General features: G+C 57.2%; 42 protein-coding genes (2 of these 42 cut by a window edge). 14 read left to right on the forward strand and 28 right to left on the reverse strand.

Annotated features, from left to right (window positions below; all coding sequences use genetic code 11):
- On the reverse strand, positions 1-34 hold the 5' portion of the coding sequence (locus RDV48_02925; protein ID MDQ7821728.1) for a hypothetical protein. The gene continues 164 nt to the left of window position 1, outside the view; 34 of the gene's 198 nt are visible here — the first part of the coding sequence; its start codon is at positions 32-34; its stop codon lies beyond the left edge, outside the window.
- 180 nt (positions 35-214) lie between these two features.
- Here RDV48_02925 and RDV48_02930 point away from each other — a divergent pair, with 180 nt between their 5' ends.
- Both RDV48_02930 and RDV48_02935 read left to right on the forward strand, forming a co-directional pair.
- Positions 215-448, forward strand: coding sequence for a transcriptional coactivator p15/PC4 family protein (locus tag RDV48_02930; GenBank protein MDQ7821729.1), 234 nt, complete (start codon positions 215-217; stop codon positions 446-448).
- 18 nt (positions 449-466) lie between these two features.
- Complete coding sequence (locus tag RDV48_02935; protein ID MDQ7821730.1) at positions 467-823, forward strand: STAS domain-containing protein; 357 nt, start codon at positions 467-469, stop codon at positions 821-823.
- A 66-nt stretch (positions 824-889) separates the two neighbouring features.
- On the opposite strand, the gene RDV48_02940 is transcribed toward RDV48_02935, so the two are convergent.
- Genes RDV48_02940 through RDV48_02965 form a run of 6 tightly spaced genes read right to left on the reverse strand, consistent with a single transcriptional unit; the run spans position 890 to position 11,280 of the window.
- Entirely contained in the window at positions 890-3,415 is a 2,526-nt protein-coding gene (locus tag RDV48_02940; protein MDQ7821731.1) for a tetratricopeptide repeat protein, read from the reverse strand.
- A 49-nt stretch (positions 3,416-3,464) separates the two neighbouring features.
- A complete protein-coding gene (locus tag RDV48_02945) occupies positions 3,465-5,066 on the reverse strand; it encodes an IPT/TIG domain-containing protein (GenBank protein ID MDQ7821732.1) in 1,602 nt (533 codons plus the stop codon).
- A 43-nt stretch (positions 5,067-5,109) separates the two neighbouring features.
- On the reverse strand, positions 5,110-5,664 hold the full coding sequence (locus tag RDV48_02950; GenBank protein ID MDQ7821733.1) for a hypothetical protein: 555 nt from the start codon (positions 5,662-5,664) through the stop codon (positions 5,110-5,112).
- Between the two features lie 29 nt (positions 5,665-5,693).
- A complete protein-coding gene (locus tag RDV48_02955; GenBank protein MDQ7821734.1) occupies positions 5,694-7,703 on the reverse strand; it encodes a hypothetical protein in 2,010 nt (669 codons plus the stop codon).
- A gap of 45 nt (positions 7,704-7,748) precedes the next feature.
- A complete protein-coding gene (locus RDV48_02960; GenBank protein MDQ7821735.1) occupies positions 7,749-9,365 on the reverse strand; it encodes an amino acid permease in 1,617 nt (538 codons plus the stop codon).
- 58 nt (positions 9,366-9,423) lie between these two features.
- Entirely contained in the window at positions 9,424-11,280 is a 1,857-nt protein-coding gene (locus tag RDV48_02965; protein MDQ7821736.1) for an amino acid permease, read from the reverse strand.
- A gap of 161 nt (positions 11,281-11,441) precedes the next feature.
- Between RDV48_02965 and RDV48_02970 the strand changes: the two genes are divergently transcribed.
- A complete protein-coding gene (locus tag RDV48_02970) occupies positions 11,442-12,170 on the forward strand; it encodes an ATP-binding protein (protein MDQ7821737.1) in 729 nt (242 codons plus the stop codon).
- 2 nt (positions 12,171-12,172) lie between these two features.
- On the opposite strand, the gene RDV48_02975 is transcribed toward RDV48_02970, so the two are convergent.
- The 7 genes from RDV48_02975 to RDV48_03005 form a co-directional block, all read right to left on the reverse strand.
- Entirely contained in the window at positions 12,173-16,699 is a 4,527-nt protein-coding gene (locus tag RDV48_02975) for a CHAT domain-containing protein (protein MDQ7821738.1), read from the reverse strand.
- Positions 16,689-17,252 (reverse strand): hypothetical protein, encoded by a 564-nt coding sequence (locus RDV48_02980; GenBank protein ID MDQ7821739.1) that lies wholly within the window; start codon positions 17,250-17,252, stop codon positions 16,689-16,691. Before RDV48_02980 ends, RDV48_02975 begins: the two co-directional genes overlap by 11 nt.
- Positions 17,253-17,319: 67 nt before the next feature.
- Positions 17,320-22,140 (reverse strand): MG2 domain-containing protein, encoded by a 4,821-nt coding sequence (locus RDV48_02985; GenBank protein ID MDQ7821740.1) that lies wholly within the window; start codon positions 22,138-22,140, stop codon positions 17,320-17,322.
- Positions 22,141-22,228: 88 nt separating this feature from the next.
- Positions 22,229-22,906 carry a 50S ribosomal protein L25 gene (locus RDV48_02990; GenBank protein ID MDQ7821741.1) on the reverse strand — a complete coding sequence of 226 codons (678 nt, stop codon included), beginning with the start codon at positions 22,904-22,906 and terminating at the stop codon, positions 22,229-22,231.
- Positions 22,907-22,917: 11 nt separating this feature from the next.
- Positions 22,918-23,862, reverse strand: coding sequence for a ribose-phosphate pyrophosphokinase (locus RDV48_02995; GenBank protein MDQ7821742.1), 945 nt, complete (start codon positions 23,860-23,862; stop codon positions 22,918-22,920).
- Positions 23,863-24,156: 294 nt separating this feature from the next.
- Positions 24,157-25,509 carry a bifunctional UDP-N-acetylglucosamine diphosphorylase/glucosamine-1-phosphate N-acetyltransferase GlmU gene (gene glmU / locus RDV48_03000; protein ID MDQ7821743.1) on the reverse strand — a complete coding sequence of 451 codons (1,353 nt, stop codon included), beginning with the start codon at positions 25,507-25,509 and terminating at the stop codon, positions 24,157-24,159.
- A gap of 28 nt (positions 25,510-25,537) precedes the next feature.
- On the reverse strand, positions 25,538-25,762 hold the full coding sequence (locus RDV48_03005; GenBank protein ID MDQ7821744.1) for a DUF4177 domain-containing protein: 225 nt from the start codon (positions 25,760-25,762) through the stop codon (positions 25,538-25,540).
- A 188-nt stretch (positions 25,763-25,950) separates the two neighbouring features.
- On the opposite strand from RDV48_03005, the gene RDV48_03010 reads away from it, so the two are divergent.
- Both RDV48_03010 and RDV48_03015 read left to right on the forward strand, forming a co-directional pair.
- The gene (locus tag RDV48_03010) at positions 25,951-27,945 is read left to right on the forward strand and encodes a helicase C-terminal domain-containing protein (GenBank protein ID MDQ7821745.1); all 1,995 of its coding nucleotides are present in this window, start codon (positions 25,951-25,953) and stop codon (positions 27,943-27,945) included.
- 13 nt (positions 27,946-27,958) lie between these two features.
- Positions 27,959-30,205, forward strand: a complete 2,247-nt coding sequence (locus tag RDV48_03015) for a hypothetical protein (protein MDQ7821746.1) — start codon at positions 27,959-27,961, stop codon at positions 30,203-30,205.
- A gap of 3 nt (positions 30,206-30,208) precedes the next feature.
- Here RDV48_03015 and RDV48_03020 read toward each other — a convergent pair whose 3' ends face one another.
- The 3 genes from RDV48_03020 to RDV48_03030 all read right to left on the reverse strand — a co-directional run bounded on the left by RDV48_03020 (position 30,209) and on the right by RDV48_03030 (position 33,368).
- Positions 30,209-31,423, reverse strand: a complete 1,215-nt coding sequence (locus tag RDV48_03020; protein ID MDQ7821747.1) for a phospholipase D-like domain-containing protein — start codon at positions 31,421-31,423, stop codon at positions 30,209-30,211.
- Positions 31,416-31,928, reverse strand: a complete 513-nt coding sequence (locus tag RDV48_03025; protein MDQ7821748.1) for a dCMP deaminase family protein — start codon at positions 31,926-31,928, stop codon at positions 31,416-31,418. The genes RDV48_03020 and RDV48_03025 overlap by 8 nt, the downstream gene beginning before the upstream one ends.
- A gap of 102 nt (positions 31,929-32,030) precedes the next feature.
- The gene (locus RDV48_03030; protein ID MDQ7821749.1) at positions 32,031-33,368 is read right to left on the reverse strand and encodes a PhoH family protein; all 1,338 of its coding nucleotides are present in this window, start codon (positions 33,366-33,368) and stop codon (positions 32,031-32,033) included.
- A 241-nt stretch (positions 33,369-33,609) separates the two neighbouring features.
- On the opposite strand from RDV48_03030, the gene RDV48_03035 reads away from it, so the two are divergent.
- The 3 genes from RDV48_03035 to RDV48_03045 all read left to right on the forward strand — a co-directional run bounded on the left by RDV48_03035 (position 33,610) and on the right by RDV48_03045 (position 40,417).
- On the forward strand, positions 33,610-34,350 hold the full coding sequence (locus RDV48_03035) for a hypothetical protein (protein MDQ7821750.1): 741 nt from the start codon (positions 33,610-33,612) through the stop codon (positions 34,348-34,350).
- 117 nt (positions 34,351-34,467) lie between these two features.
- The gene (locus RDV48_03040; GenBank protein ID MDQ7821751.1) at positions 34,468-38,760 is read left to right on the forward strand and encodes an acyl-CoA dehydratase activase; all 4,293 of its coding nucleotides are present in this window, start codon (positions 34,468-34,470) and stop codon (positions 38,758-38,760) included.
- A gap of 64 nt (positions 38,761-38,824) precedes the next feature.
- Entirely contained in the window at positions 38,825-40,417 is a 1,593-nt protein-coding gene (locus RDV48_03045) for a bifunctional UDP-sugar hydrolase/5'-nucleotidase (GenBank protein MDQ7821752.1), read from the forward strand.
- 1 nt (position 40,418) lies between these two features.
- Here RDV48_03045 and RDV48_03050 read toward each other — a convergent pair whose 3' ends face one another.
- Entirely contained in the window at positions 40,419-41,273 is an 855-nt protein-coding gene (locus tag RDV48_03050; GenBank protein MDQ7821753.1) for a phosphodiester glycosidase family protein, read from the reverse strand.
- 158 nt (positions 41,274-41,431) lie between these two features.
- Between RDV48_03050 and RDV48_03055 the strand changes: the two genes are divergently transcribed.
- A complete protein-coding gene (locus RDV48_03055; GenBank protein MDQ7821754.1) occupies positions 41,432-42,037 on the forward strand; it encodes a zf-TFIIB domain-containing protein in 606 nt (201 codons plus the stop codon).
- Positions 42,038-42,046: 9 nt separating this feature from the next.
- On the opposite strand, the gene proC is transcribed toward RDV48_03055, so the two are convergent.
- Together proC and RDV48_03065 are read right to left on the reverse strand one after the other, a co-directional pair.
- Positions 42,047-42,895 (reverse strand): pyrroline-5-carboxylate reductase, encoded by an 849-nt coding sequence (proC, locus tag RDV48_03060; GenBank protein MDQ7821755.1) that lies wholly within the window; start codon positions 42,893-42,895, stop codon positions 42,047-42,049.
- 193 nt (positions 42,896-43,088) lie between these two features.
- Positions 43,089-45,569, reverse strand: coding sequence for an HNH endonuclease signature motif containing protein (locus RDV48_03065; protein ID MDQ7821756.1), 2,481 nt, complete (start codon positions 45,567-45,569; stop codon positions 43,089-43,091).
- Between the two features lie 440 nt (positions 45,570-46,009).
- Here RDV48_03065 and RDV48_03070 point away from each other — a divergent pair, with 440 nt between their 5' ends.
- The 3 genes from RDV48_03070 to RDV48_03080 are packed head-to-tail and all read left to right on the forward strand — an operon-like array spanning position 46,010 to position 47,441.
- Complete coding sequence (locus RDV48_03070) at positions 46,010-46,405, forward strand: hypothetical protein (protein MDQ7821757.1); 396 nt, start codon at positions 46,010-46,012, stop codon at positions 46,403-46,405.
- A 24-nt stretch (positions 46,406-46,429) separates the two neighbouring features.
- The gene (locus RDV48_03075) at positions 46,430-46,852 is read left to right on the forward strand and encodes a prepilin-type N-terminal cleavage/methylation domain-containing protein (protein ID MDQ7821758.1); all 423 of its coding nucleotides are present in this window, start codon (positions 46,430-46,432) and stop codon (positions 46,850-46,852) included.
- Complete coding sequence (locus tag RDV48_03080) at positions 46,836-47,441, forward strand: prepilin-type N-terminal cleavage/methylation domain-containing protein (protein MDQ7821759.1); 606 nt, start codon at positions 46,836-46,838, stop codon at positions 47,439-47,441. Before RDV48_03075 ends, RDV48_03080 begins: the two co-directional genes overlap by 17 nt.
- On the opposite strand, the gene RDV48_03085 is transcribed toward RDV48_03080, so the two are convergent.
- The 3 genes from RDV48_03085 to RDV48_03095 form a co-directional block, all read right to left on the reverse strand.
- Complete coding sequence (locus RDV48_03085) at positions 47,428-49,032, reverse strand: hypothetical protein (protein ID MDQ7821760.1); 1,605 nt, start codon at positions 49,030-49,032, stop codon at positions 47,428-47,430. The two genes, RDV48_03080 and RDV48_03085, sit on opposite strands and share 14 nt — an antisense overlap.
- A 146-nt stretch (positions 49,033-49,178) precedes the next feature.
- Positions 49,179-49,346 carry a PIN domain-containing protein gene (locus RDV48_03090; protein ID MDQ7821761.1) on the reverse strand — a complete coding sequence of 56 codons (168 nt, stop codon included), beginning with the start codon at positions 49,344-49,346 and terminating at the stop codon, positions 49,179-49,181.
- Between the two features lie 27 nt (positions 49,347-49,373).
- Positions 49,374-49,577, reverse strand: coding sequence for a hypothetical protein (locus RDV48_03095; protein MDQ7821762.1), 204 nt, complete (start codon positions 49,575-49,577; stop codon positions 49,374-49,376).
- 217 nt (positions 49,578-49,794) lie between these two features.
- Here RDV48_03095 and RDV48_03100 point away from each other — a divergent pair, with 217 nt between their 5' ends.
- Together RDV48_03100 and RDV48_03105 are read left to right on the forward strand one after the other, a co-directional pair.
- A complete protein-coding gene (locus RDV48_03100) occupies positions 49,795-51,549 on the forward strand; it encodes a hypothetical protein (GenBank protein MDQ7821763.1) in 1,755 nt (584 codons plus the stop codon).
- A 121-nt stretch (positions 51,550-51,670) separates the two neighbouring features.
- Complete coding sequence (locus RDV48_03105) at positions 51,671-52,744, forward strand: hypothetical protein (GenBank protein MDQ7821764.1); 1,074 nt, start codon at positions 51,671-51,673, stop codon at positions 52,742-52,744.
- 5 nt (positions 52,745-52,749) lie between these two features.
- On the opposite strand, the gene RDV48_03110 is transcribed toward RDV48_03105, so the two are convergent.
- The 5 genes from RDV48_03110 to cobO form a co-directional block, all read right to left on the reverse strand.
- Positions 52,750-53,403, reverse strand: coding sequence for an MBL fold metallo-hydrolase (locus RDV48_03110; protein MDQ7821765.1), 654 nt, complete (start codon positions 53,401-53,403; stop codon positions 52,750-52,752).
- A gap of 12 nt (positions 53,404-53,415) precedes the next feature.
- Entirely contained in the window at positions 53,416-55,110 is a 1,695-nt protein-coding gene (locus tag RDV48_03115; GenBank protein ID MDQ7821766.1) for a protein kinase family protein, read from the reverse strand.
- Positions 55,103-56,005 (reverse strand): succinate--CoA ligase subunit alpha, encoded by a 903-nt coding sequence (sucD, locus tag RDV48_03120; GenBank protein ID MDQ7821767.1) that lies wholly within the window; start codon positions 56,003-56,005, stop codon positions 55,103-55,105. The genes RDV48_03115 and sucD overlap by 8 nt, the downstream gene beginning before the upstream one ends.
- A gap of 59 nt (positions 56,006-56,064) precedes the next feature.
- The gene (gene sucC / locus RDV48_03125; protein ID MDQ7821768.1) at positions 56,065-57,210 is read right to left on the reverse strand and encodes an ADP-forming succinate--CoA ligase subunit beta; all 1,146 of its coding nucleotides are present in this window, start codon (positions 57,208-57,210) and stop codon (positions 56,065-56,067) included.
- A gap of 144 nt (positions 57,211-57,354) precedes the next feature.
- Positions 57,355-57,671, reverse strand: the 3' portion of a protein-coding gene (cobO, locus tag RDV48_03130) for a cob(I)yrinic acid a,c-diamide adenosyltransferase (protein ID MDQ7821769.1). Its footprint extends 202 nt past the window's final position; only the last 317 of its 519 coding nucleotides appear in the window; its start codon lies off the right edge, out of view; it ends in the stop codon at positions 57,355-57,357.

The raw sequence follows: 57,671 nt of genomic DNA on the forward strand, positions 1-57,671 counted from the left end.
CCCTCCTGCACACAACAAAAGAGACAAGACCCATAAAATCCTCCTTTTATGAGCCGTCTCTCCGCATTGATACAATTCTCGGAGAGGGGGTCCATTTCCTTCCCGGTAAGAAAATTTCCCCTTTTCTTTTTCAAGAAGGAAAAGAGAAGCCTTTGGAGTATCGTAAGAAGGTACCTACTATTGCCAAGTTTCAGCATCAAAGGTGGTGAATACCATGTCAGATGAGGTTGAGATTGCCCGTATAGAAAGAGGATACGGAAAGTTTCTCGTAGTCAAGATAGCGACATGGAAAGACAGTAATTACGTGGACGTGAGGGAATATTATACCGAGAAAGAATCAGATGAGCTGAGGCCCACCAAAAAAGGGATCAGATTCTCCTATGATCTTGTCGAGGAGATCCAGGATGCCCTCGCAAAGGTGAAAGAACATGTCGAAGGGGCATCATGAGCCAGTCCATGGAGCCGCATGATGAAACTGTCATATGAATCCCGCGCCCTGAGTGAAGACCTGATTTACGTGGAGCTCAAAGGTGAGTTCGGCTATCCTGATGTGCTTCATACCAAGGATGAGCTTTACCGCTTGCTGGGCAAGGCAAAGAAAAACCTTCTCATTGACCTGAACAGCCTGGAATATATTGACAGCGTGGGCATCGGGGTCATCATCGGCCTTCAGAAGCGCGCCAGTGAGCTTGAAGGCACGCTCTCCCTCATCTGCAGGAAGGGGAAGATATTCAAGATTATCGAACTTGTCGGGCTTGATAAAGCCTTTAACCTGTTTTCCTCCTTCGCCGCTGCCCGCCAAAGCCTTCTCGGCGTCTCATGAAAAAGAGGGCTCCCTTAGATTTTTCAGGTGATCCTCTGCCTTCAGGAACCTTTCCCTGCTGGCATTTCATGATGAGGGAGGAGCTTCCTTGAGCATTTTCAGGTGATCCTCTGCCTCCAGGATCCTTTCCCACTCGCCTGGTTTGTTCATTGAGCTGTCGATAAATGCCTTCCAGTACTGGATGGCATTGACGGTGCTTCTCCCCTCGTAGACAAGGGCGAGCTGATAGAGGGCGTCGGAATAATTCTTCTTATGCTTGATGGCCGCCTTATACTCCTCTATGGCCTCATCTATCTTCGCGATGCGCTTATAGACGTTTCCTGTGTTGTAGTAAGCCTCGGCATACGAGGGGTCAACCTCTTTGGCCTTTTTGAACTCCACGAGGGCGTCATCGAGCTTCCCCTGCTCGCAGTAGCAGACGCCCAGGATGCTCCGGGCCTCGACAAAATCGGGCTGGAGCTCAATGGCATTCTTGTATTCGCCGATCCCCTTTTCATACATTCCCTGGGCATAGCAGGCGCTCCCCAGGATGAAATGGGCCCAGGCGTTGGGGCCGAGCTCTATGGAGTTGCAGCATTCCTCGATGGCCCTGTCGATATCGCCGAGCACGTAGTAAGCATTCCCCAGGCTGCAGTGCGCCATGGGGTCGTCGGGGCGGATTTCCACCACCTTGGAGAAATACGAGATGGTCTCCTCGAGGTTGTTATCCATGAATTCGGCCGTGCCAAGATTATTATAGGCTTCGGCGAACATGGGGTCAATCTCGATGGCTTTTCCCCAAGCCTGCTTTGCCTCGGTGAGCTGGCCGATGCTGTGGTTGGCGACCCCGAGGTTGTTGTAGGCTTCGACAAAGGCGGGATTCTCGGCGACGGCCAGCTTGAATTCCTCAATAGCCTCTTTTATGTTGCCATTCTGCTGGTAGGCAAGCCCGAGGTTGTTGTGGGCTTCGGGGTTCGTGCCGGTGAGGGCAATCACCTTCTTGTATTCCTCGATGGCCTCGTCATTTTTACCCTTGATCTGCAGCACATTGGCAAGGTCAAAATGGGCGCGGGGGAACTCGGGATTCACTTCCACGGCTCTCCTGTAGGCATCTATGGCGTCCTCGTCGCTTCCCTTTGACTGCAGGGTGAGCCCCAGCGAGTGAATCACCTCCGGATTGTCGGGATCAATCCCCAGGGCCCTCTGGTAATGCTCGATTTCCTTCTCCACGATCCCTTTCTGACCGTAGGCAAAGCCAAGGTTGCAGAGTGACGTGACAAAATCAGGCTTGTAGGAAACGGCGCTCTCAAAGCACTGGATGCTCTCGTTGATGAGGCCCTTCTTCCCGTAGGCGATGCCCATGTTATTGTATGCGATGGCGTTATTAGGGTCAATCTCAATGACCCTCTGGTAGTTCTCCAGGGCCTTGTCATAGTTCTGGAGCCGTGAATGGCAGACTCCCATATCATTGAAGGCTGCGGCATTCGTCGGGTCTTCCTTCACCACGCGGTGATAGGCTTCAATGGCGCTCTGGTTGAGGTGGGCCATAGCGCAGATGCGGCCGATGTAAAAGTGCATCCTGGGATCTTCGGGCCCCTCGGCGATCACGTAGTTATACTGCTCTTCGGCAGTTTCAAAATCCTGGACTCTCAGGCATGAGTTCGCAAAGTTGATCCTTGCCACATGGAGGTCGGGGTCATTTTCCAGGGCTTTCTCGAACTCCTCGAGGGACTCCTCGACTTTTCCCTCCAGGCTGTAGGTATAGCCGAGGTTGTTATAGGCGCCGGCATACTGGGGATTGATGTGGAGCGCTTTTTTGAAGGACTCCTCGGCATGCTCGAGCTTGTGCTGCCTGAGGAACTCCTTGCCCTCACTGTTGTAAAACTCGGCTTTCTTGAACTGCTCGGCGGCGATGTCCAACCGGCCGTCCTGGGCCTTCTGGCCGGGTGTCTCCTTTGTCTTATGGGCTGCAGCCGTCTTTTCCGGGGGGCGCACCGCATGGGCGGCCTTTTTGGCGGGAGCTGCCTCTGGCACTTCGGCCTTCTCTGCCGTTTCCACCTCCTGCGGCTCTTCTGCCGTCTCCTCTGCGGTCTTCCGGGCAGGCTCTGCCGTTTCATGGTCAGGCTCCCCGGGGGCGGGTTCCTGCGCCGTGGGCTCCCCCTCCTTCAGGGCTTCGGGAGGCTTTTCCTCTGGCTCTTCCTTTTTTTTCTTCCTGGGCAGCTTCGGCTTTGGTTTTGCGCTCGGCTGCTGCTCAAGAGCCTTCTGGGCCAGCTCCTGCTCGAAGAGCTCGCCTTTCTTTTCCAGCTCAGCGGCTATCTCTGCCCTGATCCTGGTCTCCTCCTCCATATCCACCGAGGCTTCATAGCCTTCTCCCTCGAGGGCTATGCCTTCCTGTTCCTCGGTCATGATCTTCTGGATTATCTTGTTGGGGAACTTGAAGGCCGGCGCCTGCTCCTGCGTGCCCTCCTCACCCTTGCTCTCAGCCTCTTCTTCGCCTGCTATGAAGTCTTCGTCGCTGAAGGCGGGAAAGGACTTTTTCCGGCCGGCCGCTTCCTTGTCGTCATCTTCATCGTCAATGTTGAAAAGCACTTCATCGGAAAAGCTTCTGTCCAAGGCCTTATGCTCCTTAACGATGGTTTCTCTTTATGGGATACTCGGGGAGCTATGAGCTCTTCAGTAATGATTTCAACTTGCCGTCATATTCATCCTGCAGCTTTTTTATCTGCTTCTGGAGTGAGTCACGCTGCCCCTTGAGGGTTTTCACTTCCCGGTAGAGCGCCGCCGTGTCCTTTGACATGCGCGCCGCCATGTGCTTCTTCCAGGTTCTGATGTTTCTCTGCTCCGCTTTCAGCTTGTCATACTGTTTTTTTCCTGCTTCAATCTTGTCGGCATTATCCTGGGGGTTTTTCTCCAGCTCCGTGAGGTCGGCATCAAGCTCGGTGAGCTTTTTTGCCACCTTTTTCCCGCGCTCGTTGAGGCTCCTTATGGCATCCTGGTTTCTCAGGTCATCCTTGCCCTTCTTGAGTCCATACGTCTCTTTCTTGTTCTCGAGAGAAGTCTGCACTTTCTGAAGTTTGTCCCTGAGGGTGGCGAGCTTCCCCTTGAGGGTGGTGATATAAGCGAGAAGGGCGTTCTTGTCGGCTGGCTTGGCCGTGACTTTTTTGTCAGGGCTTGCCTTGGGTGCTGCCGTGCTCCTGGGAGAAAGGACCGTCTTTGGTGTCTCCGAAGGGTGCGGCAGAGATGAGGGAGTCACTTTGGAAGTTATTTCAGGCCTGGGCAAGGATGGCCGAGCAGAGATCTCCCCGGGTGAGGGGCTCTCTGTGGGCGTTTCGGGCGTAGGTTTCGCCGTAAAGGTCTCCTTTGGCGCCGGCGGGATGGGAATCGCTTTGGTGCGCGTCTCTTCAGGTGTTGGCGGAGGAAGGACCTTGACGGGAGTGGCCGAGGCCGCCGCAAGCGGGCTTGCCATGGAAGGAGAGGGCGATGGCGCCGGAGTGGGAGGGGGCACCGTTGTGGAGGCCTTCACTGAAGGCATTGCCGTCGGTGTTCTCACGGTATAAGGCGAGGGGGAGGGGCTCTCCCTGGGGGGGGGCGGGACAGGGATAATGGGAGGAGTGACCACTTTCGGAGACGGCTTTGGCGCCTCGCTTGCCGAGGGCGTGGCCGTGGCTTTCGCGATACCCTGCGCTCCCTCCTCGAGTTCCTCGAGCTTCTTGCACATGAGGCTGAAATTCCCCTTTTTCTTCGCCACGATGTCGATTTCCACCTTGTTGTCATCGCCGCCCGAGGTTATCACCGTCTGCTCCGCGCCTCCCGGGAGGTCGATGATCTCGTAGTATTTGTTCTTCACCATTATCTTCCAGGGCTTTTTGGAGCCGACGACCCTGATGATCCCCTTGGTCTTCTGGCCCGCGTTGAGGTTCTTGTCGGCAAGGCCGAACTCGATGTAGGGAATCACGTAGAATTTGTATTCCTTGCTCCTCAAACCCAGGACATCGACGGTGACGCCGCAGACCTTGGCGCCTTCAGGCACGGTCACGACGAGCATATCGGGCCAGGCCTTCTTGATCTCGGCCACGATGTTTCCAAAGCGCACGATGTTCTTTTCCTTCTCCTTGTGGAAGTTGCTTCCCTTGATCATGATCTGTTCGCCGGCCTTTGCCTTCGAAGGCGTGATCTCGTTGATGACAGGAATTTGAGGTTCCTCTGCGAAGAGGGGAAGGGCTGTCAGGATGAGCAGGAGCAGTGCAAGCGACGTCTTTTTCATTGGTTCACCTCTTTGTGCGTGGCCTTTCTTTATGGTAAGGTAATTATCTCCCCCCATGGCAATTTCCTTCTTGCGGGTGGCTCTGAAGGGTGCCCTCCCCGCCGCTGAGGCCTTTGCGTGCCTCGCTGTCGGAGAGAAGCGCGCTGAGCCTTCCATGAATCTCTTCGAGAGGAGCTTCAAAGAGCTGCGGGGGGAAGCAGAAATGGTAGCCGGTCTCTTCGTGGTTGAGGGCGGCAAGCCCCTGCATCGCTTTCCTGAGGCCTTCGGTTCCTGAGAGGGCAAAACCCAGGTAGCGCTTTCCCGAGTGCTCGAACATGTCGATTTTTTCGATAATCTGCCATTTCAGCAGCAGGGGCCTCAAACCGGCGGGAATGGTAATGCCCTCTGAAGTGACTGAAAGGGCGCCGGCCTTGCCCATCCGCCCTGCCATCGCGGCGACGAGGAAGATCACGAGGGCAAGGCCGAAGAGGCCATGAGCGAATAAGGCAGGGGCTCCCAGTGCCTGAAGATAAAGCGAGAGAAAGATGCACGCGGTGGCAATGACTGCTCCCATGGTGGCGAGGGCCCTTGCCCTTGTTCTGTTTCCCGGTATGATCATGGTCCCGTAAGCCCCTCTATGCCCTTGTTTCAGCGGGGGTGCTGCTCTTCCACCTTGATTTCGCGCTGGAGCGTCACCAGGAACTGGTTTATCTCCTTCTGTGCCTTTTCGATATCCTCCTGGAGAGACTTTATGGTCCGCTCCAGGGTCTCGATGAGGTTCTCCTGCTCCGTCATCTTGCCTATGAGCCGCTCCCTGAGCGCCGTCTCCTCTCTCGAGGAGGAGAGGGACTGGATATTGTTCCGCAGGCGCTCCTGGTCATTGAAGATGCTCTGGAGCTCGGCGCGCCTGAGAGCAATCTCCCGCTCCATATCCTGCTTTTTGATCTGCAGGCCGTTGAGCCTCTGTATCTCCTCGGCGGTGTCACTGTCGTAGAACTTCTGCGAGAGGAAGTACATGATGGCGTCATTGCTTAGGTTCATCAGGTTATAGGTGGTCCAGAAGATTCTCTTGTCCTTGACCGGGAAGGTATATTCACCGGCGGCGGGAAGGTCCATGAGGAAGCGGTAAAAGCTCTGCGTCGTCTCTATGGGCGCCGGAGTGTCCACAAGCTCCCAGTCCACCTCGCGGGGATGCTCTATGATGAGCTTCACTGCCTCGGCGCTCTTGTACTTGATCTTGTAGATCTTCTCCCTTTTCCGGTAGTAGTGGGTGTTCATCACGCCGCCGGCGATATTGACGAGAAACACGGGCTCGTCATTGAAAAACTCCATTTTTTCTATATGGCAGCCCAGATCCACGGCGTAGGGAATGAACTTTTTCTCGTCGGGCTTGGTGAAATCGAGCATCGACTCGCCCATATAGGTGTCCTGCTCATAGACGGTCACGGGTCCGCCCTCGAGGGTAAGTCCCGTGTCGTTGGTCATTTCAAGGCATGTCATGGGATTGTGGGCTCTGTTCCGCTCGTTGTAGACCAGGATTTTCTCACCCTTGAAGTGGCCGTGGATGATGGGGACCAGGGCCGACTGGTTTCTCTTGATGGTCACGGGGTGTGCAATTCGGTACTCGAAGAAATCGCCCACTTTCGCGGTGATGGTCTTCACCTCCACGGAGCTTGCCATCTGCGCCCTGGCGGGGGCCGGCGCTCCCGGCGCGCCGCCGGCGAAGAGCATCGCCTGGTCGCCCTTCGCTTTCATCTCCCTCTTTCTTGGCATTATGGCGGCTTCTTCCATGTCCATTTCCATGGGAGCACTGGGGGCCGGCTCGGCGAAGCCCTCCTCGAAGGAGGGAGGGGCGACGCCCGCCTCGTCCCGCACCTCCACAACGGGTCTCCGCTTGAAGCGGGGGTGGTAGAGATCGTGGACAAAGGAGACAGGGAGGCCCGAGACAAGGGAGAGGGCAATCTCATCCCAGTCCTCGTCCTGCGTGTTGTCCACGACAGCCCAGCCCTGGATGAGGGGCTTTTTCCCCGCTCCGAGGACCACGCGGTAGGTGGTCTTCCAGACAGGCGACTCCAGCACGTAGCTCACGAGGAGCTCCCGCTCGCCTTCGCCAGAGGTGAAGATGGTGAGCTTCTTGAGGTCCTTCTTCTGCTTGAAGATGATGGTCTTCAGGTAGAACTCCAGGTCCCTGTTGATGCTCTCGTCGGCGATCCTGATGCTTTTTATCTCCTCGAGGGGGAAGCTGGTCATCTCTCCCCTGTCGTTGAGGATGGTGAGGCGCTGCGTCTCGATGATGGTATCCTGCTCCTTCCTGGTGAGGGGATCGAGGCCCACGACGGCGCCCTGGAGGATCTCCTTTCCGACGTGGAGCTCTATGCGGGCCCCCTTTATCTGGGACAGCAGCGAAGTGAGGCTCCGCTCCTCGGGGATCCTTATCGAGATATCCTCAAGGAGCTTTTCCGTCGGCGTCGTGGAGTCGTAGCTCACCGATGAGACTATGCCGCCGCCCAGGTCCATGATGGTGAGGGACTTCAGGACGTCGTTCATCTCCCTGGTCTTGAAGGAGAGGTCCACGGCGGCCTTGTCCCTGATGGTCATTCTTTTCTCGAAGTATCCCACGCCGTGCTTATAGAGAATCACCTTTTTCACATGGGGCATTGCATGAACCTCCTCTCGTTGCTGAAGCGGTGCCTCTGCGACCATTCATTCTCCGATGTCTTCATACCTGGTGTGGTGCCTTCCATAGAAGAAATACACCACAAGGCCGATGACAAGCCATGATACAAAGCGGATCCATGTGATAAGCGGGAGGCCGCACATAAGGTAGACGCAGGTGGCAATGCCCAGCAGGGGCACCAGGGGCACCAGGGGGGTCTTGAAGGGCCTGTGAAGGTCCGGCGACCTGTAGCGGAGGATGATGACGCCGGCGCAGACCAATACGAAGGCGAAGAGCGTGCCGATGTTGCAGAGCTCGGCTACCTCGTTGATGTTAAGGACCGTGGCGCAGAGGGCCACGACGATGCCCGAGATGATGGTGGTGCGGTAAGGCGTCTTGAAGCGCGGGTGCACCACGGAGAGCCACTTGGGCACAAAGCCGTCGCGGGACATCGAAAAGAAGATCCGCGGCTGGCCGAGCTGCATCACAATCAGCACGGCGATAAGGGCCACCACGGCTCCCACTGAGATGATGTGGGAGGCGAGGAACGTCTCGCCGACATACTTGAGGGCCGTGGCCACGGGCTCCGAGGTGCCCAGCAGGTTCCAGGGGCAGATGCCCGTCATCACGCCGGCCACAATCACGTAGAGGATGGTGCATACGATAAGGGAGCCTATGATTCCTATGGGAAGGTCCCGCCCCGGGTTTTTTGCCTCTTCAGCCGTCGTCGAGACCGCATCAAACCCGATATAGGCAAAGAAGATCATCGCCGCCCCTGTCTGGATGCCCGCGATACCATTGGGCATGAAGGGAACCCAGTTCTGCGGGTTGATGTGGCGAATCCCTACAATGATGAAGACCGCCAGGATGATGAGCTTGAGGGCCACGATAAAGCTGTTGACCTTGGCGCTCTCAGAGATTCCCACCACCAGGAGCGTTGTCACCAGGGCGATGATCAGGAATGCCGGAAGGTTGATGCATACCGGCAGGTTCCCTATATGGGGAGCTTGAAGGGCCGTGATGAGAAGGCTGTTGAACTTGATGAGAATCGGTGATGTGGAGATATCGGGCACGGCTCCTATGGCATCAGCCATGGCCTGGGTCTTGTTCGCCACCGCGGGATTATGGATGATGTCCGTGAGGGTTCTCGCGAGGTCGGGAAAGGCTTCGCTGAATTTGGAGATATACTTTTCGGGATGTTTGAGGGCTTCCACCACCGTCATGATATCGGTGGTGATCCATGAGGGGAGCCTGATGCCGAAGCCATCAAGAAAAGACTTGAAGTAGCCTGACCAGCCGATGGCCACCGTTGATGAGCCCACCATGTATTCCAGCACGAGGTCCCAGCCGATGATCCAGGCCACGAGCTCGCCCAGGGTGGCGTAGGAATAAGTATAAGCGCTTCCCGCGATGGGGATGAGCGATGAGAACTCCGCGTAACAGAGGGCGGCGAAGCCGCAGGCAATCCCCGTGATGATGAAGGAGATGACGATGGCGGGTCCTGCGCCGATATGGCTTGCGCCGCCTGCGGCCGCCGTGCCGGTGATGACAAATATGCCGGCGCCGATGATGGCGCCTATTCCCAGGGCCATCAGATCAACAGGGCCAAGGACCTTCTTGAGCTTGTTCTCGCCTTGCTCTGATTCCCTGAGGATTCTCTCCACGGATTTTACTTTGAACGCGTTGTGAAACAGGGTGACCACCTCCGGTAAAGTTTTGTGCTTATTCTTTTTCCATTTCCTTGATTTCGGTTATCTTCCATCCCATGGGGGTAAGCTCAAGCTTCATCAGCAGCCGCTTCTCGCTTCCCGGGATTGCCATGAGAAAGTCGGCCCTGTCAAGCCCGGGGAGAGGCTTCTTGATAAGGGGAAGTGCATTCCCCCCGTTGGCCTTGATATAGCCCATGTAGCGCTCCACGTCAGCATTGTAGTCCCTGTATTCCCGCCCAATGTAGCTCCTGATGGCGGTAGTCGCCTCAGGGCTGTTCATAACGGCAATTATCCTGTCATGGACCTTCATCGCCGGTCCCAGGAATATGACGATATACCACGTGATGAGCAGGAAGCTTATGATGGTGGGGATAAGGAAAGGCATCGTCGATCTCAGCGATTCTGTGAAGGTGACCTTTTCCTTCCTGAGGCGGCTGTGGGCCGCGCCGTAGAGAAAATAGATGAAAAGGCCAATGATGAGCCAGTAAAGGAACCTTATCCATGTGAGGAGCGGAAGCTTTATCATCAGGAAAGCGCAGCAGGCAATGCCCAGGAGAGGCACCAGGGGCACGGCGGGGCACTTGAAGGGGCGGTGGCGATCCGGGTCCCGGCGGCGCATGATGATGACGCCTATGCAGACAAGCACAAAGGCGAAAAGGGTGCCGATGTTGCAGAGCTCCACCACCTCGTTGATGTTGGCGAAGGCGGCAAAGAAGGCCACGAAGACGCCGGTGAGGATCGTGGTCACATGGGGCGTCTTGAAGCGGGGGTGTACATGGGAGAACCATGCGGGAAGGAGTCCGTCGCGCGACATCGAGAAGAAGATGCGCGGCTGCCCGAGCTGGAACACAAGCAGCACCGCCGCCATCGATACGATAGCCCCGAAGGATATTATCCCCGCCGCCCAGTTCACCCCTATAAGGCTGAAGGCCCTTGCGAGGGGATCGCCCGTACCGAGCTCAGAGTAAGGAGTCATTCCCGTGAGCACGGCGGCGATGGCGATATAGATAACGGTGCATATTATGAGGGAGCCTATCATGCCGATGGGGAGGTCCCGCGCGGGGTTCTTGGCCTCCTCGGCGGTCGTGGAGACGGCGTCAAAGCCGATATAGGCGAAGAAGATAAGGGCGGCGCCGCTGAAGACTCCCTGCCACCCGTTGGGCATGAAGGGGCTCCAGTTCTCGGGCTTGATGAACTTGATCCCTGCAATGATGAAGAACGCGAGGATAAGGAGCTTGAGGCCCACGAAGATGTTGTTCATGAATGACGATTCCTTGATGCCTATGACCAGCACAAGGGTGATGAGTGCCACGATGGCCACGGCGGGAAGGTTGAAGATGACGGGGAAAGAGCCGATATGGGGAGCGCTTTCCAGCACCCCGGGCGCGGAAAAGGCGTCACGGTAATTCGTACAGAGCCATACAGGGACATTGATACCGAGCCCCTTGAGGAACTGTACAAAATAGTCTGACCAGGAGATGGCTACGGCGATATTTCCCACGGCATATTCAATGATGAGATCCCACCCGATGATCCAGGCCACTATCTCTCCCAGGGTGGCATAGGAGTAAGTATAGGCGCTTCCCGCAATGGGGATGAGGGAGGCAAACTCAGCGTAGCAGAGGGCCGTGAAGGCGCAGGCTATGGCAGTGAGCACGAAGGAGAGCATGATGGCAGGTCCTGCTCCCTTGTGGGCCGCACCGCCTGCTATTGCCGAGCCTATGGTGGCAAAGATCCCTGCGCCTATGATGGCGCCCACGCCGAGGGCGATGAGATCGACTGCGCCAAGGGCCTTCTTGAGCTTGAATTCCTGGTTTTCCGACTCTTCAAGGATAATGCCCAGGTCCTTGGTTTTGAAGAACTGTGCCATACCCCGTCCCCCTGAAATGAAACATGCCCGGGGATCCCGCCCCGGGAGTATTTCTTTAATTCCTTTTCATCATCACAAATCCTTCCCTGCCTGAAAAAAAATCGCGGGCAGGAAAAGCGCTCCTGCCGTGTGGTATTATGGGAGAATGGGAAGGGGGCTCTATGGACCTCGCAACGAGGGAGTATTATATCTCCAAGAAGATGGGAAAGGCCATCTTTGACTATCGCATGCTGGCCCAGGGCGACAGGGTTCTTGTAGGCATATCGGGAGGCAAGGACAGCCTCACACTCCTCAGGATTCTCACAAGGTGGCGCGACGTGGCGCCTTTTGCCTTCCAGGTGAAGGCCATCCACGTGGCAATGGAAGAAATGAAGGAAGAGACCGAAAAGGTGCTTGGCTATCTCGAAAGAGAGGGCCTTGACTGCATAGTGGAGCAGGCGAAGCCCGTAGTACCCTCAAAAAGGAGCCGATGCTACTGGTGCGCCCGCCGCCGAAGGGAACATCTTTTCGTCGCGGCCTCCCGCCTGGGCTTCAACAAGATTGCCCTGGCCCACCACATGGATGATATCGTCGAGACAGTCCTGCTGAATCTTTTCTTTAACGGCGAGATAAGCACGATGGCGCCCAACAGGGCCCTTTTTGACGGGAAGATCCATATAATCCGCCCCTTTGCCTACGTGGAAGAGAGCGCCCTGAAAGCTGTCGCCTCAATAGCCGGCTACCCCGATCTCCCCCCCTGCCCCTACGGGCAGGTCTCCAAGAGGGCGAAGATGAAGGAGATCATAGGGGGCCTCCGGCACAGGAACAGGAACGTGAAAACCAACATCATGAGGGCTCTCTCCCGGGTCAAGGAGGGCTACCTTCTCGACCTTCCCCCTTCCCGGGAGTAGCGTTACTTCCAGTCTCCTATCATGATGAAGGGAGCCCAGTGGAAGGGGAGGGGATATTCTTTGATGAGCCTCACCTGGGCCTCCCTGAGTGCCTCGTCTTTTCCTGTGCTCCTGGCGAGGGCCTCGTAGAAGTACCCCATGAGCTTTGCCGTTGATTCGTCGGCGACGCTCCAGAGCGAGGCCAGGACAGTAGGAGCCCCGCAGTAGATAAGGGTCCTTGATATGCCTATCATATCGTCACCGGAGGTGATTCTTCCCAGGGCCGTCTCGCAGGCCGAGAGCGTGGCAAGGCGGCAGTGCCCGAGATTTATCGAGCCCAGATCGTTCAGGTTCATTACTCCGTCGCAGGTGGCTATGCCCGAGAGGAGTGGATTGCGCTCATTAAGCACCCCATGGGTGGCAAAATGAAGATAGGAGGCTCCCGGTGCATATTCCCTCACGGAATCCCTCGTGAACTCCTTCTCTTCTTTCAGGGAGGCTGACGGGAAAAGAGCTCCCAGCTTCTCCACCTCAAGCTTTGTTGCGGGAAGAGGGCTCATCGAGCCCACCTTTTCATTCCCCAGGGCGAAGGCTACCAGGTGTGCCGACCCTGGCGGCGCTCCCGGCCTTTTTCTTATCTCCACAAGGACCGATGCCGAGGGAAGCGTGACAATGGTGCGGTCCATGACAAGGGGCTTCCCGCTGCGGTCCAGAAGGGCCGAAAAAGGGAGATTGTTGAGAAAGCGGTGGGGCACTATCACCAGTCTTTTTGCTTTCTCGAAGAACGGCTCTGCCGGGGCGATGAGAAGTGCATGGAGCTCGGAGAGCTTCTTCTTGACCATGGCGGAGCTTTCGGGGAGCTTTTTTTCGGCGTCGCGCCTTATAAGGCTTTTCGCGTCATTGGTGAGAGACCGGAGGTCTCCATGGTTTTTCCCGATGACCTTTGCTTCCATCCCATGGCGGGTGATTATGAAGAGAAAGGTCTCCCGGGCCTCCACGTAGTAGGCAAGCATCACGGTATCGTCATCGAGGTCCTCCTGAATCGCCGCCAGGGAGGCGGGCTTGACAGCCTTGGTGTGATAGAGTCGCTGGTTTTCCATATTAAGAATCGCGAGGGCTTCCTGGTATTTCGCGTAGTACTGGTCGATATAGGACTTGGGGACTTCGGGAGGCGCCAGGATGGAAGATCTGCCCGCGAAGGAGGCGCTTCTTTTGGTTTCGGGAGCCCCTGTGGGGGCGAAGGCCACTTCAGCGCCTGGAAGCACGGGAGAAATGCCGGCCATGGCTTCCCCCGGAGGCTTTGAAAGAGCATTCAGGAGCCCCTCATATTCTCTCATCCCTTCCATGAGTGACACCATCTTTTCCCGGACCTTTCCCCCCGAAGGCGCAGGCCAGAAGCTCCTGCCCACGGTCTGCAGAAAAGCCCTCGCCCGGTCTCTTTCACTGAGGCCGAAAGCCTTCTCTTTTTCATTTTTCCTGAGGAGAATCCTTATGGTCCCTCCGTAGGGGGACTGTAAGGATTCTGAGAGCTCCAGAAGCTTTGCCTCGCTCTTGATGGTTCCGAGAAGCTTTTCAGAGAGCTTGATAGCCTCGTCATAATAATCAAGAGCTTTCTGGTAGCATTTCTCCGCTTCGTCCGGGAGCTTCTGGGCTTTCCTGTCTCCTTCCTTTTCTGCGAGAAGTCCCTGATCACTGAGATTGGGCACCTGCTCGAACACCCTGTAGTGGAGCCTGTCAAAGGCGCTCTTTTCCCTGAGTAACGGGGCTATGGAGTCGTAGTCCTCGACTGCAGAGTAATATAAGATGATATTTTTGAGAATCTCGCTCTTCTGGCGGATATTTGACTGGCTGGCGCTCAGGTTCCGGAGTGTGTTGACGATCTCCCCGGCCTTTTGCCTGTCTTTGTTCCTGCAATATACACGGAGGAGCCTTTCGTTGATTTTCACCGAGAGGTTCGGAGCATTAACCACAAGTTTCTCCGCATGGAGGAGCTTTTTCTCCGCATCTTCCAGGTCTTCCCGTTCAAAGGCGAGATCGGCGAGCCCGATAAGTATGTCCCCGGAGAGTTCCGGGTTTCTCAGGCGCTCTGCCTCTTTTGAGGCTTTCTCCAGCAGGGCCTGAGCCTTGTCAAGATAGGCCATGTCGTACTGCCAGAGGCTTGTAAGCTTTCCTGCCACAGCCAGCGAGAGCAGGATATTGATTTTCACCTCACCTGCCTGCTCGCTCAGGGCAAGAGCCTCACTGGCATAGCCGAGCAACAGCTCGGGACTTAGCATGTCGGTACCCGAGCTCATGGAGAGCAGGGTCATGAGGTACGTCACGATAAGGCGGAGGTTCCCTGCCTTTCTTGCTTCTTGATAAAGGCGGTGGAACTCGAGCGCCGATTCCTCAAATTCATTTTCTTCCCCGAGGATCTTCGCCTCGGTGAGGCGGCACTGCCAGAGGCCCTCGCGGTCTCCGGTCTTTTCGAACAGGGCCCGGGCCGATGAAAGGTGTTTTCTTGCCTTCGCGGCATTTCCCAGGTTGAGAAGGATTATATCGGCGAGATTGAGCGATGCCTGGGCGGCGTCGCCCACAAGGCCCCGGCTGGCAAAAAAGCGGGCAGCCTCTTCCATGAGGGAGAAGCCTTTTTCAGGATCCCCCAGTATGAGAAGGTAATAGCCTATTGTGTACTGCGCAACTCCCCTTTCTCTTTCCAGGCCCTTTTCTTCAGCGAGGTCAAGGGCTTTCCGGTAGTACGCAAGGGCTTCGGGGGAATGGCCGCGGTTCTTGTAAAGGTCGCCGATGAACTGGAGCACCATCACTATCCCGCGGGGATCATCAAGCTCCTCGTAAATGGCGAGGGCCTTCCGGTACTCCTTCTCGGCGGCGTCCATGTCGCCCCGGTGCCAGTAGGCCATGAAGCCAATGTTCACCAGGTCGGAAGCCTCGCCTTTCCTGTAGCCCAGGCTCCTGTTGAGGGAGAGCGATGCCTCATAATGGGCCTTTGCCTCTTCTATCCGGGACATGTGCTCGCAGCATCCCCCAAGCGCTGTTTCTAAAAGGGGGAGGCGCAGCCGGAGCCCCCCGGATTGAGCTTTTTCGAGGGCCTGCTTGAAAATTTTCTCGGCGCCGGGGGCGTCACCCCTCGCCATGGCCAGCGTGGCAAGGCTTTCTAGGGCGCTCAGGACTCCCTCGCGATAATTAAGGGCAGTGCTGAGCGCCAGGGCTGCTTTCAATGCTTCTTCTCCGCGGGCTCCGTCGCCCGTCGCGGCGAAGAGATTTCCCAGTGAAACAAGGGCATAGCAGGCTTCAGACACCAGGGCTGGATTCTTTGCCGCATCATAATAGGCGCAGGCTTTGAGAAGGGGCGCCACCGCCTTCTGGTAATCTCCCAGGAAATACCATTGCACGCCCGTATAGGCCTGTATCTTTGCCTCAAGAGCCCTGTCACCGCTTTCAGCGGCAAGCCGGAGGGCTTTCTCGTAATCCTGGAAGCCTTGTTCCGCCTGGCACCTCTCAAAGGCGATGTCGCCGGCCATGAGAAGGGCCTTTGCTTCCCCGGGCCTGTTCCCTGAGGAGGCATAGATGGCCCGGGCCTCTGCCGCCTCCTGAAGGGCTTCCTTCACTTTTCCCAGGGTGTGGAGAATCGTGGCCCTCTTGAGATGCAGCCCGGCTTTTTTCTCTCCGTTCTTCTCGCAGGCCGCAAGCGCCTTTTCATAAGCTCCCAGGGCTTGCGTGCCACGGCCGAGCGAAAAAAGAGTCTCGCCTTTCGTCTCGAGGACCTGGGCCTCCGTCTCCTTGTCAAGGGGGAGGAGCAGCGCCTTTTCCAGGGGGGCGAGCCCTTCCTCCTCCCTGCCGAGCATCGCGAGGGTATTTGAAAGCTGAACAAGGGCCAGCCCATAAAAGTGAGTGTTATCCGTTTTTCCCAGAAGCTCTGCGGCCTTTTCCGCCGTAGTGAGGGCTTTTTCATACTTTCCCTCTAAAAAAAGAGAAGAGCTCCACGTGAGGCAGGCGGCCCCCTCTTTCATTGTATCGCCTGCACGCTGGAATGATAAAATGGCCGATTCCATGGCTTTGTCAGCATCGGCGGCTCTGCCTGATGCGCGGCACAGGAGTGCGTACTGGAATTCCGCCGCGCCGGCATAGAGATGCTCCTTCTCTGCCTTAAGAAGCCTCCCGCTCTCCTCAAGGTCTTTTTCTGCCTCGCTGTTCTGCTGTTTTTCCTTCCTCCACGATCCCCTTCTCAGCAGCGTGACCCCCACTCCCCATGCGTCATTGCTGCTCCTGAACAAGGCGAGGGCCTCATCCCATGCTCCTTCCGGTGATTTCCCCTCCGATGCCGCCGCCTGGCCTTCCAGGAGCTTAAAGTAGGGAAGCCAGGGAGCCTCACTGCCATGGGCCGCCTTCATTGAGGCGAGGAAGGCGGCTCCTCCCTCCAGGTCTCCCGAGAGAATGGTTTTCAGAGTCTTTCTTGTGAAGTCCCGGGGATCTTCCGCCGTGGCCCAGGCAGAGTGAAGCAGAAGGCAGAGCAAGATAAAGATGGCTCCAAGCAGACTTTTAAAAGTCATACTTCTCTTCCATGACATATCCTGTATGGAGGTTCACCTTGCGGTACCCCCGCGAAATTGTAGTGGAGGCCTTTTCTCCCTGGGTGAGCTTTGAGGTATGGTGAAATGTTTTTTCTATGAAGACCTTCCCTTTGGACAGAAGCCTGTCTTCAGTTCTCTCGACGTAAGTGGTGGCCATGGCGAGCTCGCAGGCAAGGCTTTCCGGGAGTCCCTCCTCGCCGGCATCATCTTTTTCGAGCGTGAAGGAGCCCGCGAGCTCGGTGGCTATCCTGCTGGTCACAAGCTCCTTTCCCCTGGAAAAGCTCCCTTTTTTTATCGTGAGAATTGCGGCGGCATTTGTTATGCGGTACGGCTCGGTAAAGATGCCCTGGAGGGAGAGATGCCTGTCAATGACAAGGTCGTCAAGAAGAGAGAAGCCGTCTCCTTCAAACTTTACCTTCGCAGGAACGCTTTCGCCCAGGTATTTGATGATGCGCGCGAGGTTCTCAAACTCTGAAAGCGTGAAGGGATCGCTTTCTTTTGCTTTTTTATCGCTCCGGCCCTGTTCGCTCATTGTTCCTCCGATATCTCTATTCTTCCTGGGGTATTCTTCTTCCTTTGTGCCTCCCGGCGGGGATTCCTCAGCGCACGGTGAGCCTGATGCCGGGAGCGCTTGCTCCCCGCCAGGGATCCTTGTACTCATAGGCATAGGCGGCCTGCGTGGTGATTTCCACAGGGTAGAGAGCCTTGAGGCTGAGCGGGAAGGTAAGGGAGGTGCCCTTTTTTATGGCGCTGATATAGAGATAGAGGTATCCCGGTGTTGCCACTGAGGCCTCTATTTTCCCGGTGCGCTTCATCTGCTCCACCCCGCTGGGGAGCAGGGAAAAGCCGGGGGGGATGGGCAGCCTTATGACTACGAGGGGAATGTCGCTCTTTCCTCTGTTGGAGAGAGTAATTTTCTCCTCGACGCTGCTGCCGGGAGAGACAAGGCCTTTGTCGGCCCTGAGAGAGAGCTTGAGCCCCGCGGGGCTTTTGTTCCCGGCGTCCCTGGAATAGCTTGCCGAGACCTCGTAGAGGGCTCCTCCCGTATTCCTTGCAATGACATGGAGGTCGTTTTTCCCGTAAAGAATGCCCTCGGAGAAGTCCAGGATCTCCTCGCTGCCGCCGCCTGCCTGGCTCGTCATGGCCATGTTCTTCAGGATATGGCCGTTGAAAAGCACCGAGGCTTTCACCCTGGTACCCGCCCTGCCGGAAGGCTCGCCGGCAAGAAAGGTCTTCAATGCCTCGACTGTCGCGGAGGCGGAATGCCACGTACCTTCGGGGTCCCGGGCCTGCGCGAGGAAGGCGAGGGCTCCCGCAGAGCTTTCAGGGTGCGTTCCCTGGGCCATGAGCACCCGGGTGCAGAGAGCTGTTGTTTCTATGTCGGCATGGATGCCCGGCAGCGTTGAGAGCGTGCCGATACTGGTGCTCCAATAGCAGGCATTGCCGGATCTCTGGGCCTGTCGGTAAAGGCGCTCGGCGATATCCACGGGGAGTGTGCCCTCGGCAGCGGTGAGTGCCATGGCGAAAAGGGCAAGGGTAAGGGGATCGGCATTCTTTCTCAGGTCGGCCTTCAGGTGGCGCAGCCCCCTCTGGACCTTGCCATGCTTTCCCTTTCCTGCCTTCGCGAGTGCCATGATGACAAGTGCCGATGTGGAGGGATTGTTCTCCCATGAGCCGTCAGGTTTCTGGGAAGAGATGAGCCATCGGCAGGTCCTCTCACGGAGTTCATCGTCAATGGCATGGAATTCAGAGATATCGACAAGATCCGACAGAATCTGGGCAGAAAGCCACACAGACGGAGGCGACTCCCTGAAAAGGGCGAAGCCTCCTCCTTCGCGCTCAAAGGTGAGGAGCTTCTGATATCCCACTGAGAGCTCGTCATCGCAGAGCGTACGGTCCTGTTTTTCCCCGATCCGGGCAAGGTGCCTGAGCAGAAGGTATCTCGTTGAGGCCGATGCCCTCACCTCGTCACAGCTCTCCGACGGGAGGCTCCCGAGAACCATTGAGGCCCTCTCGATGAGGGCTCTGTTTCCCGGAAAAATTGAAAGGGAGCCCTGCATGGTGTGCGCCATGGCCTTATCGGGGATCTCAAGGGTGGCATGGAGGTCACCCTTGAGCCACCCGCTCCTGGTGAGATATTCCCTTGCACCTGGATTGAGGACCTCTATGGTCTTTCTGAGGGTCTGGGCGCTGGAGCCGGAACGCGCCGTGAGGGAGAAGCTCTGCTGGCCCTGCCGGGCTGCCAGGAATTCCATCATGATCTGCCTTTTTTCTCCGCCGTCAAGCACTGTCTTATAAGGCAGAGTCCCGGTGAGCTCAAGCCCTCCTCCCGCGGCGAGCTCGAGAAAGAGGCGGAGAGGCCTCGTGGTGCAGTTGGTAAAGGTTACAGGGAGTGAGATCCTGTCGCCGCAGGTAAGGAAAGGCGGCACCGGGGCATCAATGAAGAACTCCCTTGTGAGGGCAATCTCCCTGGAAGCGCTGCCCTGCTGCCCCTGCCGCGTATAGCCCCGCGCCTGGATGGTGAGATTCCCCGGGGCTTCAGGCAGGAAGAAAGAGAAATTTGCGTTTCCATACCTGTCGGTGGGCACTTCAGGACTGCAGGCAAAAGTAATGCCGCATGGGGTGACGGTCTCAGGAGGTTCTGCGGTTTTCATCGCCTCCGGGGTTTTTCTCCCTTCCTCTCCCTGCCCGGAAGGCTTCATGGCCTTGCCTGCCATGGCAAGGCTTGCCCTGTGACCCTTCACAATGCTGTCTGAATGGGCAAAGATGAGATACAGGGCGGCAAAAGCTGCACCTATGACGATAAGGGCGCTCCCGTGCCAGGCCAGGGAGCGGGCTCTGGATTTCCTGGGTCGTGCGAGATGGGAGAGCGTAGTGAAAAGGAGCAGGAAGGGCATGGCAAAGATGGTGAGAAGGGCGCAGAGGATGAAGGGGGCGTTGTCCTGAAGGACGGCTGCGGCGTTCCATTGCCTGAGAGAGCATATGAAAAGGAGTGAGATGGAGATGATGAGGGTCCCGGTGTACCACTCCATGAGATGGACAATGTGCTTCAGTGTGGCAAGGTTCCGCACGGACTCGAAGCGGGAGTCTCTCTTCAGCGTCATCAGGTATATGAACATGAGGAATATCTCCATTGCCATGAAGAGCTGGAATAGAGAGTTCCTGTGGAGGCTTACAAAGTCTGTTCCCGAAAAGAAGAGGAGCGCGCTCGCGAAGAGTGCGGGAGCAAGGAGGAGAAGATAGAACCCCACTATGAAGATGATGATGCCGGTGATCTCGTAGTTCTCCCTGAGGACAAGGCACTGGCCGGTGCCTTTTGCTTTATCGAGGCCATGGAGATAGGTGAGCACCAGGATTGCCAGGGTGCAGGCCACGAGGAAAATGAGCATGAGCCTCACCACGGCGGTGAAAAGTACCGAGAAATAACGGATTTTCCTGTCATAATTTGACCGGAGCGTGTTCTGAAGAAGGTTTTCCCTTTGAATTCCGTTATCCTGGGTGGTGCATAGTGAAAAGACCACGCGGGCCTTTTTCTGGAGGGACTCGCTGGAGAGGGCCCCGGTGCCCTGGGCCGTGGCCTGTGCCACCTCGTCTGCAAGGGCCATGGGACCGAAGCTCTGGGGTATCCTGAAGGGAAGGGCGGAAGGCCGTCCGTCCCTCTGATTCTTGAGGAGCATGGTGAGGGCGCCATACAGCGGCCTGCCTTCCCTGGTGCTGAGCCTCACCTTGACGCTTGCCCGTTCCCCCGGGTAAGAGGATTCCGTGTCGGGCTCAAGGTCAACCCTGAGCGGCTGGGAGGGGACGATGAAGATTGTCTGGCCAGCCTTCTCAATGGCGCCTTCAGAATCAATCCGGGTGGCTTCAATAGTGGCTATCCCTCTCAGGTGATGAGGGATGGCCAGGTCGCACGAGGCTTTCCCGTTTTTCACCCACATGGTGGCGCTCCGCTCCAGGTTGCCGCCGCTTGTGAGGTCCAGAAAGATTGTGCCTTCTTTGTCAAGAGCCTGCACATGGACCGGCACCTTTTCCCCGGCACGGAGCACGACGCGATCCGGTGAAAGGGTAAAGGTATGGGATGCCGCGGGAGATGAAGAGTCAAAGGGCACTTCGATGGTGGTTCCCCTGCTGTCTTCGACTCTCACTTCCGTGATGGTGCCGGCCTCTTCAATGGGATCATAGCTTATCACGGCGATACCCGATGAATCGGTGGTGAGTCTCTCTGTTCCGTGAGCCAGCTTTACGGTGAGCCTTGCTTTCACCGGCGCGCCGTCGGGGGAATAGCAGACGATGAAGAGCCTGTTTCTGAGGCCCGGCACCAGGAATCCCGATTCAGGAATAAAGGTGACGGCGCAGGGTTTCTCGCCGAGGGGAATCCTGCGCTGCACTGATCCCCTCCTGCCCTGGGGATCGGTGAAGGAGCAGCTCAGCACAAGAGCTCCCATGGCGCTTCCCAGGCCTTCGGGAGCGATGCGCTTCGGGAGCGTGATGCTGAAGGGAAAAGAGCCTGAAGAACCGGTGACTCCCTGGAGCTCACTCAGGGGGATGTGGGTTTTCTCCGATTCCATTCCGCACTTCAAGACCACGTCTCTTCCCCCTTCGGGGATACCGGGCGCGGTGGTGACCTCCACGACACCCTTTACCTGTTCCCCGGGAAGGTAGAAGGGGCGGTCGGTGGTGATTGTGGCCATGGTGGCGCATTCGGGGAAGGATCCCACGATGACGGAAGCCACACCTTCCGCGGGTTGAGCGGAAACTTTGATGGTATAGGTGCCCATGATCGTGGAATCCGCAAGGGTGAACACGCAGTGCACAATGCCGCATTGCGAGGCGACTCTCTTGATGAGGGCCACCCTTGTGCCCTTGGGATTCAGCACGGTGATCTCTGCAGGGCGGGATGCGAGGGGCTTCCATGTAGAGGAGTCATGGAGCGCCGCCTGTATAAAAATCCGCTCTCCTGGCCGGTAAGAGTCCTTGTCGGTAAATACTTCCACGGCAACGGGAACCGTGACGGGGATCTCTTTATGAAAACTGCTGGTTCCCTGGGGAGAGCGGATTACCGCCGCAAAGGTGAGCTCATTTTCCGCTACATCCTGGGGCACGGTGAAGGTCATAGTCGCAAGCCCTCTGGAGTCCGTTCTTCCCTCGGCAGAGGCTATTTTTTTTTTAAATTTTGTCTGGAGCACGAGAGAGACTGAGGCATTCTCGATGGGCCTGTTGCCGGAGTGCTCTCTTACGGCGACCCTTCCCTCATAGGAAAGCCCCGGGTTCACCTGAGAAGGGAAAAAAAGAAAGGCCTCCTGGTCGCCGGAAAGGTAGCTGGAAAAGGTGATGAAAAGCGAGTAAAGGATAAACAGGACAAAGCCAAAAGCCCCAAGGACTCTTGCCCCTCTGCTGAGGCTTGCAAGACCATGCTGGTTCATTGAATGTCTGCTTTCCTCTACTGACACATAATAACCAGGGATCTGCTGGTTATTATGATGTGTCAGGTATGCCGTGGTATCCCGGTGATTATTTTCCCTTCTCTTTCTCTTCCTTGCCCTTCTTGATGACCTCGGGCTGGGAAGCCGATCCTGCCGGGGCCGCCACCGCTGCAGCCGGGACCTCCCCTTCGGGAGTCTCCTCAGCGCGCGGTGCATGGACTACTGCCACAATCTCCCCGGGATCGTTGGTGATAGTGATATTTTCATCCTTCGGGATATCCTTGATGGTGAATTCGTCGCCTATGTCAAGGTGGGAGACATCAATGACAATATTCTGCGGTATGTTGAGAGGCAGGGTCTCGATCTCGACGTTCCAGAGCACATGCTCCATGACGCCGCCCTTCTTGGCTCCCTTGGGATCGCCTTCAAAGTGGAGGGGGATGGTGGCCGTCACCTTGGTATCGAGGGAAATCTTGTGGAAGTCCACATGGAAAATCCTGATGCCCAGGGGGTCCCTCTGCACTTCCGATATCATTGACAGATGGGTGTTTCCGCCATTTCCCGCTATTTTCAGCTCAACGAGGGCGTTGTAGCCCGCTCCGATTGCCACCATCTTCCTGAACTCCTTGTCCGGGATCTCAAGCGCGACAGGAGAGGTTTCCTTCCCATAGAGCACCGCAGGGATATATCCTGTTCTCCTGATTTTCTTGCAGTATTCCTTGCCGGTTTTTTCTCGAAGTCTTGCTTCAAGCAGTACTTGTTTCATTGGGTCCTCCTCTAGTCAAAGAGCTTGCTTACTGAGAGATTATAAAAAATCCTTCTGATGGTCTCACCCAGAAGGGGAGCCACCGAAAGGGCGGTAAACTTGCCACGCTGCGCATCAGGGGGTATGGGGATCGTGTCGGCCACGACGACCTCTTCAATGTCGGAGCTCTCAATGTCCTTGATGGCATTCCCCGCGAGAAGGGGATGGGTGGCGCAGGCATAGACCTTCTTGATCCCGTGTTTCTTCAGGGTTTTGACACCTTCTATCATGGTGCCTCCCGTGGAGATCATGTCGTCAATAATGATGGCGGTCTTTCCCCTCACATCGCCTACAAGGTCGATGGCCTCGGCCTGATCGGGCTTGAGCCTCCTCTTGAAGATGATGGCAAGCGATGCCTGGAGTTTGTCGGCAAAAGTCCTCGCGCGGGCCACGCCTCCCGCGTCGGGCGACACGATGACGAAGTCGCCGTTGAAGAAATTCCTCTTCTTGTAATAGTTTACAAGGATGGGAAGAAACATGAGGTTGTCAACGGGGATGTCAAAGAAGCCCTGGATGGCGGCGGCATGAAGGTCTATGGTGATGACCCTGTCAACGCCGGCGACGCAGATGAGGTTGGCCACGAGCTTTGCAGAGATGGGCTCCCTCCCTGACGTCTTCTTCTCCTGCTTGGCGTAACCATAATAAGGCACCACTGCGGTCAATGTCTTGGCTGATGCCCTCTTGACGGCGTCGATCATAAGCAGGAGCTCCATGAGGCTGTCATTCACGTTGCCGCACGTGGGCTGCACAATATAGACATCCTTGCCTCTCACGTTCTCGTTGATTTTTACCCGCGTCTCGCCGTTGGTGAAAGTGGTGACGAGAGCCTTGCTGAGGGGAAGCTGGAGATACTGGCATATGTCATAGGCAAGCTGAGGGTGGGAGTTTCCCGTGAAAATATTCACGTTGCTCCCCACGAGGGAATATTCATCCCGTTCCTCTTTTTCGGCGATGTTGAGAAGCTTCTTTTCTTCCTGGAGCATCGTAAGATTTCTCCCTGTCTGTCTTGCGTCCGGCTCTCCCGCCTTTTCGATAAGCCCTCTCATGGTAACCTCCCTCTCGGCAAAAGTCAAGAAGTCACTCAAAAGGTATGGGTGTGAGACTCTTCCTTCCCCCGCCAGCAGGTCACCCTATTATATCGTATGAGGAAATGGTTTGCAAGGGAAATTGAAAAGAGATTCTCCCTCGAGGCCAGGAATCCTCTCTCATGCTTAATGGTCTATAATTTTTTTGATTACCGCGGGGATGCCCACGGCGAGGCCGTAATCGGGCACATCTTTTGTCACGACGGCCCCGGCTCCCGTCACGGCGTGCTTTCCCACTCTTACGGGCGCCACCAGATTGGTGTTGGAGCCTATGTGGGCCCCGTCCTCAATGAAGGTGGGATTCTTTCTCACCCCGTCATAATTGCACGTGATGGTCCCCGCACCTATGTTGACGCCTTCGCCGAGGGTGGCGTCTCCCACGTAGGAGAGGTGGGGAACCTTGGTGCCCTTGCCGATGACGGATTTCTTCAGCTCCACGAAGTCCCCGATCTTCACCTTTTTCCCGATGACATTGTCGGGCCTTATATAGGCAAAGGGTCCCACCTGAGTCTCCTCGTCGATTGTTGACTCCATCACGATGGAGTGCATGATGGTCACCCTTGAGGCTATTGTGGCGCCGCTCACCCTCGTGGAAGGCCCGATGTGGCATTCCTCGCCGATGACGGTGTTCCCCTCCAGGATGGTGTAGGGGTAAATCACGGTGTCCGTCCCGATTTTCACGGTGCTGTCGATATGGCACGACAAGGGATCGATAATGGTGACGCCCTCGAGCATGAGGCGCTCCATGGTCCTTCTTCTCATCACCTGGTAGATGGCCTGGAGGTCTATCCGGGAGTTTATCCCCCGCGAGGCCTCGGGATCGGGGCAGAGATGGCCATGGACGGCGAGTCCCTCTGTTCTAGTGAGGTACACGGTGTCGGTGAGGTAAAGCTCCTTCTGCACGTTAGGCAGGCCAATGCGGGGAAGGACTTTCCTGAGGTGGTCCGCGTCAAAAAGGTAGATGGAGAGGTTCACCTCGTTGAGAGAGCGCTCGTAAGGGGTGGCATCCCTGTATTCCACGATCTTCTCGATGGCTTCCTTATCATCGCGGACGATGCGCCCGAAATCGGTTTCCCAGGGCACTCTGGCGGTGAGAAGGGAGAGGGGAGCGCCATCTTCGAGATGGGAAGCGAGAAAATTGGCCAGTATCTCGTTTGAGATGAGGGGCATGTCGCCGCAGAGGACAAGGACGTTTCCCTTGAAATCCTTGAGGTGCGGCATCACCTGCTGCACGGCGTGGCCCGTTCCGAGAAGGGGCTCCTGGTGCACGAAGGTGACCTCTTTCCCGATATGCTCCGTGACCTGTTCCATGCCGTAGCCCACGACCATATAGGTCTGTGATGCTCCCATGGGCTTCACCGCGTCAAGCACATAATCTATGACTGGCTTCCCTGCAAGGAGGTGGAGCACTTTCGGAGTCCTGGTCTTCATGCGCTTGCTTTTCCCCGCGGCAAGAATTATGACGGCAAGTTCCTTCATGGCAGTCTCCTTTCCTGATGACAGGATATCAATAGACGGGCCGCTTGAAAACAGTCCAGGTTGCGGGAGGGGCAGCGCCCTCCCTGGTTATCTCTCTCTGTTCTATTGCCACGAGCTCCCAGCCTTTCTCGCCGAGCTCGTCAAGGTGCCTTTCAAGATCAGCGGTGAAGAGCATCACCTTGTATTCCCATTTCTGGAGAGCCCGGGGAAGGTCAGGGAGCCCGGGAGCTTCCTGTTTTTTGTGCTGTTTCATGGGATGGTCCTCCCTGTGTATTTTATCTAAAACATGTGCCGTGATCCCCGGAACATTCTCGCAAAAGTGCCGTCGTTCCTTCAGCATGTGCCAAGACGTCATGTATTTTTCAAAGGGTTCGGCGAGGGAAGAAGGAATTGGGGGGAGCGGCATGAAAAGAGAGGGGGTTCCTGTGAAAGGATTACTCCATGGAATGTGATGATATTTTTGGCGCCCACGGCCTTCTCTCGCGCCATGTCCGCGGTTTTGAAGCCCGTCCCCAGCAGGCCGCCATGGCCAGGGCAATAGACGAAGCCATAAGGCATGAGCGCCCCCTGATCGTCGAGGCAGGGACCGGCGTGGGGAAGTCTTTTGCCTATCTTATACCTTTCATTGTATGGGCAGTGGAGCAGAAGAAGAGGGTCGTGGTCTCCACCTATACGAGGGCCCTCCAGTACCAGCTTGTCGAGAAGGATCTCCCCTTTCTCGAGGGCGCCCTGGGAATCCCTTTCCGCTACGCCCTCTGCGTGGGGGGGCAGAATTACCTCTGCCGGAGAAGGTTTCTCCAGGCCCTCTCTCAGGACCTTTATGAATCAAGAGAGGAAGGCCGCCAGATGCAGGCCCTGGTGTCGTGGGAGAAGGAGACCTCCACGGGCCTCAGGGGTGAGCTTCCCTTTGAGCCCCTGTTCTCCCTCTGGTCCAGGGTGAGCCGTGAATCGGATCTCTGCTTCAGGAACCGCTGCCCTTTCGCCCCGCAGTGCTTTTTCATGGAAGCCCGGAGGATGCTCTCTGCAACCCATGTGATAGTGGTGAACCATCACCTTCTCTTTTCGCACCTCGCGGCCGGTGAGCGGATTCTGCCTCCCTATGACGCCGTCGTCCTTGATGAGGGCCACACCGTAGAAGAGGTGGCCGTGTGCCATATGGGCACCGAGATCGCCACCACAAAGGTCAAGCACCTGCTGGATACCCTTTTCCCCCTTAAGGGCCACAAGGGATTTCTCTCCCGCGTCGAGGGGGAGGCTCCTGCCGCCGCCGGGGCGCTCAGGGAGCTCAGGGAGCTCGTCACGGCCCTCAGGGTAAAGTGCGACATTTTTTTTGACGAGGTGCTGAGGCTCCACCGGGGGGCAAAATTTCCGTACCGTCTCAAAACACCGCAATGGACGGAGAACCTGGCAGGCGGGGCGCTGCGGGATCTTGCAAAAGGCCTTGGGAAGCTTTCCGAGGAGCTCCAGAACGAGGAGGACTCCCTGGAAGCCGCTGCACTTAATAAAAGGGCAAGGGAGATGGCAAGGACGCTTGACGACATGATAGAACTTGGCGAGGCGGGGAGGGTGTACTGGCTTGACGTCGAGGAGCGCGGAGGCCCGAGAAGGGTGTCGCTCCACTCCTCGAAGGTTGACGTGGCCGGCACGCTCCAGGGCTTTCTCTTTGACGGATCCCTCCCCGTGATCATTACCTCGGCGACCCTCTCCACCGACGGTACCTTCCAGTATATCAAGGAGCGCCTTGGAATCGACGAGGTGGCAGGCCTGCTCCTGGATTCCCCCTTTGACTTCCGAAGGAGCACCCTCCTTTATGTGGCCCGCGATCTGCCCGACCCGGTGAGGAATACGCTGCAGTTTGAGGAGAAGGGGAGGGAGCGCATTGCCGACCTGCTCCGCCTCTCAGGGGGGCGGGCTTTTGTGCTCTTCACAAGCTTCCGGTACATGGATGAGACCTACCAGTGGCTTTTTGACGCCCTTCCCGGCTTTTCCCTGATGAAGCAGGGAGAAATGCCTCCCTACAGGCTCCTCGAGGCGTTCCGTGAGAGGGAGCGTGCGGTGCTCCTTGGCACCAACTCATTCTGGCAGGGCGTGGATATACCGGGAAGGGCCCTCCAGACCGTGATAATCACCAAGCTTCCCTTCGCGGTACCCGATGATCCCCTCACGGAGGCCAGGATAGAGTCACTCAAGGAGAGGGAGATCGATCCCTTCACCCATTACCAGGTGCCCCAGGCAATCATATGGCTCAAGCAGGGGTTCGGGAGGCTGATTCGGAGCGCCGCCGATACAGGGATGGTGGCCATTCTTGATCCCCGCGTGGCTACGCGCTCCTATGGGAGGAGGTTCATGTCCTCCCTTCCCCGCTGCCGCATGGCCTTCCACCCCGGGGAAGTGAAGGATTTCTTCGCCAGGGCGGAAGCGGACCCGCGAAGGTGAGCAGGAAAAAACCATGAATGTTCGTCGTTTCGGTGATGTTTTAAAAACTCCCCTGCCGGTGGCCCTTATTGCGCTCCTCCTTATGCTCTCCCCTTCCACCGGGGCCATGGCCCGGTCCCGGACCGATGCCACTGCGGCGGGAAGCGCCTATGCTCATGAACTTCTCATCGGGGGGAAACCCCTTGAGGCCCCTCCTTATCGCGCCTATCTCAAGCAGAGAAGCTTTCAGCCGGCCTTTCTTGAGGCCCCTCCCGGTGAGGGTCTTTCACGGTACGGCCTTCAAAGGGATTTCAGCGCCGGGGATTCCTGCAGGGGGGCATGGAGGGTGGCCGGCACACCGGCCGCCTGTTATATCGATGACGGTGCCGTAGCCTGCAGGGAAAGGCTTCCTGCTCCATCGGGCCAGGGAATTTACCGCTACAGGTGGGTCTTCTCATCTCCCGGCGGCGCCTCTGCTACAGTGGAATGGGAATACCGCGTTCTCTCGCCCTGTTATGCGCGGCTTCTCTCCCGCGTGAACGGCGGCGCCTTCAGGGCTCACTACGGAGGCGACGCCGTGGCATGGCTCGATCTTACCTCAGGCTTTCTCCCTGTCTTGCTGGCGGAGTCAGCAGATGATGAAAGCCTTGAAAAGACAGTGGCAGGCACCTGGAGCATCACCAGGGACCATGAAGGCCTCCATGAGAAGGCAGGGGCCTTCGACCTGAGAATGCTCGCGGTCAGGGAGTTATCGCTGTCCCCCCCGGAGAGGGGTCTCTCCTCTTTCTCCCTTTCCCCGGTGAAGGTCACTGCCGAGGTTCGGGCCCTCCCTGAAAAAAGCTCCCTTTTCCCCGCTGGCTGGTGCCCTGACACGGTTTCCTGGCGTTTTGCCTCGTTCCGACGGAGGAATGAGGGAGCCTTTATTGTCCGCGGCGCCCAGGGCAGGAGCATCCGAGAAGGGGGAGCCATCACCATCACATACGAGTGGGACGGAAAGGGATTCGACTCACTCTGGGCCGAGGGAGGCACTTACCGCCTCATGCTTCAGGCAAGGGCTGTCACAGGTGACGGGCAGGTCAGGAGCCAGCTCAAGGGCATTCACGCGGTGAGACCCTATGAGCCGGCCCTCATCGTGAGGAATGAAAGGGGAGAAATCATTGCCGATTCCAGGGAGGAGAGCCGCGCCGATGCGAAGCCACCGGCACCGCAATGCGCCGGGGATGAGAGTGCTGATTTTGAGCCGGCGGGAGGCGGCATAGAAAGGGATCCTTCCCTTTCCTCCGGGAGCACTGCCTCGCGGATTTCCATGAAAAGCCTCCGTGACGGACAGAAGTTCCTGGTGACGGCCCAGGGATTCTCACCGGCTGCGGGAGAGGCGCGCCTTGTCATCACCTCGATGCTTCCCGGAAGGGAGGCGCTTGTCATTCCGCTTGGGAAGGGAGAGCGGAGGGACGTGATGGTGAAGGCCACTTCCGATCCTGCTCCCGGAGCGCTCCTTATCGGCAGGAAAGCCGGCGAAAGCAGGGCTTTTGCTCTCATGGACCTTACGTATCCAGAAGACTCCCTGGCCCTGAAGGGTGAGCTCCTGGCACAGGGATGGGTTTCGAGGGGCGAGTTATTCTGGGACAGCGCAAAAATGCGGGACAAGACCAGGTTTGCCAGGGATTTCCTGAGGGCCTGCGGCTTCGAGACGCTTCTTTTCACCTGTGACGGCCTCCCTGAGGTGAGGGCGGTGCTCCATGTAAAAAACCAGGCCGACCTCTTCTATTACAGCGGCCATGGCTGGGGGAACGGCTTTATTTACATTGACGGGGGATATTTGCACCCTGCCGAGGAGATCGAAGACGGCGACTGGGATGACGGTCTGAAGATGGTGATTTTCTCTTCCTGCTCAGTGCTTGATATCCAGAATTATAACAGGAGAAGCTTCACGGCGATGGGAAAGAGAGCATTTTCTCCGGGCATCGCATGGGCACAGGCAGCAGGGCCCCATGTGGCTCTGCTGGGCTACAACTGGAGCACCCATGAGGGTATTCCCCCGGGGGCTTTTGATACAAGGGTCGTGAGGCGCTTTTTTAAGCTGCTGCCCCTCCACGGTGCCCCGGTCGCCTGGATATATGCGAACATCCTGGAAGGCGATGCCGTAGCTCCCTGCGCCATCCATGAGGACAGGTATTACTTCATCAATGCTTCGTCGCAGCGGATCGTCGTGGTGCCCAGGGAATACTGGAACTCGGCCCGTCTTCCCCGGGGCCTCCCGCAGGTCCCCTGGCCCCGCTGAGGGTCACTCTGTCCTTATGGGAGGCACATAGGTCCTGTTCACGTCAACAAAGCGGACGTAGGGTCCTGTCCAGTTGGTGAGGAAAATCTTGCGCAAGGTCCTGTTTGCCGATCCGCCCTTCATCACGATCCCCAGGTTCCTGCAGTTATAGAAATAGTCTTTCTCCCAGTTGCTGCTCCCCACCCAGCTGTATTCGTCATCAACGATCATGTACTTGCCGTGCTGGGTCCTCGCGAAGGGGATGAATCCCCCGCTCCATTTTGGAATGGTGGAGAGCTTTATGCTCACCCGGGGAATGAGGGCAAGGCTCTTGATGTGGTCTATTTCGGGGTACTCGGTGGACCAGTCGGAAAAGATGAGGCGCACCTCCACTTTTCTCGTTGCGGCTTCGCGGAGGGCGCTGTCAAGCTCATGCCAGTATTCCCCGCCCCTGGCGACAGGGCTGAAAGTGAGGACCTGGACCATAATCTCCTTTTTGGCTTCCTTGATAAGGCGGAGAAGCTCCCTGCCCTCCCAGAGGGCACTGTCAGGGATATATCCCTTGGGATCGAAGACCGGGTAAAACTCAAGAGGCTGGCCTCCCTGATCCTTCATCAAGAAAGGCACCTGGTAATGCCTGTCCCGGGGCGTGGGGGCCGGGGCTGCCGTGTGGGTCCAGTCCATCTCGAAGAGGTCGGTGGCGCACCGGGCAAACCCTTCATGGCAGATTCTCACGCCAACCTCGCTGATATGGCTGAGGGCGCGCCAGTCAAAGTTCTGGCTCCCCAGGAATGTCTCTTTTCCGTCAACAATAAAGAACTTGCCATGCTGTATCCCGTTGAGATGGTCGAAGGCCTTTATCCAGCGCCATGTGACATTGGGCTTTTTCTCCAGGAAATCTGCCGTGGCCTGGGATTCCTTCCTGAACTTTTCCTCGGCAATGATGCGTACCTTCACGCCCCGCTCTGCCGCGTCTGCGATAGCGTTAATGACGGCCTCCAGCGATTCGCCGGGCTTGTTGGCGAAGTAGAACTGCTCGATGTCAAGGGTCTTTTTCGCCCCCCCCAGCATGGAGAGCCACACTGCCCTCGTGTTCCTCACCTCGGGGATGTCAAGGCTCGTTTCCATGGGAACGCTCTCGACAATTTCGAGAGCAGGAGCCTCCTGCCCCCAGACGGCTGCCCCGTGGGCGGTAAGGAGCATCCCGAGGCAGAGGGTGATGAGCATGTTCTTAAGCATCAGGCACCTCTTTCTCAAAAATGTCGGGAATTGCTTCAATAGTGATGTCGGCCTCCTTGAAGAGGATCCGCGCCAGGGAATCGTAATCGCCCATGTCCAGGTAAAAGACCCTTGCAATGCCGGCGTTGATTATGCTGATGGCGCATTCCTTGCAGGGAAGGGGGCTGTAGGTGTAGAGATCGGCGCCAAGGGTGGAAATTCCGTTCATAGCCGCCTGGGCGATGGTGTTCCTCTCCGCATGGCCTGCCACGCAGTACTCAATGCCCTCACCTGTCCGGAAGCCTCCAAGGCGGCGGGGGCATTCGCTTCTCCTCTCGCGGGAGACGTTCTTGGGGAGCCCGTAGATCCGCTCGCTGCAGTGGCTTGCTCCCCTGGCGGGGCCGTTATAGCCCATGCTCACGACGCACTTGTTTTTCACAATCACTGCGCCGAAATGCCGGGACATGCACTTTGAGCGCAGCGATGCCTGTCTTGCAAGGCTCATGAAATACTGCTTCCATTCCATTGGCAAAGCTCCTTTGGTTCAGAGTCACACAGCCCGTGCCATGGTGAATGAGGCTCCTGCCTTTTCGCGCTTCTCGGGGCAGAGAGCGGTGATCCGCCGGGATTATTCAAGGATTATCGAGGCGAGCTCCGCGAGGGGCGAGCGCTCGCCCTTCACAAGGGTGATGTGCCCTGCCACCTTCTGATCCTTGAAGCGCTCTATGATGTGAGTGAGGCCGTTGCTCGTTGAATCGAGGTACGGGTGGTCAATCTGGTAGGCATCACCGGTGAGAATGATTTTCGTGCCCTCTCCCGCGCGGGTGATTATGGTTTTCGCCTCATGGGGCGTGAGGTTCTGAGATTCGTCCACCAGGATGATCTGGAAGGGAAGGCTCCGGCCCCTGATGAAAGTGAGGGCTTTGATGTCGAGCTGCTGGGAATCCAGCAGGTAACCCACCGTGCTTCCCGCACCATCCTTTTTCCCTTCCTTCTCGTCGTCATGGAGGAGGAATTCCAGGTTGTCATGGATAGGGTGCATCCAGGGGTTGATCTTCTCTTCCTCTCTCCCCGGGAGGTAGCCTATGTCCCTCCCCATGGGAACGAGAGGGCGGTATACATTGAGCTTGCGGTAGGTCTTTTCGTTCACTACTTTCTGGAGTCCTGCCGCGAGGGCAAGGAGCGTTTTGCCGGTACCGGCGCGGCCCAGGAGGGTGACAAGCTGTATGGAATCGTTCAGCAGCATGTCCATGGCAAAGCGCTGCTCCCTGTTTCTCGGATGGAGGCCCCATACCTCCATCTTCCTCTCAGGCATGAGTGCCACGAGGGCCCTCTTCTCGCTGTCATAGCGGGCCAGGGCGGTATTGCTGGGGTTCTGCGAGTTGACGAGCGTCACATACTCGTTCGGGAAGAGGCCGGCGTCGCCTTTCGTGAGCACCTTGTTGCGATAGAATTCAGAGACCTCCCCCTCGGTGACGAAGAGCTCACGGTGCCCCGAAAAAAGCTCCTCGAGGTTCACCTTGTCGGCACGGTAGTCCTCGGCCTCGAGGCCTATGGCCTCGGCCTTCACCCGCATGTTAATGTCCTTGGTCACGAGGATAGCGGGATCCTGTGACCTGTTCTTTATGCTGAGGGCGTGGGCCAGTATCCTGTTGTCATTGCTTTTCTGGAATCCTTCAGGGAGGAGCCCGTCGAGTTCGGCGGAGTTGAAGTCCGTCTCCACGCGGAGCATCCCGTGGTGATTGAGGGGGACCCCGTCGGTAAGGCGCCCCTTTTCCCTGAGCTGATCGATGGTTTTTATCACGATGCGGGCGTTCCTGTTGACCTCCATCGAGCCTTTCTTGAACTTGTCGATCTCGTCGAGGACCACGATGGGGATCACCACGGTGTTCTCCTCGAAGGTGAAGAGCGAGTCGGGGGTGTGCAGCAGCACGCTTGTATCGACAATATAGGTTTTTTTGGACACCTTGTTCCTCCTTTGCCTGCGCAGGGGGCTCCCGCCGGGAGAGCCGCGGGAAACAGTCAGGCCCGCACGTCAGTCGTAGTTTAATTCTGCTTTGCAGGCCACTTTCCTCTTAACTCGCAGGTCTTGGCAAAAATTTCAAAGCGCAAAAAAGGAGATTGAAGGTCTTCCTCGAATAAAAGGGAGGCCTCGCATGGCAGTAGCCCGGTGAGGGCCGAGCATTCCGTGAAAGGAGCGATTGACATTGAGAAAATTTAGTGCAGTCATGCTCATATTAGGCGCCGTGGTGCTGTTTTCTGCAGCCGCTGCCGAGGCAGCGACGCCTCCCTTCCCCAGGCCCCTTGTTGACAAGATTCCCAATTATCTGGTGAGCAAGAACCTGGAGATGATCTTTACCGTTGAGGGAGGATTCATCTATGACAAGACGAGGGGCGGAAACTGGATTCCCTTCCCCAACGATATCTACTACCTGAGGAAGAACTGCAACGTGAGCGATAATCTTGTGCTCCTTTACGGCTATACAAAGGCATATGTCTATGACGTGGGGATTGGCAAGTGGGTCCGCGCCCCCGAGGAATACAGCTACCACGACAGCGACACCACGATGAGTATTGCAGGGAGCGTCATGCCGAACTACGCCATCGCCATTGGAGTGGAAAAAGCTCAGGTCTATGACTTCACCCTCCACAAGTGGTTTGTCATCAACGGCATCAGCTACCCCGAGGAGGCCCCTTACTTCTGGACCACCTTTCCCTCGAAGGCAGGCCTCCCCCTCCACCGCGAGAAGAAACCGAACGACTGGTATAAGACCATTCACTTCCAGTGCACCTATGAGGTGGGAAGCGGCAAATGGATAGAGGATCCCCTTGTCAAATACCCTATCGATATGAGGTACTCTGAGACCAAGCCCTACATTAGGACACAGGTTGATACCCCTTGCACTAATAACACCCGCCCCTCCTATTCTCCGCGGGATAAACAATAGGAGAGGGCATGCACCCCCGGGGAAAGCTTAAAGAGCAGGGGATGGGAATCCCCTGCTCTTTCTCTATGGCAGCCATCCCAGGGGAGCGCCATCTATCCTCACAAGGAGGAGAGAGCTTTGGAATACCGCGTAGGTATTGATATCGGTTCTGACACCATCAAATCAGTCATTGTGAGCGAAGAGGGCATTGAGCCTCTTGAGCCCCTCAAGATCAAGGGAAAGCCCCTGGAAAAGATAAGGGAGATCCTCTCTCTGGTGAGGAAGCGCATCCCTGCCAACAACGGCACCGTGAAGGGAGCCATCACGGGAAGGGGAGCCGACGCTTTTGCCGAGCTCCTCAGCGTCTCGACGGTCAACGAGATAGATGCCATTGTGGAGACGGTGAACCGCCTCTACCCCGAAGTGCGCCATATCATTGAGATCGGCGCGGAAACGCAGTCGTACCTCTCTCTTCACAAGGATGAGAAATCCAGCCGCCTCATCATAGAGGACGTGGCTCCCGGGGGGAAATGCGCGGGGGGCACGGGCTCCTTTCTTGATTACATGCACAAGAGGCTCAAGTATGACTCCCTTGACGAGTTTATCAATGTGGGCCTCTCCGTGGAGAACCCCGCCGGTATCTCGGGGCGCTGCGCCGTCTTTGCCGAGTCTGACATAGTCCATCACTACCAGAAAGGGACGCCCAAGGAGCGCATCGTGGCGGGGATCCACCAGGCTGCGGCAAGGAACTACAAGAGCATTATCCACAAGAGCAGCAAGCCCACCGACAAGGTGGCCCTCATAGGCGGTGTGGCCTCGAACAGGTGCATGAAGCACCATCTCATCAATGAACTGGGCCTCAGGGCCGAGCAGGTCGTCACGCCGGACCTCTATCTTTACCTTACCGCCCTGGGAGCGGCTTTCAAGGCCGAGAGGCCCCTTTTCTTTTCAGAGGCCATGGAAAAAGTGGAGAGGCACCTGACCGTCCCCTTTGATTACCCCTCCATGGAGCCTATAAAACTTGAGCGATCCGTCATCATGGAACGGCCGCCCCTTCCCGAAGGGCTTTGTCATGTCGGGGTCGCCGCCCTTGGCGTCGATATCGGCTCGGTAAGCACCAAGGCGGCCCTGGTGACAAAGATCGGCCCGGAATACCACGTGCTTGCCCACCATTACCGCAGAACTGAAGGCAACCCCATCAAGGCGGTGCAGCTCACCATGAAAGCCATCATGGAAGAGATAGGGGAAAAGGGCTTTGCCATAGACAAGATAGTGGCGGCCACGACAGGGTCAGGGCGTTATCTTACTGCCTATTTCATAGGCGCCGGCCTCATCAAGGACGAGATCACCGCGCAGTCGAGCGGCACCGCGGCATCCATCAAGGAAAAGGAAGTCACCATCATTGAAATAGGCGGCCAGGACTCGAAATTCATCCAGCTCTACCAGGGCAACACCACGGATTTCGAGATGAACTGGGCCTGTGCCGCCGGCACGGGAGCCCTCATAGAGAAGCATGCGAAGAACCTGGATATCGAGATACAGGACTTTGGCGACATCGCCCTGAAAGGAAAGAAGCCGCCCCTCATCAACTCCACCTGCGCCGTCTTTTCGGAGTCAGCCCTTATACACTTTCAGCAGAACAACGTGAGTATTGAGGACCTCTGCGCCGGAGCCTGTCTCGCCTCGGCGAAAAATTACTTTGCCAAGGTGGTCCGCAGCAGGCCGGTGAGTGACTTCGTGGTCTTCCAGGGCGCCGTGGCCTTCAACAGGGGCATGGTAGGGGCCTTTGAAACCCTCCTGTCACGTCCCATTGTAGTTCCGCCTTACCCGCACCTTACGGGCGCCATCGGGGTGGCGACCCTTGCGTACGAAGCCCATGAGAGGGGCAGCGCGGTGAAAGCCTTCAAGGGCTTTGAGGCCATCCTGGGTGCCGACTATTCCCTCACCTCCTTCCAGTGCGCCCACTGCACCAACGAGTGCCACGTGAACATGTTCAAGGTGGGCGACGAGAAATTCTACCAGGGGGATCGCTGCGACCGTTACAGCAGCGCCCAGAAAAAGAAGGAGGGTGAGGCCCTCCCCGACCTCTTCGAAGAGAGGGAGCGACTCCTCATGTCTCTTTACGAGGCACCGGCGCGGGAAAGCACTCTTGGCACCGTGGGCATCCCGAGGGGCCTCTTCTTCTCTGATTACTATCCCTTCTTCAATGCCTTTTTCAGCGAGGCGGGCTTCCAGGTCATCCCTTCGGAGAGGACCACCAAGAAGATCATAGCCTCGGGAGTGTCTTCCACCGTCGCGGAGCCCTGCTTTCCCATCAAGGTGGCCCATGGCCACGTGGCGAGCCTGCTTGAGAAGGAGCCCGACTATATTTTCCTCCCCTACATATTCTCGGCTGAAAAGCCCGTGGGAAAGAACGAGGCCTGCAATATATGCCCCTATGTGCAGTCGGCCCCTGACGTGATAAGGCGGGCCCTTGCCGCTGAGGGGAAGAGGACAGAGTTCCTCACGCCCACCTTCATGTTCGAGCGGGGAGAGGCCCATGTGAAGCGCGTGCTCCGTGAGCTTGGAAAGACTCTCGGCGTGAAGGCCGCGGCAGTGGACAAAGCCTATGGGGTCGCAAGAAGGACTCTGGATGAGTTCAGGGAGCGCATCAGTGCCCGCGGAAAGGAAGTGCTCGAGAGCCTCGGCGAGAACCAGATGGCCTTCGTGATAATAGGGAGGCCCTATGCCGTCCATGATCCCGCCGTCACCATGGATGTAGCGAAAAAAGTGCTTGACGAGGGGTATCTTCCCCTTCCGATGGATTTTCTCCCCCTGGAAGACCATGACACAGCCGTGCAGTGGCCCAACATGTACTCGGTCCAGGGGCAGAAGAAGCTTGCCGCGGCGAGGATGCTCTCGGGAAGGAAGAACCTCCACGGCCTCGTGGTCACCTATTTCGGCTGCGGCCCCGACGCCTTCATCGACCAGATGTTCAAGGAGGAGATTGACAAGCACTACCTCACCGTCCAGATCGACGAGCACACCTCCGATACGGGTATCATCACAAGGATTCAGGCATATCTGAATTCAGTGGGCCAGGTGGCTCCGCCGCTGAAGGCGAGCGAGAAGAAGGCTGCATCGGAGACTCCCCTCAGGGAGATCGGAGAGAAAATTCTCTGGGTCCCCGATATGAATGCCGGCTCTGCCGTCATATCGAGCGTCATGAGGGCCTTCGGCATCAATGCCCGTGTCCTTCCCCGCTCAGACGACAAGGGGCTTTCACGGGCGAGAAAGTATATCTGCGGCGATGTGTGCCTCCCCATGCTCCACACTTCGGAAGACATGTTCACCCATGCCTCGAGGGAGGGCTTTGATCCCTCGAAGGAGGCATTCTTTCAGGGCAAATCCATGGGGCCCTGCCGGTACGGCATGTACTTCATGCTGGAGAAAAGCATCATGGACGCCCTTCACGGCTCGGTGGACCTTGTCACCCTGGGTAACAGGAATACGAGTGGCGGCCTGGGTACCTTCTTTGTCCTCACCGTCTGGGACGGCCTGGTGGCCCATGACCTGCTGGAAAAAATGCTTTTTCACACGAGGCCCTACGAGGGGGAGAAGGGCGCCGCCGACAGGATATTCAGCCGTTTTATCGATAAGCTCTGTGTTCTGATAGAAAAGGGAGGCGTCGATTTCAGCTCTTTTACGCGCAAAGCCGGCGCCCTGCTCTCGGGAAGCCACCTTGAGCCTCTCGAGGCCCTTCTTAAAGAGGCGCGTCATGAATTTGCCTCTGTAAGGTCAGAGTGCCCGCCAAAGCCCCTGGTGGGGATGGTGGGGGAGTTCTTCGTGCGCCTCCATGAGCCCTCGAACCAGTCCATCATAAGATCGCTTGAATCAATGGGCGCTGAGGTATGGCTCGCCCCCCTAACGGAGTTTTTCGCCTACTCCAACTATATCACGGGCCAGCATTCCCTTGACCGCTGGAAGGATGACAAAAAGGCAGGCCTCATCATCGATGCGAAAATGAGGGAGTTCCTGGGGGCCTTTGCCTCCCGCGACGAGCACCGCCTCTTCAATGCCACCCTTCCTTACCTGGAAGGCTTTGATGAGCTCCCCTCCCACGAGGTGGTGGAGCTTGGAGCCCTTTACGTGAACAGGTTTTTCGGCGGCGAGGCTATCATGAGCATGGGAAAGTCAGAGGATTTCGCCCGCAGGAACCTCTCGGGCATCGTGAGCGTGGGGCCTTTCAACTGCATGCCCAGCCTTGTGGTGAGCGCCCTTTCGAGAGAGTTGCGCAAGGCACATCGAAACATCCCGTACCTCGTCATGGATTATGACGGCTACGAGGACTCCGTGAGGGACATGAAGCTTTCGATGTTCTTAAGCCAGGTCAGGGAGCGCCACGGGACAGGGACCAGCGGAGAAGCGGCAGCGGTGCCCGGCGAAAAGTAGAGGACCGGAAGGATGGAAGGCCGGCAGGAATAAGAAGTTCCTATAAACAGTAAAAGCAGCAGCAATGAAGAAAACAGAGGTCCTTGCAATGAAAAATCCTTATCTTCCTCTTCGCTTTGTCCTGATAAGAGCTCTTGCGTGTGCCGCAGTCTTTCTGGGGCTCATGACGGCGGGTCTCATGGCGGGCGAGGCCGTGGAGCTCCAGATACTCCATATCAACGACTTCCATGGCTACCTGCTCCCTTACGAGGACAAGGCCCTTGCGCCGCTCCCCGAAAAGATAGGCGGCGCTGCCTTTATCGCGTCAAAGATCCGCGAGCTCAGGGCCCTCAACCCCGAAGGCACCCTCACCCTGGACGCCGGCGATATCGCCCAGGGCACGCCCCTCTCCAACGAGTTCCGCGGAAAGCCTGTCGTGGAGTATATGAGCGCCCTCGGGTTTGATGCCATGGAGCTCGGCAACCATGAATTTGACTGGGGTGTTCCCGTGCTCCGCGAAATGGTGGCTCATGCCTCATTCCCGGTGCTCTGTGCCAACATCGTCGAAGAAAAGACGGGGAAACCTCTTCCCTTCGTCTCACCTTACCATGTTTTTACAAGGAAAGGCGTCAGGATAGGCATAATCGGCCTTATCACGCCGCAGACCCCCCGCATCAGCAATCCTCTTCATATGAAAGGCCTCAGGTTCCTCCCCCCCGAAGAGGTGGCGGCCCGCTACCGCGATGAGCTCAAGGCACAGGGGGTGCAGGTCGTGGGCCTCCTGTCCCATTGCGGCGTTGATGCCGACAAGGAGCTGGCGGCCAGGGTCCCCGGGATTGCCTTTATCATCGGAGGCCACAGCCACACGGCCCTCAAGGATCCCCTCGTCGTCAACGGCACCATTATCGTGCAGGCCCGGGCCTACGGGATGTACCTCGGCGATCTTACCTTCTCTGTTGACAGGGACACGGGGAAGGTCCTCTCCTTCAAGGAAAGGGATGAGCTTATTCCCATCGTGGACAGAGACATCACTGCCGATCCTGCTGTCGTGGCGCTTCTTGAGCCCTATGTCAGGAAAATACAGCCTGTCATGAAGGAAGTCGTGGGGTTTGCGCGCGAGGAGATTCCCAAGGTGCCACTCCCCGGCAGGGGAGACTCGGCCATGGGCGACCTTGTGGCCGATCTTTTGAGGGAATACTCAGGGACGGAGGTGTTCTTCATCAATTCCGGCGCCCTGAGGATGCCTTTTTACCGGGGAAAGATCACCAGGGAGGATGTGTACCGCATGTTCCCCTTCGAAGACGTGGTGGTGACCGTGAGCCTCGCCGGCAGCGCCATAAAGGCTGTGCTGGAGCACGGCGTCCTTACCGAGAAAGTGATCCAGGTGTCAGGGGTGAGCTTCGCTTACCGGCGGGGAGCCCAGGGCACGGTGCAGATCTCTGAGGTGATGGTCGGGGGAAGGCCCCTCGACGACCGCCGCCTTTACCGGGTTGGCACCATTGATTACCTCTATCACGGTGGCGACGGCTACATGATGTTTCAAAAGGGGAGAAATCCCCGCTTCGGCGAGGCAAGCGTGAGGGATATCATCGGGAACTGCATAAAGTCCAAGGTCACTATCGGGGTGCCCTCTGACGCAAGAGTCCTTCTCTCGGGGGAGCCGCCGGGCAGAAAGTGACCTATTTCCGGAAAAAGCCGATTCCCAGGGGGACCTGGGAGTTCCCTTCCTTGAGCTCGAAGCTGCCGGCCTTCACATAGAGCTGCGTGGAGCTCCCCCCGTCCAGGTTTATCACGTCGAGGGGAGTGATGCCGCCCCGCTCGGCGGGACCCAGCAGAATGGTGCGAAGCTCGTCCCAGCCTATCGTGGCGTATGAGGGCGCCGTCACGAAGAGCACTATTTTCCCTTCCCTGTCAATGCCGCACCCCGCCCGGCGGTGTTCCTCCCTGAAATCTATCGTTTTCTGGAGCCCCTCGGTGGCTTTACCTCCTGCCACAAGGCGGGGGCCTACCTGGAATGCCTCGTCGTACGAGAGGGGGTGAAAGGTGTCGCGGTGGACGATGGAGAGCCTTCCCTTTGAGAATCCTATGATGCCCGAGTAGATGACAGGCGTGGCGATGTAATCATTCACCATCTTACCGCGGGTCTTCAGGAAGCCGAGGGGACGGTCGTTCTCGTCGAAATAGCTCCCGTTGATGCCCGCCGCCGCTCCCGAGCGTGCCACCATGTCTTTCACCGTCATTGCGGTATTGCCCATGGCATGGGCGTAGAGGATTCCTGCGCGGAAGCGCGCGGGGTCAAGGCGCACCATCAGGAGGCATTCGCTTCCGTCCCGACCCCCTTTTCTCGGCAGGGGGGCTTTCCTGTGGCTTATCCCCTCTGCCGCCGTGACCCAGGCGGTGCCCCCTTTTTCGGCGAGAAAGCTGTTGCAGAGGCTTCTGAGGTCCTTGTATGAAAAGACTCCTGTATTGAGGGCGAGAAGGGGAAAAACAATCCATGAGAAAAGAAGGGAAACCTTAAAGAAGCTCTTTACCACTGATCTACCTGCCCTCCCAGGAAAGCGACCTTCACCATTCTTCTCTGCCCCATGGCAAACTCCTCCCGGGAGGGAAAGTCACTTTGGAGGAGAATTTCCCCTTGACGGCTCCCAGGAAGCCGGATTTCACCGGGAGCCTCCGGAAGCGAGGAGCATCAATGGCTATTCCCTGCCCCGTCTGCCAGAAAACCATGCATATCATCTATGCTTATGAAATCGAGCTCGATCACTGCCGGTGGTGCGGAGGGCTCTGGTTTGACGCCGATGAGATGGAGAAGCTCACCACCTTCAAGAAGGCCCCGAAGCTCGTGACGCACCCCATGGCCTACGATCCCACCCAGGCGAGAGTCGAGGAGGGGAAGCGCACATGCCCCCGCTGCGGCAGGGGGCTCCAGGTCATAGATTACAAGGGGGTGAATATTGACGCCTGCATGGGGTGCAGGGGGATATGGTTCGACCGCTTTGAGGTGGCGAAAGTGATGGGGATCACCGAGGGTCTTCCCAGAACGGGCGTCAATTACCATGAAACCCGCGTGGAGCGAAGGGAGCCTCTCGTGAGGGACGAGCGCCAGGGCCCTCTCATGAATTATGACAGTTCCGGCGACATTGCCTCTCCCCCTTCGGAGCCTTCCCCGCCGGTTTCCCGGGGGGCCTCCTCCGGGACATTCAGCGACTCCTCGTACGTCGCCCAGGAAGTGATCCACACGGTCTGCGACATTGCCCTGGACTTCTTTTTTCACCATCACCACCACCATGACTGGTGATGGTGCTCCTTACCTCTCCCTGCCCTCCCTTTGATAGAGCTTTGCCGCCTTCTCCGATGCCGTGGTGATTCCTTTTATCATGGCAGAGGAAAAGCCCATATGCTCCATCTCGTTGAGGCCGGAGATGGTACACCCCCTGGGGCTCGTGACCTTGTCAATCTCCGCTTCGGGATGGGAGCCCTGCTCCAGTATCAGCGCCGCCGACCCTTTTGCCGTCTGGGCCGCCATCAGGAGGGCATCGTCGGAGTGGAAGCCTATCTCGATGCCGCCCTGGGAGGCCGAGCGGATGGAGCGCAGGAAGAAGGCCACGCCGCAGGCGCAGAGGGCCGTGGCGGGAACCATGTCCTCCTCGTTGAGGAGCAGGGTTTTCCCCACGGTGTTGAAGATTTCCATCGCGGCCTCGATTTCCCTTGGGCTTGCCGTCTTTGAGGCGATGCAGGTCATGGACTCCCCTATCACTATCGCCAGGTTCGGCATGGCCCTTATGAGGGGTATTTTCTTTTTTATCTGAGACGCGATCTCATCAGTGGTGGCGCCCGTCACGATGGAGATGACAAGGTGCCTCCCGGGGATGAGCCCGGGGCCTATCTCGCGGAGCACGCCGTCAAGCTGCTGGGGGAGCACGGAGATCAGCACCGTTTTTGCCCTTCTCGTGGCTTCCCTGTTGTCAGACATGGTCACGAAGCCATCGAGGGCAAGGTGCCTGAGGAGGCCTGCCTGCCGGCGCGTGATGATGATCTGCCCGGGGGCGAACTTTCCCGACGTGGCGAGCCCCCTTGCAATGGCCTGCCCGATGTTGCCGCCTCCTATGATGGCGATGGATTCTTCAGATGCCTTTTTTGCCGTGCCTTTTTTCATGGAAGCGCCTCTTTTCTCTCCGGTGAGCATGGATTCGCAGGAGTGGGTACTTTAGTGCGGGAGAGGAGAAATCCTCTTGATTTGCTATGGCGATGGCTTTACCCACAGGGGAGCGGTAAATGCAATATAAGTCTTCGTAGCGCTCACACGCTTTTTTACCTCGTAATAATCATTTGCCTGCGCCAATTGATCCTTACTTTCCTGAAAAGCCGATGCTGCAGAGAAGCTCGTCACAAAGCGATTGGTGACACTCATGTGGGGGCATTGATTTGACTCCCTTTTCATATATCAAGAAAGGTGTACCCTCTGAGTAGGCGCCGAAGGTGAAGGTAAGGTTGTGAGGAGCTTCACCTTTGATGGTGAGGGTCATCAGGTTGTGCAGAATGTGAAGGTGATGGGCTTCACAGACTACGATGAGATTCCAGGGGTCATCGGTGCCGCCCTGGGAGCGCCTTATGATATGATGGACATGGAGATTCCGGCGGCATCGGCAGCCGGGAACCTGGCAGCGGAACCGGTCGCGCTTGAGGATCCTGTGATGATGGGCAGCTTTCTGGAAATGCCCTTCAGTGGAGAGATAGTCTGCGAGGAGGGCGGCAAGGAATCTTTCATCAGCGGAAACCCCTTCCTGGGCATCATCGGTGGTGACGGCGGCTTCTGAGTGCTCCTGAGAAGCAAGAAAGGCCAGGTTGGCGGTGTTCCAGAGCTCATGGAGCTCCCACGGCAGATAGAACTTGACTATCATCGAGCCCGAGGTGCTCCTGGAGGTGCTCCCTCCCTGGAGGATGTCCCTGAGAAAGGTTTCCTCGGGAGACTCTCCCGGGGGGAGGGTGCAGAGATGCCGGGCCTGCCTGAGGGCCTCATGACCCTCACAGAGGGAATCTGTCCCGCAGGTGCAGGGTGTGGTTCCGGTATCGAGTCCGTGACGCGCACACAGGGAAGAAAAATTTTCAACTACCATTGAGCTCTCAGCGGCACGCAGCTCATTGACATCGCTGAAATGTCTCCAGGGCTTCTCAAATCGCCTGTCGCGGAATTCCAGGGAGGCCTCGTCGTCCTCTGTCAGGGGCCATGAAGGGGCGAGGGAGGGGCCTGCATACCACGATCCAGTCCTGATGATGTCCTGAACTTCTTCAGGCAGGCGGTGAAACCTCTCATCGGTGAAGTAACGGAAGCCGGGGAGAAGGGTGTAATTCACCGGGACAAAGCAGTCATACTCCTTGATCCTGGCGATGCGCCCCGCCTCTTCCCTGAGGTCCGCCGTGGGGACGCTCGCGGCATAGGCAATCCATTGAGCTTCGTTTTTTGAGTCAACCAGGGGGAGTATAAGGCGGGCCTGCTCCCTGGTGATGATGCCTTTCTTGAAAGCATCCTCTGTGAGAGGCCTGCGGCGCAAGCTCTCGGCAAGCCTTATGAACTGGCGGGTCTGGGCCCGGGAGAAGCCGCACCTGGTTTCCGCGTAGTCCTCAACGGAGCTGAACCCGAAACGCTCGTGGAGAAATGCCTCACTCATCCCCCGGAAGAGCATCCCTGTTGCCGCATCAAGCCTCTGGCGTATCATCGCTCCTTTGATGAGAACTCTTGCGAGAGATCTTGCAGAGACGACCTCTGGGCCGGTACCTGAAGCAGCACTATCGCCATCAAGCCACGAGGGGAAAAAGATGTCCCACGGCGATTCCCAGGGGTCATTGCTGCCACTCGCCTGATCAGGAGCACCCATCTCCCGGAGAAGCTCCTCATCGCTCCCGCGGCATTCCCTCTCCCTCCGCGATAAAAATGGCTCACGGTAAAAGAGAGGGAGTGCTCCTTTCCCATCGATGGCTGTCGCCTGCAGGGCGCTTTTCCCGGAGGCCAGGAAGTTCCCGAGAAGCGCTTCGACAAAATCTGCAAGAGGCCCGTCGTAGTGCTCCTTGTCCCTGTAGAAGGTGAGGGCGAAATCCCATGTGAGGGCAAGAGACGGTGACACCCTGAAATGCATCATCAGGCCCTCAGCACAGTCGCCGCCGCCGCGCTCCTCCCCTACGGCAGGCTCCATCTCCCCGGCAAGCGCCTTTTTTACCTCTCTCTCAACGCCGCTCACTGTCATGCGCTGCGCCTTTTCAAGCCACTCCGCCTCGTTTTCAGGCGTGATGATCCTGGAGAGATGCCTCAGGGAGCTTTTGACTATTTTTCCCTGCAGATATGCCTCCCGGGTGAGGGGAAGTCTGCTCAGCAGTTCATAGTTGTGCATCAGCTCAGACGCCCTGCGCGCCGACATCGAGAGATGCTCCACGGCAAAAGACGCCATGGAGCGGTAGCCAAGATGATCAACTCCTTTCGTTTTGAGAGTGACGAGAAGGCCGCCCAGAACAAGGTCAAGGGCGAGGCGGCCCCGGATTGCCTTGCAGAGAGTGAAATCCATCCGGGAAGCCCGATCATCCCTGTCGATGAGCGAGGGGAGGGGTCCCCAGGTGAAGCCCTCCGTGAGCTTCTCCACTTCAGGGAGAAGGCCGTCAATCGCAATCTTCACCATGCGCTCCGCCTTATGATAGGCCTCGGCGGGGAGCTCATAAGGCTCAGGGAGGAGGAGCATATCTTCGTAATCCTGCGAAGAGAAAGAATCATTGAGGTGAAGAAGCTCTTCTTCATCGGGAAGGAAAAGTGTGTGAGTTTGGCAGAGTCCAAATGTATCCATAAAACTATTATAGCATATGAGAATGGAAAAATCAAAGAGAGCACCCCTTAAAAAGCTTATAGCAAAAAGGTTTTTAAGGCATCATAGGATGCCCTCCAGAAGGTTCTCAATGGATGAAAAGGTCAAAAATGACTCTGAATGCCTCCAGACAATTTTCTAGAGGTCTTTTTTTGCACTCCTGGCCATTTTTTATAAGGGTCTGGCATTTTTGCTGAGGATTTCAGATTTAGAAAATATTTTCATGAAGGTGCGGGACAGGAGAATGGCCATATCAGGTGAGAAAATCAGATTTTGGGCAAGGATTATTGCTCTGGTGCAGGGAAAAGTTTGAAAAGGAGATTCAATAACGAAATTGCAGGTTTTGGTTTTCCTGCATAATGGGATGCAGTTCATTATTGTGCTATAATATTCAGTAGACAGAGAAAGGAGGCCTTTTGAGGGTGAGAGGAAGACGCCGGGGCATAGCACTTCTCACCTCCCTCCTCATCCTTGTCTTTCTTTTTCTCCTGGGCCTCACCTTCAGGTTCGCCTGTGATCAGAACCTGATCTTCTCTGCCGACGTGGCGAGGCGGATTCAGCTCCAGTATCTTGCCGAGGCTGGAATCGAATACTGGTATTCCCAGAGAACCGTGTGGACAGGCGGCATCCCCCCCATGAATTACTGTGAATTCACCATGCCGCAGGGGTATGTGCTGATATCCATATTTACCAACCCCGCGGGGGGGGGCTATGTCATCATTTCAATGGCAAAGTTCCAGAAAACGGACAGCAGTTCCGTGATAATAACGGCCCACATGAGCGCCGCGGGAGACCTTCAGATTTACCAGATAGAGTGAGGCAATGAAAAAAAGATGATTTCCATGATCTGCCCGGGCAGGCGGTATAGAAGGAAAAATCTGGCTTTCAGCCTGATAGAGGTCATGATTGCCATGGTGATTTTCACTGTAGGCATTATCGCGGTGATGTACCTTTTCCCCCTGGGGGCAAGAACCATAGGCAAGGCCAAGGAAGTGACGGCCGCGTCCTTTCTCGGACAGGCCAAGATGGAGGAGGTGCTTCTTCTCCCCGCGGATCAGATGCCTTCTCTTTCGGAAGGGGATTTCGGCCCCGAGTACCCCTTGCTTTATTTCAGGGTCCAGACGGTAAGCCCTTATAGCGGCAAAGATTCCCTCGTGTATGTCTCTGTTGACGTGGAAAAATACCTGGTATCGGGGAGCAGGAGCAGCATATACCACCTGGAGACCCTAAAATGCTTGGGAGGCGCTGTTGAAACGAACTGGTAAAGAATCTCACCGAGGGGTATCGCTCTCCGAGGTCATTGTGGCCTGCGCCATCCTTGTGGTTTTCATGGCGGCATGCTATTCGCTTGTCACCAGGGCCCTGCGCACTTTCCGCTTCGGCGACGTGAGAAGCAGCATCCTGTCAGAATTGAGGACCACGCTCTATCTCCTTACCCGTGACTTAAAGGAAGGCTCCACCCTGGTGCTGCCCTTCTCAGACCAGATACTTGAGGCTCCCGGGGGGCTGATGACGAATTATATCACGGTGGAATCAATCCGTGCTGATAACGGGGGATATGCCCGGCGCATATACAGTTACCGTTATGACAATGCCCGGCGCACCATTGAGAGAATTCTCTATGATCCCGGCAGTGTTGATACTTCCGTTGACAGCAGCATGTGGACCGTGGCCGACACGAAAGTAGTGGCGAAGAACGTAAGCGCCTGCACCTTTGTATGGGAGAATTCCACCTATCCCCAGTGTATCCGGGTCAACCTGTCGCTCCCTGACGAGCAGGGCTCACCGGGCTCTGGCATGGCGCTCTGGACAAGGGTAACCATGAGAAAATACTCGGCGGTCATGGGGCCATGACAAGGGGGGCCGTCGTGAGGGTAAACCCTGAGGTGCCGGTGTTCTTTCTTGTGAGGGCATAGTCATCGAGAGTGAGATCCTTCGGCTTGCTGAAAGTCACTGTGCCGTAAATGGCCCGAATCGTCTGGAGGCTGTCCCTTTCGAAGACCCGGTAGAAAGTTCTGTCCTTTACCTCCTTGGCGCTGTGGCGGGAAAAAAGATAGTTTTTCACTGGTTCATGGAAGCCCGCGCATTTCACTGTCTGGGACGGCAGCGCCGTATCCCGGTATATTACTGAAAGTGATACATTCTCTATAAAGAGGCGCTCTTTCGGTGTGTTATACTGGTTGGTGAGCACAAGCTCCACCCACAGGGAGTTCCCTGACGGCGCAAGGCGCCCGTCGCCCATCCTTGCCACCTCCGAGGTCTTGGCTCTCATAGAAGAATTATAGTTATAAGCGATAAGCCTTACCGAGCAGTCGTTGGCCTGCTCCTGGGGGACATAGCCTGCACCTTTCCTTGTATAGGTCATGGGACTTTCCCTGAAGCACTTCATGAGCTCTCCCAGTGCGGAAAGCTGTGCATCATAGTCTGTCGGCGGCGCTGTTGCCGAGAGAGCGCCAAAGGTCTGGGGATCTGTCCAGAGTGCCGTATATGAGTCTCTTGCCATGGCGTCGCAGAGGACCGGTGACGCCTGGAGGCCCCCGCCAAGGGCGTAGGGATAGACTGCGAGGTCGCAGGTTTTTATGAGACCCGCGGTAAAGGGGTATCCCTTAGCCTTGGCTGCCACGGCAGCCTTCACCTCGGCTTCCGACGAGCCGGCGGGGAGGGGGGGGACAAGATGGCAGAACATGCTCTGGTTGCCATCGTCATCACCGGAGCTGAGCCATCTGTCAAACTCCTCCATGGTGCTCACCGGAGTATCGTTGGCGCCGTTGTTCCTGTATTTCAGCTGGCCGTTCTTCTGGTCAAAGGCGGTATCCATGGCCTGCAGGTTCGAGGGAAGGAGCGTCACTCCCCAGGACTGGGTCTGGCTCAGCAGTTCCGCGTCGAGCATTCCGTCGGGGCTGGGGCCTGCCAGAGAGCGGTTGCCGTTATTGAGGCACGGCACGTATTGGGATTTCTGAATCAGCTGAGGATTCTCGCTGATAATGTAAGGGATCCCATTGATAGGAGGTGAAGCGCTGTTCGCGGCGAAGCCCTTGGTGCCCACGGGAACCAGGACGAGATCGCCGCTTCCCCCCTGCCAGGTGAAGCCCTGGAGATAGGCAGTGTTCTGGGTGCTGCTCGCAAGCGTCTCGTTTCTTGTGAGAATCCATGACCGCAGGTTGAGGAAAGTCCCGTAATCTGCGAGGAGCATATATTTATAACCATAGGTTGAATAGTAGCTGGTGGGATAGGTGGAGGGAGGGCATGCCGCGTCAATGAGGTTGCCCACCCCCGATACTCTTGTCCTGAGGGGAGAGAAACTCCCCTTGATTATCGTGATGGCGGAGCCGGTATCCCATCTGGTCCATTTATCCGATTCCCGCGTTCCTGAAAGGGGAAAGGCAGGATTTTCCAGGCAGAGCAGGAGGACCAGAGAGATAAGAAAGTATCCCTTGTGCTTCAAGAAAATTCTCCCTTGTTCGAGGTAGTATACTTTACATTATATACCAAATGAAAGACAATGCACAATCGTCCGGAAGATCGATAAAGTGCCGACACCATGAGGAGCGCTTCGGCAGTATGCCATTATAAGGGGAGCGAACTCCTCATCTACCCTTCTTTTCTCTCCACGCCGAGCCTGTCGAAATCCCGGTCGCAGGAATAAACAGTGGCTATCCCGTGGTGGCGCATGAACGCCGCGTGGTAGGCGTCGGCAAAGCCCACGTTTTTCTCAGCGAAATCCGCGAGGGCTTCCAGAAGCATGGCCTTGTTTGCCACCCTGAGGCCCTTCAGGGAGAGGGAGGCTCAGCTCATGAAGGGGCTGGGGTAGCCGGCGCACCTGGTGAAGATGGTGAGAAGCTTTTTGGCGGTGATCCTCCTCTTGGAGCTCCTTTCGAGCTTCTCCTCCAGGGCTTTCGCCTCTTCAGATGAGAGAGGGAGCTTGCCGTCCAGGTAGCAGGCGTACTTCTCTATAAGGTTCAGCGTTACTCGTGATTTTATGTCTGCCATTATGGTCACCTCGCGGGTTGGTATTCATGAAACAAAACAAGATCACAGACCGGAAACTCCAGCCGTAATCCCGCGTGAAAGGGATTCTCCATCTCATTCCCAAGGTCCTTCTTTCCAGAAAATGATTGATATTTATTGTATTTTTTTCCCTTGCCTCTCATGTCCCGGGGCCTTATAATAACAGGAGGGGATCCTGTCATCCCCCGAAGGAGGACTCATGAAGATTTCTTACAAAAGCGCTATGACAAAGATCCTGACTGGCCTGCTCGCACTCGTTGCCCTTGCCACCGGGGCGCTCCCGGCCTTCGGCGGTCCTCGCTCGCGGGCGGAGGGAACCCTGGCGGAGATACGGGCCCTCAGGGATACCATCGTGGAGGTGGCGAAGGAGGTACAGGAGGGCGACGTGGCAGGGGCCACGGCCAGGGCTAATGAAGTGGTGAAGCTCTGGGACGGCCTCCCCGGGAGAGTGAAGTCCTTTATAGCGAGAAACCATCCCGATACCGAGGAGAAGATCCATAACCTCCCCGCTGAAGCCGCTGAGCTTGCGGCACTCCGGAGCAATGAGCAACCGGGTGAGGCGACGGCGTCTTCAACAGAAGGCGGAACAGCGGTATACCCCGCCGGTGCGAGGGTTTACCGGCCTGTCGTAGCCCCCGTGATAGTGGCGACAGCCACACCATATCCTGCGGAGACTTGTTCCACAGGAAGCACCACCACGGCAGTCTATGCCACCCCCGTTCCGCGGCCTGTGGTCTATGCCACCCCTTACCCGGAAGCGCAGAGCACCACTTCAAGCACTACTTATACCGGCGCCCAGGGAGGTACGGCAACGACGACGGCAACGACAACAGCTGCCGCAGGGCCTTATGCTTACGGGCAGACGACTACCGGCACGGTGAATGCAACGGGTGCCTATGGGACTACTGTGAACGGGTCCGGCACAGGCGGATATGCCACCAATGGAACTACCACCGTGGCGGGAGGCGCCGGTCAGGCCACCGTCACGACGCCGGGGAACCAGAGCGCCACCGTGACAGGCGCGGGGGCTGCCGGGAAGACCACCGTGGGGAATACCACCTATGCCGGTGGCGCAGGGGCAGTGAACGTGCAGACCTCGACGGGGCAGAATGTGACTGCCGCCGGGGCGGCAAAGGGAAAGAAGACGGTGAGCGGATCGACGACCACATACTCCTCGCAGGCAGGGGGAGCCGTCGTCAACAACACGACGGGCGCTTATGCCGCAGGCACCCACAGCGGCAGCGGCTCGGTGACGCAGAACAGCAACGGCTCCCTGAGCGGGTCGAGAACCTCGTCGAATGAGTGGAATTCCTCACAGGGCGGCGGCTCGTCACAGCACAGCGGGTCATACAGCAACGTAGGCTCCGGTTCGGGATCCTATACGGGCTCGACGAGCGTCACCACCGAAAATCAAGGGAGTTATACCAGCAGCACTACATTGAGCCAGGGAACCTCGAGCTCCACCATCACCAATACCACCACGGGCCAGAGCTACAACGTCGGCGGGCAGCCCGGCACCGGCTCTCAGGCGAAGAGCGCACCGGGAGCGTCATCGGCACAGCCCCGGACTTACGGCACCTCCTCTTCGACACAGCCCCGGACCTATGGCGCGTCTTCCTCAACGCAGCCCAGAGCTTACAGTACTTCCTCAACGGCGCAGCGAACCGCCCGCACCAAGGCTTCAACGCAGGGAGCCGTCTCCTCATCAGGGTTCTCCACGAAGGCCTCGGGCGCTTCGTCGCGCTCCATGAACCTCTCGCCTTCCTATGGCGACAGCTATGACCTTTTCGGCACCACAGGCCTTGGGGGCGCAAGCCGCTCGCTCACTACGGGCGGGAAATCGGCTCCCACCCTTTCGGCGCCTTCGCGGAGCGCCCCGTCAATGAACCGGGGCGGCGGTGGCGGCGGTGCCGGGAGCATCGGCGGCGGCGGAGGAGGAGGAAGAAGGAGATAATCCTGGAGGGGAGGGGATGATGAATCGGGAGAATGACCTTTTTCATCATCATGGTATGATGATCGATGAATGCTCCGGTGTCTTGCCTTAAAAGTTTTACCCGGGAGGACTGAAGCTCTTTATGGCTCTCAATGCTCGCCGCCACGGCGGGAAACTCCTTCTGTTCTCCTTGCTTTTTGTCGTTATTGCCTGGGGACATGCTGCTGCCCAGAGCTTTGTCTGCTCTTCCTGCGGTTATCCCATCACGGGGAGATACTGGCAGTACGAAGGCCGCGTCTACTGCGATCAATGCTATCAGAAAGTGGCGCCCCGCTGCTCGAAATGCGGCCAGGTCCCCCAGGGGAAATACTGGACCGGCCAGGGCGGGATTACCTGCGACGAGTGCTACAGGAAAACGGCTCCCCGCTGTGCCGTGTGCGGTCAGATTCCCCCGGGAAAGTACTGGAAAGGCAAGGATGGCATATTATGCGATAAATGTTACGCCATTCAGGGCCCCCGGTGCACGGTCTGCGGCGAGATAATCACGGGGAAATACAAGTATTTTGAGAACACGGGCAAGAAATACTGCCAGGATTGCGTCTCCCTCTACGCCGCCTGCTCCAACTGCGGCGGCCCCGTGGGACCTTCAGGCATTGCGGTGGAGCGCAAGCTCACACTCTGCCCTGACTGCGCAAAGGAAGCCATCTTCACCACGAAGCAGATTATGCCCCTCTATCTGCAGGTGAGGGGGGTGGTGCGGGGAATTCTCGGGATAGAGATTGCCTTCAACGAGAAGAATATTATCCTTACTGACGGGAACACCCTTCATGCCCTCAATTCCTCAAGGAATGAGTATGTGCCCAGGGACGGCATCGCGGGGCTACACCATTTTGACGGGGCGGTCTCCACAATTTACGTGAGAAAGGGCCAGTCGCCTGAAATGGCTTTTGATACCCTCTGCCATGAATACACCCATGCCTGGCAGGCCCGGTACTGTCCTCCGGACCAGAGCACCATATTCAGGGAAGGCTTTGCCGAGTGGGTTTCCTACAAGGCGCTCCTCTATAAAAAATACCTGGCGAGGGCCAAGCTCAAGGTGAGCCATAATGATCCCACCTATGGCGAGGGCCTCAGGAAGATGCTGGAGCTTGAAAAGCGTTACGGCGCTTCGAGCCTTGTGCAGCGGGTGAAGAGCCTCAACGATTTCCCCCAGTGAGGCTCTTAGAAGGTATAGTTGAGCACCACGATTTTCATTGCCTTCGGAAGGCTCTCGGGAGTCATCTCGAGGAGTGACGAGGGGGACTTCTCCACCGATGGCTGGTTTTCCGTGAAACCGGCGACCTCATCAAGGGGAAACTCGTCCCTTTTCAGCTGCCCTGTCCGGTAATGCATGGGGATCACGATTTTTGGTGCAAGCTGTGAGGTTACCTCCTTTGCCGCCTTGCCATCAATGGTGTGATGGCCTCCCACGGGGATGAGAAGCACATCCACAGGCCCTATCTCTCTGACCTGCTCATCGGTGAGGATGTGGCCCAGGTCCCCGAGGTGGCAGACCCGGATCCCGTCCATCGTGAGGCAGTAGACGATATTAATGCCCCGCCGCTCGCCGCTGAAAGCATCATGATCGGTCATTATGCCTTTCACCGTGACCTCGTTCACGGTAAGGGAAGCGGCCTGGGGCCTCAGCACCCTTGTTCTTCCGGAGACCGCGGGGAAATAATTGTGATCATGGTGCTCATGGCTTATAAGGAGCGCATCGCACCGGCGGGTGATGGCGCCATAACCGATAGCGGGGTCATAGGGGTCAATGAGGATGGCAGTACCTTTTGCCGAGAGGAGGTAAAAGGCACTGTGGGCCAAGTACTCTATATGCATGATTAAGTACTATTACGTCTCTTTCCGCTGAAATTCCTCTTCCACCATTTTCAGGTTGTAAACCGACGATTCCATGGCGCTGTCCGATGCGAGGGCTTTTCTGAAGGCCGCCGCGGCGTCTTCATAGGCTCCCATGGCGTAGCAGGCCACGCCATGGTTGTTGAGGGCTCTTGCATTCCCGGGGTCCGCCGTGAGCACCTTCTCGTTCAGCTCTATGAAAAGGTCCATTTTTCCGAGCTGGAAATAAGCCAGGCTCAGGTTGATGGCGGCGTGGAGGTTGCCGGTGTCAAGCTCCAGAGCTTTCGCCGATGCCGCAGCCGAGTCCTCGAAGTTCCCAAGGTCATAGTGGGTGAGGCCGATGTTGTAATAGGCCGCCATGGAGGTGCGGTCATATGCCAGGGCCTTCTCATACTCGGCCAGGGCCTCTCGATGCTTCCCCTCTTCGCGGAGGATGCTTCCCAGGTTGTTCCGCGCAATGGCGTTGGCAGGATCAAGCTCCAGAGCCTTTTCATTTTCTCTTATGGCCTCGTCAATCCTGCCAAGATGGTAGAGGGCAAGGGCTTTGTTGCAGTGGATTTTTGTAGTGCCCTTTGCGAGAGACTCGGCCTTCTTGTACTTTTCAAGCGCCAGATCTGTCCTTCCCTCGCGCAGGTAAGCGTGACCCAGGCAGAGATAGGCCTCCATGTGTGCGGGATCGACGATGAGCGCCTTGTTGCACTCCATGATGGCTTCCTCTATCTGGTGGCTCTTGAGCAGTTCCAGGGCCTTTTCGCTGTACCGCCGGGCATCGACAGGGGTATGGGGGGGCGGCACCTCGACGAGGAGCCTCAAGAGCGATTCGCCGAACTGCCCCGCATCGGGATAACGTCCCGCCGGGTTTTCATGGGTCGCCTTTTCCAGGGCCCTCACGAGACCTTCACGGGCGCCGGGGAGGAGCGAGGCAAGGGAGGATTTCATGAAGGGGTTGGGCTCTTCGCCGGTGAGGAGAAAGATAAGGGTTTTCCCCAGGGCATAGAGGTCCGACCGGGTTTCGGGAAGGCCTTTGAAGACCTCGGGAGCTATCAGGGCCGGCGAGGCCCCCGAGTGCTCCAGGCCCGCCACATAGTGGCGATAATCCATCTCCATGTGAACCAGCCTGGGGGACCCGCGCTCCCGGTCAACGAGGATACAGGAAGGCTTCACATGGATGAAGATGAAAGGGGGGGCCGCCCGGTGGAGGGCACCAAGGATCCCGGCAAGGGCAATGCCCCACCGGATCACCTCTTGCTGAGCGAGCCCCTTCTTCCCCTCGGAGCGGGCCTCCTCAAGAAGGTCAAGGAGTGTTGAGTGAAAGGCGCTGGCAAGCACCAGGTACTGCTTCCCCTGGTGGTCCAGGCAGTCCTTTACGGGCGGGAGCCCTTCATGAGGTATCCCGGCGAGGCGGAAAGCCTGCTCACGGAAGCCGCTCATCGCCTGCTGGCGGTATGACGCCTCCACGTATTCCGGCAGGAACTCCTTGATAATGCACTCCCCGCCGGCGAGGTGCAGGTCATGAGCCCGGTAGATAGTGCCGTACTCAAAAGAGGCCACGGTGCTTGTGATCCGGTAGCGCGAGGCAATGACGGCACCGCCGATGAGCACATCCCTTCCCAGAGGGTGCCCGCAGCGTGCGCAGAATCCTCCCTGGGGGGATCCTTTCGCGCCGCACTGGCCGCATCTCCTATCCATGGAGTACCTGATGCTCTTCTCTCGGCAGGGCTTCGAGTATTCTTTTCACGTGCTCAACGAGCTCTATGATTGTATCGGCTACGGGGACACCGGCCTCCTGGAAGGCCTTCACTTTGGCTGCTGCCGTGCCTCTGGAGCCTGAAATGATGGCGCCGGCATGGCCCATGCGCTTTCCGGGAGGGGCTGTCTTGCCGGCAATGTAAGCGACGGTGGGTATTTTGTGCTCTTTGATGAAGGCGGCGGCCTCCTCTTCCTGGCTTCCCCCGATCTCCCCGACGAGCACCACGGCGCGGGTGGCGCTATCGCGGGCAAAATGCTCGAGCATGGCCTTGAATGACGTGCCGATAAGGGGATCGCCCCCTATCCCCACGCAGGTGGACTGGCCGACCCCTGCCATGGAGAGCTCGTTCACCACGAGGTACGTGAGGGTGCCGCTCCGGGAAATGACGCCCACATTTCCCTTTTTGAAGATGTTCCCCGGCATGATGCCGAGCTTTGTCTCGCCTACGGTGATGAGGCCCGGGCAGTTGGGGCCGATAAGCACGGCTTTTTCCTGCTGGACGACATGGCAGATTTTCACCATTTCCCTTACCGGGATGCCTTCGGTGATGCAGGCGATCCTCCTGATTCCTCCGTCAAGCGCTTCCAGTATGGCATCGCCTGCATAGGCAGGGGGGACAAAAATGACGGAGGCATCGGCCTTGTGATGACGCTGTGCCTCCTCGACGGTATTGAAAACGGGGATGTCATGGCACCGACTGCCTCCTTTCCCTGGAGTGACGCCTGCCACGATGGTGGTTCCATATTCAGCCATGCGCTCCGTGTGGAATGAGCCTTCCCGCCCTGTAATTCCCTGCACGAGCACGCGAGTTTCCTTGTTCACAAGAATTCCCATTGTCTTCCTCCTTCAGTGCCTGCCTTGTTCGCTCGGGGGTATCACTCTGTGAAGGGGTGTCATCCCCTGCTCCCCGCCCCCACGAGCGCCACGATTTTTCTTGCTCCTTCCCTGACTTCCGTCACGGGCTCAAGCTGTGCCTCCTTGAGGATGGCCCTCCCCTCTTCCTCGCGGGTGCCGCAGAGCTTGATCACGAGGGGCATTTTGAGTGCCGACTCTTTCATCACCCCGACGATTCCTTTTGCCACCTCGTCACACCGCGTGATGCCGCCGAAGATGTTGATGAAGATCCCCTTTACCTGGGGATCGGAGAGCACGATCTCCAGGGAGCTCTTCATCACTGATGCGCTGGCTCCGCCTCCGATATCGAGAAAGTTGGCGGGGGCTCCCCCTTCCTGTTTTACTGTGTCGAGCGTTCCCATCACCAGTCCCGCCCCGTTCCCTATGATGCCAATATTCCCTCCCAGGTGAACATAGGCGAGGCCTTTCTGGTGAGCTTCACGCTCAAGGGGATCATCATCAGCCACGTCGAAGAGCCCTTCAAAGTCTTTATGCCGGAAAAGGGCATTGTCATCTATGGTGACCTTGCCATCGGCGGCTATAAAGGAGGCTCCCGACAGCACCAGGGGGTTGATTTCCACAAGCGTGGCATCAATATCGCAGTAAAAGCGGTAAAGCTTCCTTATGAGCGCGGCGAGCTGGCAACGCTCGGCATCAGAGAGCTTCAGGGAATAAATGAGGTTTTTCACCTGGTATTCCTGGAGCTCAAGGAGGGGGTGAAGGGTTGCCTTGCATATGGCCTCCGGTGTTTTCTCCGCCACCTCCTCGATGTCCATGCCGCCCTGGGAGCTCACCATGATGACGTTCTGGGCCCTTTCCCTGTCCAGCACCACCCCCAGGTAAAATTCCTTGTCGATTGCGAGGGCTTCCTCGACGAGGACCTTTTTCACCGTGAGGTCCTTGATTTTCATGCCGATGATGGCCTTGGCGGCAGTGACGGCTTCGTCCGGTGTCGAGGCGAGCTTCACCCCCCCGGCTTTCCCCCTTCCTCCCGCATGAACCTGGGCTTTTACCACCACTTTCCTGCCAAAGCGCTCATAAATGCTTTTCGCGTCAGGCGGCGATTCGATGACAGACCCCTCAGGCACGGGAATACCGTGTTTTCTGAAGAGCTCCTTGGCCTGGTACTCGTAGATATTCATCATTGCTCCTTTCCTCCGGCATATGCCGTCAATTGCGCTTTATCCATAGTCCTTTGAAGCATTGCAGCACTCGTGCCGTCCCGGGTCACCGCGTGCCTTTTTCCTGGAAGAGCTCGCTGCTGGATATTGAGCAGGTTTCCTGCGCTTTCAGTAATCTATTCCTTTCCGTGCGCCCACGCCTTTTCTGAAGGGATGGGCAATTTCCCTCATCTCCGTGACAAGCTGGGCTTTTTCAATGATCTCGCGGGGAGCATTCCTCCCGGTGAGCACCAGCTCAATATCTTCAGGCTTTTCCTCGATGAGGGAAAGCACCTCATTGAGGCCCAGGAGGCCGAAATCGACAGCCACATTTATCTCGTCCAGAATCAGGAGGTCACACCCCCTGCCTTTAAGCTGCCTCTGCGCCTCCAGAAGCCCTGCCCGGGCCTCTTCAAAGTCAGCAGGCGAGGGATTATCCCTCGCAA

The sequence above is a fragment of the Candidatus Eremiobacterota bacterium genome, assembly GCA_031082125.1.
Lineage (GTDB): Bacteria > Vulcanimicrobiota > CADAWZ01 > CADAWZ01 > Ess09-12 > Ess09-12.

What these genes read in the sequence shown, in the direction of transcription:
- RDV48_03105 (MDQ7821764.1), top strand. Translation starts at nt 51,671, where the DNA reads ATGGCTCTCAATGCTCGCCGCCACGGCGGGAAACTCCTTCTGTTCTCC.
- RDV48_02990 (MDQ7821741.1), bottom strand. Translation starts at nt 22,906, where the DNA reads ATGAAACAAGTACTGCTTGAAGCAAGACTTCGAGAAAAAACCGGCAAG.
- proC (MDQ7821755.1), bottom strand. Translation starts at nt 42,895, where the DNA reads ATGAAAAAAGGCACGGCAAAAAAGGCATCTGAAGAATCCATCGCCATC.
- RDV48_03100 (MDQ7821763.1), top strand. Translation starts at nt 49,795, where the DNA reads ATGAAGATTTCTTACAAAAGCGCTATGACAAAGATCCTGACTGGCCTG.
- RDV48_03110 (MDQ7821765.1), bottom strand. Translation starts at nt 53,403, where the DNA reads ATGCATATAGAGTACTTGGCCCACAGTGCCTTTTACCTCCTCTCGGCA.
- RDV48_03115 (MDQ7821766.1), bottom strand. Translation starts at nt 55,110, where the DNA reads ATGGATAGGAGATGCGGCCAGTGCGGCGCGAAAGGATCCCCCCAGGGA.
- sucC (MDQ7821768.1), bottom strand. Translation starts at nt 57,210, where the DNA reads ATGATGAATATCTACGAGTACCAGGCCAAGGAGCTCTTCAGAAAACAC.
- RDV48_02955 (MDQ7821734.1), bottom strand. Translation starts at nt 7,703, where the DNA reads ATGCCCCATGTGAAAAAGGTGATTCTCTATAAGCACGGCGTGGGATAC.
- RDV48_03005 (MDQ7821744.1), bottom strand. Translation starts at nt 25,762, where the DNA reads ATGAAACAGCACAAAAAACAGGAAGCTCCCGGGCTCCCTGACCTTCCC.
- RDV48_03075 (MDQ7821758.1), top strand. Translation starts at nt 46,430, where the DNA reads ATGATCTGCCCGGGCAGGCGGTATAGAAGGAAAAATCTGGCTTTCAGC.
- RDV48_03095 (MDQ7821762.1), bottom strand. Translation starts at nt 49,577, where the DNA reads ATGGCAGACATAAAATCACGAGTAACGCTGAACCTTATAGAGAAGTAC.
- RDV48_02950 (MDQ7821733.1), bottom strand. Translation starts at nt 5,664, where the DNA reads ATGATCATACCGGGAAACAGAACAAGGGCAAGGGCCCTCGCCACCATG.
- RDV48_02975 (MDQ7821738.1), bottom strand. Translation starts at nt 16,699, where the DNA reads ATGACTTTTAAAAGTCTGCTTGGAGCCATCTTTATCTTGCTCTGCCTT.
- RDV48_02970 (MDQ7821737.1), top strand. Translation starts at nt 11,442, where the DNA reads ATGGACCTCGCAACGAGGGAGTATTATATCTCCAAGAAGATGGGAAAG.
- RDV48_02935 (MDQ7821730.1), top strand. Translation starts at nt 467, where the DNA reads ATGATGAAACTGTCATATGAATCCCGCGCCCTGAGTGAAGACCTGATT.
- RDV48_02980 (MDQ7821739.1), bottom strand. Translation starts at nt 17,252, where the DNA reads ATGAGCGAACAGGGCCGGAGCGATAAAAAAGCAAAAGAAAGCGATCCC.
- RDV48_03010 (MDQ7821745.1), top strand. Translation starts at nt 25,951, where the DNA reads ATGGAATGTGATGATATTTTTGGCGCCCACGGCCTTCTCTCGCGCCAT.
- RDV48_02985 (MDQ7821740.1), bottom strand. Translation starts at nt 22,140, where the DNA reads ATGAACCAGCATGGTCTTGCAAGCCTCAGCAGAGGGGCAAGAGTCCTT.
- RDV48_02930 (MDQ7821729.1), top strand. Translation starts at nt 215, where the DNA reads ATGTCAGATGAGGTTGAGATTGCCCGTATAGAAAGAGGATACGGAAAG.
- RDV48_03065 (MDQ7821756.1), bottom strand. Translation starts at nt 45,569, where the DNA reads ATGGATACATTTGGACTCTGCCAAACTCACACACTTTTCCTTCCCGAT.
- RDV48_02965 (MDQ7821736.1), bottom strand. Translation starts at nt 11,280, where the DNA reads ATGGCACAGTTCTTCAAAACCAAGGACCTGGGCATTATCCTTGAAGAG.
- glmU (MDQ7821743.1), bottom strand. Translation starts at nt 25,509, where the DNA reads ATGAAGGAACTTGCCGTCATAATTCTTGCCGCGGGGAAAAGCAAGCGC.
- RDV48_02945 (MDQ7821732.1), bottom strand. Translation starts at nt 5,066, where the DNA reads ATGAAAAAGACGTCGCTTGCACTGCTCCTGCTCATCCTGACAGCCCTT.
- RDV48_03015 (MDQ7821746.1), top strand. Translation starts at nt 27,959, where the DNA reads ATGAATGTTCGTCGTTTCGGTGATGTTTTAAAAACTCCCCTGCCGGTG.
- RDV48_03055 (MDQ7821754.1), top strand. Translation starts at nt 41,432, where the DNA reads ATGGCTATTCCCTGCCCCGTCTGCCAGAAAACCATGCATATCATCTAT.
- RDV48_03045 (MDQ7821752.1), top strand. Translation starts at nt 38,825, where the DNA reads ATGAAGAAAACAGAGGTCCTTGCAATGAAAAATCCTTATCTTCCTCTT.
- RDV48_03025 (MDQ7821748.1), bottom strand. Translation starts at nt 31,928, where the DNA reads ATGGAATGGAAGCAGTATTTCATGAGCCTTGCAAGACAGGCATCGCTG.
- RDV48_03020 (MDQ7821747.1), bottom strand. Translation starts at nt 31,423, where the DNA reads ATGCTTAAGAACATGCTCATCACCCTCTGCCTCGGGATGCTCCTTACC.
- sucD (MDQ7821767.1), bottom strand. Translation starts at nt 56,005, where the DNA reads ATGGGAATTCTTGTGAACAAGGAAACTCGCGTGCTCGTGCAGGGAATT.